Source organism: Plantactinospora sp. B24E8 (genome assembly GCF_039871735.1).
In the GTDB taxonomy this organism is placed as follows: domain Bacteria; phylum Actinomycetota; class Actinomycetes; order Mycobacteriales; family Micromonosporaceae; genus Plantactinospora.
Window position 1 is genome coordinate 282124 of the sequence record NZ_JBDPMH010000001.1, and the last position, 57054, is coordinate 339177.

A 57054-nucleotide genomic window follows, 5' to 3' on the forward strand; every position below is an offset into this window, starting at 1 on the left:
GGCGCCTGACCTCCAGCCTGGAGGTTTCACACCTTGTAATGGAAGGCAAGCAGGGTGCAATATAGATGCTTATTGCATCCCTCTCTGCACGTGGGAGTACTACGTGAATGACCTACGGGAAATTCTTCGCCGGCACCGGATCGCGCGGCGGCTGACCCAGGCAAAACTCGGCAAAGCGATCAAGGTGAGTGGATCACTGATTGCCGCGATCGAGCAGGGCCGGATCATTCCCCAGCCCGACACCGCCTTACGCCTCGACGAGTTCTTCGGCACCGAGGACGAGATACAGCAGGCCGCCGTCGAGGCCCGGAAGGACGCCCGACCGCCGTGGCTGCGGCCGTGGACCGAGCACGAGGAGCGTGCGACCCTGCTCCGCTGGTGGGAGCCGCTGCTGCTGCCGGGCCTGCTGCAGACCGAGGACTACACCCGGAACCTGCTGCGGGGCGGTTGGCTGTCGGACGAGGTCATCGACCGCACCGTCGACGTCCGGCGGGACCGGCGGGCCGTCACGGTCGACCGGCCCCAGCCGCCGAGGATCTCCGCCATCATCGGCGAGTTCGCGTTGACCTGTGGTGAGCCCGAGGTGCGTCGGGAGCAGTTGAAGCACCTGCTGGACCTGAGCCAGCGCCCGACCGTCCAGGTGCTTGTGGTCCCGACGTCCGCCGGACTACACGCCGGTCTTCAGGGTGCGTTTGTGCTGGCCACGCTGCCGGCGGGCCGCCGGGCCGGCTATGTCGACGACCAGTTGCAGGGCCGGGTGGTGACCGACAGCGGAGATCTGGACCAGTTGGAAGTATCGTGGGAGATTGTCAGCGGACTGGCCCTTCCCGTGCACGCGTCACGGGACCTCATCCAGAAGGCGATCAACGATCATGACTGACGTGGCGCCCCGGTGGCGTAAGAGCACCCGCAGCGGAACCAATCAGGGTGCCTGTGTGGAGGTGGCCGACAACCTGCCCGGCCGGGTGCTGGTCCGGGACACCAAGGACCGGGACGGCGGCACGCTGGTCTTCGGACCGGCGGGTTGGCAGGCGTTTGTCGACCTGGCAAAGCGGATCGGCCCGGTCGGCTGACCGTTCCACCTCAACACCGACGGTTCCACACCACGACGGACCTGGCCCCCGGCGTCCACTGCCGGGGGCTGTCTGCGTCTCGTACGCTGAACGGCCGCCCCTCCCCGACTGTGTTGGTGCGATCATCGGGGACATGACGGCATGGCGGGACGTCGAGCGGGCGGAGCCGGAGTTCGCGCGGCGCGTACGGGCGCTCTTCGACGCGCACCGGCACAAGACGATTGCCACCCTGCGGGCCGACGGGGCACCGCGGATCTCCGGGATCGAGACGCAGTTCGAGGACGGCGAACTGGTCTTCGGCTCGATGTCGAACGCGCGCAAGGGTGCCGACCTGCGACGAGATCCGCGTTTCGCGTTGCACAGCGCCACGGTCGACCCGGTCGAGGGCGCCGAGGCGCAGTGGCCGGGTGAGGCGAAGATTGCCGGTCGGGCGGTTGCCGTCGGACCGATCACCGAAGGCCCGGCCGGTGACCGCTTCCATGCCGACATCAGCGAGGTGGTGCACACCCACCTCAACCCGGAGGCGACGATGCTGGTCATCGAGTGGTGGACACCCACGCACGGGCTGCGTACCGTCGCCCGAGAGTGAGGTCCGGCGCGGTGGCTGTGGCGGGTGGGCCTTGCGACATCGGGATGATGAACAGGGACATCGTGGAGAGCTAACCGTAGCGGGCGCGCCACTCAAGATAGGCGGCCCGCTGCTGGGCGTCGAAAGCGTCGACGTTTCCCACGCGCAGGCGCGGATAGCCAAAGCTGATCGAGCTCCGCAGTGGCGTAGTCGTCCAGATCGCCTGCAACGCCGGATACCGCTCAACCTCCCACAACGCCTCACGCACGACGTCGTCCATCGCAGACCCCGGGCGTCGGTGGTAGACGCCGCTGCTCTGGGTGTTGAGCTGACCGACGTCAGCGAAGGCAGGCAAATCCGGGAACACCATGTGGAGGTCGAGCCTCCACTCCTCCGGGTGGCGCCAAGCCGGGGGTGCCGCGCAAACCGTCAGGTACCTCTTGAACGCCAGGGTCGGCAGCTCGTCGTTCCAGCTGTAGCGACCCCAGGACACCGCGAACCTGTCGGCGTTGCCATCCGGTTCCGGCTTCAACCCGTCGATCTCAACCGCGAGGAAGGCCCGGAACACCCGCCAGGCCGACTCGGGACTCTCCACCCGGTTCGGATCAAGGCCATGATCTCGGAGAAGATTTCGGAGGACGTCCGCCGAATCCGGCCACAGCACGAGCACGCCGCAAGCTACCAGGCAGCCTCGCAACAGGTTCAACTTGCACACGCCATCGCGTACGCACAACTGGTAGTACGCCGAAGCGCGGCTACTACGAGGCCAGTGGAAACTCGGCGTGTGTGCTCGTACCCGTGATCTTGATGTCTAGCTCGCCTTCCAGGGCACCCGCCAAGCGATGGAGCAGAGGAAGCGTTGGCGTGACGGCGCCCCCCTCCAGTCGCGAGATGACGGTCTGGGTCGTGCCGGCCCGCGCGGCAAGCTCGGCCTGGCTGATGCCCAGCGCCGTCCGCCGGTCGTAGACGGCCTGACCGAGGGCGATGCGGATACCGGCCTCGATGTACTCGGGACTTTCCCGGTGTTCATCCGGAATCTCCCACTTAGTGTGGTAGCCCTTCATCGCTTACTCCCTCGGTCGTAGAGGTGGGTCGCCGGCTGGTGCTCACTTTCGCAGACCTTTTGGGCTGCTACGGCGCGTTCGACCTCGCCTGTCTCCCGGTCGCGGGCCTTGCGAAAGACCGTCAGCAGCACGATCCGACGCTGGGGTGCGAGCCAGTAGGTAACTCGCCACGCGGACCGGCCCAGATGGAAGCGCAGCTCGCGGACCGGGCCTCGCAGGTGCTTGCTGTATGGCTCGCCGAGGGTGGTCGGCGAGTTGGCGAGCCTGTCTGCGTGATATTCGACTGTCCGATATGCGGGAATCGGCAACGTGTCCAGCCACTCGCGGATCTCGGGCTCCAGCTCGACGTCATACCGATCCCCCATATACGCGAGCATATAGGGGGGCGACAGTGGCTGCCAGTAAGTCATGAGATCAGCGCACCGGCTCCAGGGTGCCGTAACAGGGGGTAGATCGGGTTCCCGGATCTACCGTAGGCAACGGTCGGCCGTCGCCTCGCAAGCACGATGGTGACCACGCCGGGTAACAACGGCGGCTGACGCCTGGCCTTCGGTGGAGTCAGGAATGGCCGTCACGGCGGAACCGGCCCCTTCGTCACAAATCAAACCGTCCCACCACGACGGTCCTAGCCCTCCCCGGCGTCCACTGCCGGGGGCTGTCTGCGTCTCGTACGCTGAACGGCCGCCCCTCCCCGACTGTGTTGGTGCGATCATCGGGATCATGGCGGCATGGCGGGACGTCGAGCGGGCGGAGCCGGAGTTCGCGCGGCGCGTACGGGCGCTCTTCGACGCGCACCGGCACAAGACGATTGCCACCCTGCGGGCCGACGGGGCACCGCGGATCTCCGGGATCGAGACGCAGTTCGAGGACGGCGAACTGGTCTTCGGCTCGATGTCGAACGCGCGCAAGGGTGCCGACCTGCGACGAGATCCGCGTTTCGCGTTGCACAGCGCCACGGTCGACCCGGTCGAGGGCGCCGAGGCGCAGTGGCCGGGTGAGGCGAAGATTGCCGGTCGGGCGGTTGCCGTCGGACCGATCACCGAAGGCCCGGCCGGTGACCGCTTCCATGCCGACATCAGCGAGGTGGTGCACACCCACCTCAACCCGGAGGCGACGATGCTGGTCATCGAGTGGTGGACACCCACGCACGGGCTGCGTACCGTCGCCCGAGAGTGAGGTCCGGCGCGGTGGCCGTGACGGATGGACCCGGCACCACCGGGGACAGCTGCAACTGGTTCGACTACAGGGCTGATATCGCCGGGCGCAAAATAACGGTCCGTGACGGCCGGGGTCGCTGCGCTGCCGCGTGGAGCGGTGCGCTCATGTCGATGACCGGACGTTGCGGCTTTCCGTGGGCCACCATGCTTGTCACAACGAGGTACGGTCGCAGCGATCGGATTTCAGGGAGCGCACCAGTCGCTCAGTCCAGGCAACAAAGGACGAGCCCATGTCTACTCTGTACGAATTTGCCGGTGGCGACGAGGCGTTGCATCGTCTGGAGGAACTGTTCTATACCAAGGTGCTGGACGATCCCGTGTTGTGCAGCGTGTTCCCCGCTCGCCAGCCGAGCCATGTCGAACACCTCACGTGGTTCACCGCCGAGTCCTTCGGCGGCCCCGACAGGTTCACCGCCGGACTGGGATTTCAGTACATCATTGACGTCCACCGCCATCTGAAGATCACCGACGAGCAGCGGGAGCGGTTCGTCGCCCTTTACCTCGAAGCGATCGATGAAGCCGGCCTACCGGACGATGACGCTTTCCGTGCGGCCGTGCGTGAACACCTCGAGTTCGGCGCCCGCGTGGCCCAGCAGAACTCGCATGCTGAGAGCGATGACCAGCTGCATCCGATCCGTGAGGTTCCCGCTTGGACGTGGCCGCGACAGTCTGAAAACTGACGGTCATCCGCGAACCCTGACGTCCTCAAGGCTCCCTCCGGCCAGCCGCCACGGACGTCCGCACATGCCGTGATCAACGCACTACGGCAAAGCGACGTCAGGTCGGCTTACCCGGCTGCCTGACACCTTGAGCCGCGTGGCGTGGTGAGGTGGGCGACTCACCCGGCATCATGCCGGTGGTATGGCTGTCGGACCTCCCGCTCCGCGAGTGCCGATTCGTAGAAGCGCAGCATGCTGGTCACCTCCTCGACAGTGCGGTCGAGATCGTCCAACGCTTCGCTGTCGCCTACGTCACGATGCAGCCGGCTGGCCACCTCGGCAAGCAGTCGGTGCAGCTCGGCGAAGGTGTCACCCTGTACATGGATGCCCGGAGAGGCCCGGCCATCCAGCCAGGTCACCGCGACGTTTCCGCCGCGCGCAAGTACCCGCGCCTGCTCATCGGTCACCCGGCGATGCTCCCATCACAGCCTGCTGAACGATCGGTCGGCATCCGCCTTCCCCGAAGAGGCACGTCAGGTGTCGGCGCCCGTCACTCTCCGTACGTCATCCGTTGACCTTGTCGAACGCGGCTCATAGCCGATGTGAGAGAGCTCTCCTTGCTCCGGTCCCAGGGATCGCCGTCAGATTCGACAACATGAACCATGACCTCAAGACCGAGGAGCGGTTGGGACCCGGTAGCGGCAGCAGCCGCTGCGGTCACTGTTGTCATGATGGTTGTATATCTGGCGGTCATAGCCCAGCAGGATGGTTAACCTGCGGCCTGGTTCGTCGTCTGCCTAACCGCAGCAGGGCTGCTGTGCACATATGGAACTGTTCGCGCGGCACCTGGACGCCGATGGGCCCTGGGAGCCGCTGCCGCGATGCTGCTGGGGCTCGGTCTTCTCGGCATACTGACGATCGGCCTGCCTGTCCTCGTTGCCGGTGTGCTTGCGGCCGTCGCCGTCGCACGCGCGTAGGGGCCCCATATCCCGTCCGACGCTGGCGGAACGCCGCCGTGAACCGGCATCGCCGTATTGCGCAATGCGCACATCCATTGGGTTTCGGGGCTCTTCCCAGACGAGGGTGTAGGCCCTGTCGGTAGCGTGGTGTGGGGACGGTCAGCGGGAGCGTAGTGCTACCCGGGTCTGGGTCTGCGCTGCTCCGCATTCCTTGCGCGAGGGGCTGGTCAACGGGTTCCGGGTTGCGGCCGCGGCTGCGGCCGGGGTTGCGACAGTGGACCTGCTCTACTGTGCGGTCGCGACAGCCACTGGCACCCTTTTCGAACGGATGATCGAGAACTACCGGGGTGTCTTCCTGGTCGTCTCTGGGGTACTGAGGCGTCGATCACCGGCCGGCCGGGCGGTCGCCGAAGGGCCGGCGGGTGACCGGTTCCACCCCGACGCCACCGCCGCCACACACCGGTCGTCGCATTTCGATGATGACCTTTCCGAACGGGCTGGTCGATTTGTAGTACTGGAACGCCGCACCGGCCTCTTCGAACGGGAACGCAAGGATTACCTGCATAATGCCGAGATCGGTGCGCTGTTCAGGACGGGTACGTGTTGCCAGGCGTCGTGGCGATCAGTACGTCGGCCACCGGCTGCCAGCCCAGCGTCAGGTACAGACGTTGGCCGTCCTCGCTGGCGATGAGAATGCCGTGTTCGACGCCTTCTTCGATCGCGGAATTGGCCAGTGCACCCATGACCGCGCTGGCCAGACCCTTGCGGCGATGAGCCGGCGTGGTTTCGATCCGGTCTGCGACCGCATCCGTTCCGGCCAGTCCCATCGTCCCGCGCGCGCCAACCTCTCCCGACTCGTGCCGTACCGTGGCCGTGACCACGCGGCCGTCTCCGCGTGGATCGACCCGGGTCAGGAGCCGGTACGGGTCCACGGGCATGTTCTGCGGATGCCGGCGAAGATCGGCCGTCATCAGCAGTTCCGAGTGCTTGAGCACGATCAGGCCTGCGGCCACCAGTGCCGAGGCAGCCCTCGCCGGATCGGTGGTGGGCACGGTCAGCCATGTGACGCTGTCCTCGCCAGCGACCAGCTCAGCCAGCCTGGTGAGCGATGCGGAGTCCTCGCTGGCATCGAGCGCGACGTAATCGACGTCGCGGCCGGGCTGCATGCAACGGACCCGCAACGCGCCGCCCACGTCTTCGGCGACGGGCAGCGCCCGGGCCACCGCCCAGCCGCGCTGCCAGCGAACGATGAGATCACGCAGGCTGCTCACCCGTCGAGTAGATCAGTCGCACCTGATCGGCCCGCCACGCCTCGGACGCACTGAGCCCGAGGTCACGCGCGCGTGGCGGGCGCTTCGCCTACGGCAGTGGCGTTGTTCCGGGCAGTGCCTTCTCCACGGCCGCGACCAGTTCGGTGGATTCCGGGGTGACGGTGGGACCGAACCGGGCCACGACCGCGCCGTCCGGCCCGACGAGGAACTTCTCGAAGTTCCACCGGATGTCGCCGGTGTATCCCTCGTCGTCCGGAGCGTCGACCAGCTCCTGGTAGAGCGGGTGCCGTCCGGCGCCGTTCACCTCGACCTTCTCGGTGAGCGGGAAGGTCACCCCGTACGTCGTTGAGCAGAACTCGGCGATCTCTTCGGCGGTGCCCGGCTCCTGGCCGTGGAACTGGTTGCAGGGCACCCCGAGCACGGTCAACCCCTGCTCGCGGTAGCGCTCGGCGAGCAGCTCCAGGCCGGCGTACTGCGGGGTCAGCCCGCACCGGGACGCCACGTTCACGACGAGTAGTGCCCGGCCCCGGTACTGGCCGAGATCCGCCGAACCGCCGCCGAGGGCGCCGATCTCCACGTCGAAAACTGACATGGGCCCGACGCTACCCCGCCGGCCACGCCGCCGGGTCGGCCGGCACCGGGTCGGCAGACACCGGGCCGCGCCGATTCCTTTCCGGTACGCCCGCGGTCGATACTCACATGGACGCGATAAGAGAGATGTACGCCCGCTGGGCCGCCGGTGACCCGGGCGAGGACGACCAGTGGGGCGACGTGACAGCCGAGCCACGCGGCCTGGACTACACGGAGGTGTCGGCGGACGGCGTGCCGGCGATGTGGCTCAGCCCGCACGGCGCCGACCCCGACCGGGTGATCGTCGCGCTGCACGGTGGCGGCTTCGTGAGCGGGTCGCTCTACACGCACCGCAAGATGTACGGGCACCTCGCGAAGGCGGCCGGCGTACGGGTGCTGCTCGCCACCTACCGACACGCTCCCGAGTTCCGCTACCCCGCGCAGATCGAGGACGCGGTCACGGCGTACCGGTGGGCGGCGGCGCGTGCCCGGAAGGTGGCGCTGGCCGGGGACTCCTCCGGTGGCGGCCTGGCCGTGCAGGTCGCGCTCCGCGAGCCCGGCGTGGCCGCGCTGCTGCTGCTGTCGCCGTGGATCGACATGGACCCGGCGCAGACCGCCACCTCGTACGAGGAGAGCGCCGCCACCGACCTGTTCTTCACCCGGCCGATGGTGCAGCGTCTCATCGCGCAGTACCTGCCCGAGGGGGTGAGCGGCCTGGCGCCGGAGGTGAACGCCTTCCACGCCGACCTGTCCGCGCTGCCGCCGGCCTACGTTCAGTGCGGCAGCCACGAGAGCGGCCGGGGTGACAGCGAGCGCCTCGCGAAGCTGACCGGTGCCCGGCTGGACGTCTTCGACGGACAACTGCACACGTTCCAGATGGCCGCCGGGCGGGCACCGGCCGCCGACGAGGCGATCGGGAGGCTGGCCGCATGGGTGCGTTCGACGTTGGGATTCTGACCGAGGTGTTCGAGGGGGAACGCCGAGGTTTGCTGACCCACGCGTACCGGATGCTCGGCACCTATCACGAGGCCGAGGACGTAGTACAGGACACGTACGTGCGGGCACTGCGCGGCTGGGAGACGTTCGAGCGGCGTTCGTCGGTGCGAACCTGGCTCTTCCGGATCGCCACCAACGTCTGCCTGACCGTGATCGAGGGCCGGGGACGCCGCGCGCTGCCGTCGGGCCTCGGCCCGGACGACCTCGGTGGGCGGCTGGAGCCGTTCCCGACGGACCCGGCCGACCTGGTGACCACGCGGGAGAGCGTGCGGCTCGCCTTCGTGGCCGGGTTGCGGCACCTCACCCCCAGACAGCGTGCCGTCCTGCTGTTACGTGAGGTGCTGACCTTTTCGGCGGCCGAGACCGGCGAGGCGCTGGACATGTCGGTGCCGGCGGTCAAGAGCGCCCTGCAGCGGGCCAGGGCCCGGCTCGCCGAAGCGGCACCGACCCGCGACGACGTGCTCGACGCCGACTCGCCCCGGGCCCGGGAACTGCTCGCCGAGTACATGGCCGCGTGGGAGGCGTCCGACGCCGACGCCTTCCGGAGGGTGCTGCACGCGGACGCGACCATCGAACCGGTCGGCTCGCAGACCTCGTACGCCGGTCGTGAGGCGTGCCTGGCCTTCGCGGCGCCGGCGATGGGTGCTCCGGGGCAGTGGCGGATGACCGCGACCGAGGCGAACGGGCAGCCCGCCGCGGTCGCGTGGCTGCGTGACGAGCCCTACGGAGTGGCCGTGTTGACGGTCACCGAGAAAGGGATCGTGGAGATCAGCCTCTTCGGAGAACCGGACCTGGCAGAACTCTTCGCCCCGGTGACCTGAGATCCGAGCGGCTGAGTGAACCAACCCGACTGACGGTTAGCGCAGGGTGAGCTGCCGCCCGAGCAGACCCTGCCGGGCCCGGCGCCCGGCGGCGTCGAGGTCGGCCGGATCGGCGAGCGCCGCCGCGTACCGCTTCGCGAAGTCGGTCAGCGGGCCCTCCCACGACTCGGCCGGGGCGTCCCGGGGGATGTCCCAGACCGGTACGAGCCGGCCGTGCGCCCGGAACATGCCGGCGAACTTCGTCCCGTCACCGAGGGTCAGTTCACCGGCGGCGGAGAGCCGGGACAGCGCGGCGAGCGCCGGGTCCTCGTCGTCCGGCAGTACCCAGCGGACGTGGCTCTTGTCGCTGACCTGGCACCAGTACGCGGCCGGCGCGGCAGCGAGCTTGACGGTCGGATAGATCGAGGCGTCGGCCCGTTCGAGGGACGCCTTCACGTTCGGGTCCTCGTCGGCGCCCGGGTCGAGCCAGAACCCGAAACCGTCGTGCATGGTGATGCCGAGCGGCCCGTCGACGAGAACGTCCTGCAGCCGGGGGCCCTCGCCGGGCAGCGCCGGCACGGAGACCGTCCCGCCGGGCTCGGTACGCAGCGCGCAGAGCAGCGCCTCGGCGAGATCGCGGGAGACGTCACCGGACTGCACGTGCCGCTGCAGGCCGACGAGGATCCGCCCGTCCGGCTTGGCGATCGCCGGCATCGCCATCGGCAGCACGGTGGCCAGGGTGACCGGCCGCTCCCCGTACTGTTCGACGAGCTCGGGGGTGAGGGTCAGCGGTGCGGAGGCCGCCGGCACCAGTTCACGGAGGGCAATCCACTCCGCCTCGTCGGCCAGCCCCTCGAAGGGGCGGGGCACGAAGATGTCGCGTACCTTCTGGCGCTTCTCCGGCCGGCCGCCGGCTCCGCCCGTCGCGGAACCGGTCGTTTCGGTGGCCCGGGAACTCTTTCGACGCTTACCCACGACGAGACAGCCTAGGCCCCTCGGACCTCCGGCGTGCACCCGACCGGGTGCTGGAGCCGGGCCCAGACGCTCTGCCCGAGGCCGTCGCGGACCACCCCCCAGTCGGTGGCGAGCGCGGCGACCAGGAACAGGCCCCGGCCGTCGGCCGAGTCTGGGCCCACCTGGCGGATCCGGGGGGTGACCCCGGCGCCGCCGTCGGTCACCCGGATCTCGACCAGGTGGCCGGTCGGGTCGTCGCGCAGCCGCCAGGAGAGCCGGACGGTGCCGCCGGGCAGCGGCGCGGCGTGGCGTACCGCGTTGCCGAGGAGTTCGGCCGCCACCGTCATCGTGTCGGCGAGCAACGCGGCCGGTACGGCGTCGGCGAGCTCGACCCGGAGCCGGTGCCGGGCGGTACGGGCACCCTGGGCGTGGTGCGGCACCGTCATGTGCCACGAGCGTTCGGTCGGCGTGTGCCGCACGGCCGAGGCGGTCGTGGCGCCGGACGCGGGGACGGCCGAGGTGCGGGCCGGCGTGTCGGGCCTCGGGACGGCCGAGGTGCGGGTCGGGCTGTCGGGCCTCGGGACGGCCGACGTGTCGGACGTCGGGACGGTGGACATGGGGGACGCCTCCTCAGCGGACCGTGGGGCCCGGATGCCGTGGGTCAACCTCGGGGCAGCCGTACCTCTGCGACCGTACCGCCGCCCTCGCGGGGACGCAGCGAAACCCATCCGTTCTGCCGCTCGATGATCCGGCGGACGAGGTAGAGACCGAGGCCGGCACCGGGATAGCGGCGCCGGTCTCCCGACTCGGCCTGCCAGAACCGTTCGAACGCCCGCTCCACATGGTCTGGACGTACCCCGATTCCCCGGTCGCTCACCCGGAACGCCACGGTCCGACGGTCCGACTCGGCGGTCAGCTCCACCCGGCTGCCGTCCGGGGAGTACTTGCCGGCGTTCGTGACCAGCTCGGTCAGGACAGTGGCCAGGCTGGCCCGATTGCCGAGCGCCTTCGGCAGCTGCTCCGGCAGCCGGATGCTGAGCCGGTGACGCAGGTCCGCCGGCAGGTCGGCCACAGCCGCCCGCAGCGTCTCGGTCAGGTCGAAGGGTACCGGCGGCGACCCGCCGACCGCGCCCGCGTCGTTGGTGCTGGAGAGCAGCCGGTCGATCAGCCGGGCCAGCTCGCCGGCCCGCTGACCGATCAGCGCCGCGGCCTGCCGCCGGTCCGACTCGGAGAGCGAGTCCCAGTGCGCGGTCAGGGTGTCCGCGTACCCCTTCACCACGGTGACCGGGGTACGTAGTTCGTGGCTGGTCACCGCGACGAAGAGATCCCGGTCATGGTCGCGGAGGTCCTGTTCCCCGCTGTCTGAGAAGGTGACCACCCGGGCGCCGGCGCCGGGCAGCTCCCCCGAGGTGATCTTCAACCAGCGGCCGTCCGGCAGGCGGTGGTCGAGCACCTGACCCGGCGGCGGCACCGGGAACGGCAGCCGTCGGTCGACCAGCTCCGCGACACGCAGACCGGTCACCTGCTCCGCCGCCGGGTTCCAGAGCTGGACGGTGCCGTCCCGGCCGACGATCGCCAGACCGTCGGCGAGCGCGGCGACCACGCTGCCGTCACCGTGCACCGGCAACCCGGTTTGGTCCCGGTACAGGTGCGCCACGCACGCGGCCAGGTAGCCCAGCACCGCCTGGTGCTCGGCGCTGCCCGGCCGCTCCCGGTCCGGATAGAGGGCGTGCAGACTGCCGATGGTCAGCCCGCCGATCTCCACCCGGGCGGCGAGCAACTGCCCCAGGCCGGAGTCGTCCAGTTCCTGGGCCAGCTCGGGCGGAAGTACGTCGATGCCGAGTGCCCGTACCCGAGGGCCGGTCAGCAGCTGCTCCGCCATCCCGTCGGCGGCCGGAAGCGGACGCCCCACCGCCCACTCGACGCTGCCGGTGGCGGCCACCACCCGACCGCCGCTGGGTGCGTACTCCACGAACGCGACGCCGGGTGCGCCGAGGGCCCGCGCGGCGACCTGGAGCAGGCGGTCGAGAACCGGCAGACCCACCTCACCCGAGTCGATCGCCTCCAGCATGGTCAGCTGCCCGGCGAGGAGAGCGGGGTAGTCGGGGTGCTGCGCCATGCCCCGAGTCTGCCCGTCCGGTCGGACTTTGGGCAGTGGCCGGCAGCGTCAGCGGCCCAGCCGGTCGAGCACCATCGCCGGCCGGTCGGTGATGATCCCGTCAACCCCACGGGCCAGGGCGAGGTCGAGGGCCGGTTCGTCGTTGACGGTCCAGACGTAGACCCGGTTACCGGCCGCGTGCAACGCCGGGACCAGACCGGGACGGTTACCGAGCAGCTTGAGACTCGGGCCGGCGATCCGGGCACCGTACGGCAGCCGGCCCCGCCGGACGACCGGGGGCAGCAGGTCCATCAGCAGTACGGTGGCCAGGCGCGGGGCGAGCCGGTGGACCTGTCGAACCGCCAGGGGTGAGAAGGACATCACGGTCGCCCGTACCGGATCGTCGGGTCGGGGATCGGCGAGCCCGTACCGGTGCAGCAGGGTGACCAGCCGCCGCTCGACGGCGGAGCCGGACCGGCTCGGGTGTTTCGTCTCGATCAGCAGTTCGATGTCGCGGCCGGCGTCCCGCACCGCGCCGAGCAGCGTGTCCAGGGTCAGCAGTCGGGTCCGGGCCGGGTCCGGCGGTACGTCGTCGGCGGCCCCCGTCCCGGTGTGCCACGAGCCGTAGTCGAGCCGTTCCAGTTCGGCCAGGGTGTACGCGCTCACCCGGCCCCGCCCGTTGCTGGTCCGCTCCAGCCGCCGGTCGTGTACGCAGACCAGGTGGCCGTCGCGGCTGAGTCGGACGTCACACTCCAACCCGTCCGCGCCCTCCTCGATGGCCCGCAGGTACGCGGCGAGGGTGTGCTCCGGCAGGCTCGCCGAGGAGCCCCGGTGCGCGAAGACGAGCGGACGGCTGCCAGACCGGAGGCCCGCCGTCGGCCCGTCGGCCCGTGGACGTGGCAGACCCGCCACCGGTCCGTCGGCCCGTGGACGTGGCAGACCCGCCCGTACGCCCTGCTGACTGCTCAAGGAGCCACCATCTTCGGGCGCTCCTCAGATGACCCGCGCCGGCTGGTCGTCCTCGCTCTGCATCGGCTGGCCGCTGGCGGCCCAGTCGCGCATCCCGCCGTCGAGGTTGCGGACGTTGTCCCAGCCGTTGTTCATCAGGTAGCCGACCACCTGGCCGGAACGGCCGCCGGACCGGCAGACCACCACGACGTCGCCGTCGGTGGGGATTTCGGACATCCGGGCGGGGATCTCCATCATCGGTAGGTGGTGGGCGCCCGGGGCGTGCCCGGCCGCCCACTCGTCCGGCTCGCGGACGTCGAGGAGGTAGGCGTCGGCCGGCACCTGGGCGGCGGTCACGGAGGGAAGATTGGCTGCGAACACGGTTACCAAGCGTAGACCCGTCGACGGGCCGGCACCGCTCGGCACCGTGCCGGACGCGCCACCTAGAGCCGACGGACCCACTTCGGGTTGGCCCGGGCCCAGGTTTCCAGGTCCGCGCTCTGGATCGAGGCGAAGAGGCCGTTCGCGGGCTCGTCCATCAGCACGTACGACACCTCGTCGATCGTCTCGGCGTGTGCCGGCAGCTGGATCCCGTGCAGGGCGTCGGCGCGCATCCGGCGCATCCCGAAGATCAGGTCCTCCAGCGGTACGCCGTTGGTGTCGACGGTGAACGAGGAGCCGATGGCCCGGATCACCTGGTCGAGCCGGAGCGGGTTGCGCAGCATGTCGGTGGCGGTGGTTTTGTCCATCATCGCCCGGAGCAGTTGCTGCTGGTGGTGTTGCCGGTCGAAGTCGCCGTTCGGCAGGCCGTAGCGCTGGCGGGCGAAGTCGAGGGCCTGGGCTCCGGTCATCTCGTGGCAGCCCGGGGTGAAGACCGCCTGGGTGTGGATCGACCGGACCTCGGTGTCGACGCACATCCGTACGCCGCCGAGCAGGTCGATGGCGCGTTGGAAGCCGGCGAAGTTGACCAGGGCCGCGCCGTCGAACCGCAGACCGGTGAGCTGGGTCAGCGTCGCCGAGAGCAACTGGGTGCCGCCCTGGCCGCCGCCGCCGTACTGGAAGGCGGCATTGATCTTGTCGGCTCCGCCGGGCCAGCCGGTCGCCGGTGCCGGAGGGATCTCGACGAGCAGGTCCCGGGGTACGGAGATCAGGTACGCCTGGTCCAGCCCGGCCGGCAGGTGGGCGATCATGATCGTGTCGGACCGCTGGTCGGTGCCCGGGGCCGCGTTGACCCGCTCGTCGGAGCCGACCAGCAGGTAGTTGAGCGGGCCGGTGACGTCGCCCTGCTCCTGACGGGCGGCCGGGTCGAGGAGCAGTTCCTTGACCACGGCGTTGTCGTACCGGTTGGCCAGCATCCGCAGACCGATTCCACCGACGCCGGAGAGCACCACCAGGACCACTCCGATTCCGAGGGCCAGCTTGGCCCAGGCCGGCGCCCTGTGGCGCGTCCGGGCGGGTCCGGCGTCCTCCGTGTCAGGGCCGGAGTCGGGGGCGGACTCGTGTGGCGGCCCCTCGGGTTCGTCCGGAGCCGACCGTCTCGACGTGAACGTGACCCCTCCCCGGACCCGGCTGAGCGAAGCTTCTTCACCTCAGGCTAAGGGCCCGGTTTGGGCGTCCAGTGGCTTTTGCGTTTTTCGGTCGCCGTGGTCAGGGAACCGTCACCCGCCGTTGCCGGCCGGGCTCTTCGTCGGGGTGACGTTCGCCGTCACCCACGCCTCCATGGTGTCCTTCGCCATCGCCTGGTACATGGCGAGCGCCTTCTCCCGGTCCGAGACCACCACCGACTCGCCGTTGATCGTCTGGCTGCCCAGGTGCGGGCTGGTGATGAACTGGAGGTTCTCACCCCGCAGGTTGCGGAACTGGATCGCCATGTCGACCAGGGAGAAACCCTCGTCCACGGTCACCGCCTTGGTCACCGACTTGAGGAACGCGTTCAGCTTGGCCGGGTTGGTGAGCGTGCCGCTGCTGGCCGCCTTGTCCATCAGCGCCCGCAGGAACTCCTGCTGGTGCCGCATCCGGGCGAAGTCGCCGTCGGGGAACTGGTAGCGCTGGCGGACCCAGTCCAGCGCCTCCGCCCCGTTCATGTGGTTGACGCCCTTCTTGAACTTCCGGAACGGCTTGTGGATCGAGGTGATGTCCCGTTCGACCTTCAGGTCGACCCCGCCGAGGGCGTCGGTCACCTCCTTGAAACCGGCGAAGTCGATCGCCATCACGTGGTCGATCCGGACGTCGGTGAAGCACTCCACGGTCCGGACCGCCAGCGGCAGGCCGCCGATCGCGAACGCGGCATTGATCTTGTGGCGCTGGCCGCTGTCGCACGCCGCCCCGGCGTTCTCCGGAACCGGCACGTAGAGGTCGCGCGGGATCGAGACCAGGTACGCCTTGTCGTGGCTGGCCGGGATGTGCATCACGATGATCGTGTCGGCCCGCCACTTGCTGGCCTGGTCGACCGGGGCGTCCGGATCCCGCGAGTCGCTGCCGACCATCAGGATGTTCAGCGCGCCGCTGACCGACGTGGGCCGGCCACCGGCCAGTTCGGCGAACGGGTCGGTCCGCTTCAGGTCGTTGTCGAGCCCCTTGACGTACACCCAGAGGCCGCCGCCGGCGAGCAGCCCGAGCACCAGCACGGCGACGCTCGCCACCAGGGCGATCCGCCCCCACCGGGGCCGGGGACCGCGCCGGCCGGGAACGCCGGGGCCACCGGGCAGGCCCGGCCCACCGGGACCACCCGGCCCACCGGGACCACCCGGTCCACCGGGACCGGACGGACCTCCGTACCCGGAACGGGGCTGGCCCGGCACGCCGACCTGGGCACGTCCGGAGATCCGGCTCGGGCCGGCCGGGCCGGGCGCCGGCACCGCGCCGCCGGCACCGCCCGGGTTCATCCGGTGGCCGTGGACAGGTCCGTTCGGGGGATGGCTCTCGAACATGACCTCAGGGTACGTAGCGGAGCCAAGAAACCGCTGAGTGCCACGTGCGACCTGGCACGAACCTGGTACTCTGCCCCGCCCGCGACCGCCCCGACCAGCTGCCGTGTCGGCTAGCTCAGCCGCTGGCTGCTGTGTTGGCTAGCTCAGCCGCTGGCTGCTGTGTTGGCTAGCTCAGCCGCTGGCTGAAGTGTTCGATCGTGCGGCGTAGCCCCTCCTGGGGCGAGATCGTCGGCTGGTAGCCGAGCCGCTCCCGGGCGAGGGTCAGATCCGGCCGCCGCATCTCCGGGTCGTCGGCGGTCCGGGTGACGTAGGTGATGTTCGACTCACTCCCGGTCAGCGTCACGATCGTCTCGGCGAGCTCCCGCATGGTGACCTCGTGCTCGGTGCCGCAGTTGATCGGGCCGGTCTCGGTCGAGTCGAGCAGCAGCAGGATGCCTCGGACCAGGTCGTCGACGTAGCAGATCGACCGGGTCTGGGCGCCCGTGCCGTGCACGGTCAGCGGCTCGCCACGTAGCGCCTGGGTGATGAAGGTGGGGATCGCCCGGCCGTCGTCCGGCCGCATCCGTGGGCCGTACGTGTTGAAGATCCGGACGATGCCGACCTCGAGCCCGTGGTAGCGGTGGTACGCCATCGTGCTGGCCTCGGCGAAGCGCTTGGCCTCGTCGTACACGCTGCGGACGCCGATCGGGTTGACGTTGCCCCAGTACGTCTCGACCTGCGGGTGCACCTGCGGGTCGCCGTACGCCTCGGAGGTGGAGGCGAGGATGAACCGGGCCCGGTCGGCGACCGCCCGGTCGAGCAGGTGCAGGGTGGCGAGCGAGCCGACCCGGAGGATCTCGATCGGGATGGTGGCGAAGTCGGTGGGGCTGGCCGGCGAGGCGAGGTGCATGATCGCGTCGAACCGCTCGGCGATCGCCGGGTGGTGGCTCGGCAGTCCGTCCGAGACGTCGGCCTCGACCAGGGTGAACCGTGGGTGGTCCGCCAGGTGGGCGACGTTCTCCTTGGAGCCGGTGATGAAGTTGTCCACCGCGACCACCGTGCAGCCCCGCGCGATCAGCGCGTCAACCAGGTGAGAGGGGACAAATCCGGCACCACCGGTGACGAGGATGCGGTGTTCTGCTCCGAAGCGCTGGGCTACCACCATAGTGCCAGCCTACCCAGGATGCTGATCTCGGGCATGGTGAGGGAGTGTCGGATCCGCCCCGGCCGGTACGACGGGTCCGCCCTCGGGCCGTACAACGGCACGGGTGGTGCCGGGTAACCGACGTTACCCGGCACCACCCGTTACTTCGCGGTGACTCGCGGTGGAGTCGACGCGGGTCAGTGCGCTCCCGAGCCGGTGAGCGCCCGGACCTCGAGTTCGGCGTACTTGTCGGCGTCCGTCTCCTTGGAGACCAGGGTGCCGATCCAGCCGCAGAGGAAACCGACCGGGATCGAGATGAGGCCCGGGTTGGACAGCGGGAACCACTGCCAGTCCTGGTCCGGGAACATCGAGGTGGCCGCCCCGGAGACCACCGGGGAGAAGAAGACCAGCCCGACCGCGCTGATCAGACCACCGTAGATCGCCCAGACCGCGCCGGAGGTGTTGAACCGCTTCCAGAACAGGCTGTAGAGGATCGCCGGCAGATTTCCGGACGCCGCCACCGCGAAGGCCAGGGCCACCAGGAACGCGACGTTCAGGTTCTGCGCGAAGATCGACAGCACGATCGAGATCGCGCCGATCACCAGGGCCGAGATCCGGGCGACGTTGACCTCCTGCCGCTCCGACACCTGCCCGCCCTTGACCACGTTGGCGTAGAAGTCGTGGGCGAGGCTGGACGACGAGGCCAGGGTCAGCCCGGCGACCACGGCGAGAATGGTCGCGAAGGCGACCGCCGCGATGATCGCGAGCATCGCCGCGCCACCGACGTCACCACCGAGGAAGTCGACGCCGAGCGCCTCGGCGAGCTGAGGCGCCGCCGTGTTGCCGGCCGGATCCTGGGCGGTGATCGCCTCCCGGCCCACCAGTGCCGCCGCGCCGAAGCCCAGGGCCAGGGTGAACAGGTAGAAGGTGCCGATGATGCCGATCGCCCAGAGCACGCTCTTCCGGGCCGCCTTCGCGGTCGGCACGGTGTAGAAGCGGATCAGGATGTGCGGCAGACCGGCGGTGCCGAGGACCAGCGCGATGCCGAGCGAGAGCAGGTCCATCTTGTTGTAGAAGGTCTGTGCCGAGTTGCCGGCGACCTCCACGCCGTACCGCAGCCCCGGTTCGAGGAACGCGGTGCCCTTGCCCGAGGCGTTCGCGGCGTCGCCGAGCAGGGCGGAGAGGTTGAACTTGTAGTGGGCCAGCACCAGGATCGTCATCACCAGCGCACCGCTCATCAGCAGGAACGCCTTGACGATCTGGACGTAGGTGGTGCCCTTCATGCCGCCCACCGTGACGTAGACGATCATGAGGGCGCCGACCATGATGATCGTCGCGATCTTCGCGGCGTCCGCGTCCATGCCGAGGAACGTCGTACCCGGCCGGATGCCGAGCAGGAGCGCGACCAGGGCACCCGCACCCACCATCTGGGCCAGCAGGTAGAAGATCGAAACGGTGATCGTGGAGACCGCCGCCGCCGTCCGGACCGGCTTCTGCCGCATCCGGAACGCCAGCACGTCGGCCATCGTGTAGCGGCCCGAGTTGCGGAGCAGCTCGGCGACCAACAGCAGCGCCACCAGCCAGGCGACCAGGAAGCCGATCGAGTAGAGGAAGCCGTCGTAGCCGTACAGCGCGATGATGCCGGCGATGCCGAGGAACGACGCCGCCGACATGTAGTCGCCGCCGATCGCCATCCCGTTCTGGAAACCGGAGAACGAGCGACCACCGGCGTAGTAGTCGGTCGCCGTCTTCGTCTGCCGGCTGGCCCAGACGGTGATCCCCAGGGTCACCGCGACGAAGACCAGGAAGAGCGTGATGGTGAGGGTCCGGGCGGTGCTGTTGCCCGCCTCGGCCGCGAGCAGGATCTCCTTCACTTGGCCACCTCGCCGTCCGTGCTCTCGGCGCTGCTCTCCGCCGACGACTCGCCCGCCAGGCCCTCCCGGATCCGGTCGGCGACCGGGTCCAGCTTCCGGCCCGCGTACCGGGCGTAGAGCCAGGCGATGAGGAAGGTGGAGACGAACTGCAGCAGCCCGAAGACGAGCGCGACGTTGATGTTGCCGATCAGCTTGGTGCCCATGAAGCCGCGGGCGTACGCGGAGAGGATGACGTACAGGGCGTACCAGACGAAGAACGCCGCGGTCATCGGGAAGACGAAGCCGCGCAGCGCCTTGCGTAGCCCGGCGAACTCATCCGACTGTTGTATCGCGACGTACCGGTCTGGCGGGGCGCTGGCCGGCGCGGGCGTATCCGTGGACATGCAGGTCTCACCACCTTCAACGGGGGATCCGGAGTTTCGGGCACGGTATGGAGCGGCCCGGAGATCGGAAAGCGGTGATCCGGAGCCTGGTCGGCGGCTGCGCCGAACGGGCCGATCGCTGCGCCGAGTGACGCCGGTCACGCCGCTCGGCGACGAGGGCGGAAGGGGCGGCCCCGGTGGTGGGTCAGCCGCCCAGTTCCCGGTAGCGGCCCCGGTGGTGCAGCAGCGGCGGGGCGTCGCCGGTCAGCTCGACGGTCTCGATGGTCGCCTCGACGAGCAGCGACCAGCCGTACGCCCGGAAGCCGTCGAGCCGGCAGCCGGCCCAGCCACCCGAGTCGACCGGCACCGGCCCGTACGGCGTACCGGTCCACCCACCGATGGCGAAGAGGCCACCCGGCGCCGGGGACAGCCCGGCGAACCGGTCGGCGAGCTGCCGGTGTGCCGGCCCGAGCAGGGCGACCGCGAACCGGCCGCTCGCCGACGCCGCCTCCCACAACTCCGACTCCTCGTCGACGAGCCCGAGCAGCCGGCCCGGTTCCCCGTCGGCGACCAGGGTCGAGGAGACAGTCAGCCCGGCCGGTGAGGCCGGAGGTGACGCCGACGCCTCGGCGTACGCGGTCCAGAGGGTGACCGGCGCGGCGAGCCGGCCCCGCAGGCGGCGGACCGGCGACCGCTGCTCTTCCGGAGTGGCGAACGGGTCGGTGTGGTGGATCTGCCCGCCCGGCGGCTCTGCTCGGCGCACGCTGCCCATTGTGCCGCCCGGGCCGGTCCGGCACGCCACCGGTTCGGCACGCCACCGGTTCGGCGGGCCGCCGGTTCGGATGATGCGGGCCCGGCACGCCGTCGTGCCGGCTTGACGTCGGCTATTCGCTCAGTGAATAGTGGCCCCCATGTCCACCCCGCACGTCCTGCTCGGGCTGCTCGCGACCGGGCCGAAACACGGCTACGACCTCAAACGCGACTACGACCTGCGGCTGCCCAAGGCCAAACCCCTGCCGTACGGGCAGGTCTACGCCACCCTCGGCCGGCTGGAACGCGACGGCCTGGTGGCCCGGGCCGGCCAGGAGCGCGAGGCCGGGCCCGACCGGACGCCGTACGCGGTCACCCCGCCCGGCGAGGCCGCCCTGGACAGCTGGCTCGGCGCGGTCGAACCCCCACTGCCGCACCTGAACAGCGTGCTGCTGGCCAAGGTGATCATCACGCTGCTGGTCGCCGACCTCAGCCGCGCCCGCGACTACCTCAGCCGGCAGCGACAGGCGCACACCGACCGACTCCGGGAACTCACCGCCGTCAAGACCGACCCGACCGCGTCGGTCGCCGACGTGATCGCCGCCGACTACGGCATCAACCACCTCGACGCCGACCTGCGGTGGCTGCGCACCACCCTGGACCGGGTCGCCGACCTGCACGGGGAGGTGACGGCCCGATGAGCTTCCTGGGCACCCGGGCGGCGGTGAGGTCGTACGGCCCGACCCCCGCCCTGCGCGGCGTCACCGTCGACGTCGCCGAGGGCGAGATCCTCGCCGTGACCGGACCGTCCGGCTGCGGCAAGTCCACCCTGCTGCACTGCCTGGCCGGGATCATGCGGGTCGACGCCGGCGAGGTGTTCTACCGCGGCCGGCGGATCGACACCAGTTCCGAGGGGGAACGCGCCCGACTGCGGCGGACCGAGTTCGGGGTGCTGTTCCAGTTCGGTCAACTCGTCGCCGAGTTGACCGCCGCCGAGAACGTGGCGCTGCCGTTGCTGCTCGCCGGCGCCCGGCGCCGGGAGGCCCGGACCGCGGCACTCGCCTGGCTGGACCGGCTCGGCGTCGCCGACCTCGCCGACCAGCATCCCGGCGAGATGTCCGGCGGCCAGCAGCAGCGCTGTGCGCTGGCCCGGGCCCTGGTCACCGAACCCCGGGTGCTCTTCGCCGACGAACCGACCGGGGCGCTCGACACCCTTGCCGGAGAGCAGGTCCTCGGCCACCTGGTCCGGCTCGCCCGCGAGCAGCGGACCACCGTCGTACTGGTCACCCACGACGCGCGGGTCGCCGGGTACGCCGACCGCGAGGTGACGCTGCGCGACGGCGTCCTCGACCCGACCGGCCTGGGCATCGCGGCGGTACGACGGTGAGGCCGGGCGCGTTGCTGCTCACCGTTGCGGCGGTACGCCGGTGAGGCCGGGCGTGCTGCTCCGGCTCGCCCTGGCCGGCAGCCGTACCGACACCGTCCGGGTGGTGCTGACCGGGCTCAGCGCCGCACTCGCCACCCTGGCGATCCTCGCCGCGCTGACCGTGCTCGCGATCCCGACCGTCCTCGACGGCGGCAGCAACGTCTCGCCGCAGTACCGCAACCCGCTGATCGCCGAGGCCGGGTTGCGGGTCGGGGTGGCCGCCACGCTCGTCCTGCTGACCATTCCGGTGCTGGTCCTGGCCGGCCAGTGCGCCCGACTCGGGGCACCGGCCCGGGACCGCCGGCTCGCGGCGTACCGGATGGCCGGCGCCGGACCCCGGCAGGCGGTCGCGATCGCCGCCACCGAGGCGGCCCTGGCCAGCGGTCTCGGCGCCCTCGCCGGGCTGGGGCTGCACCTGGTCGGTCGCCAGCTGCTCGGCACGCCCGGAGCGGACGGCAAACTGGCGCTGCCGACCGACGTACTGCCCCCGGTCTGGCAACTCGCCGTCGTGGTGGCCGGAGTTCCGGTACTGGCCGGGCTGATCGCGATGCTGCTGCTGCGCCGGGTCGTGCTGACCCCGTACGGGGTGGTGCGTCGGGTCCGGACCCGGCCGCCACGCCCCTGGGCGGGCCTGCTGATCCTCGGCGGGCTCGGGACGGCCGCCCTGCTCCCACCGCTCGCCCAGTACCTGGACCGCAGTGGCCGCAGCATGCCGTACGAACTGTTCGGGCTCGTCGTGCTGGTGGCGGAGTTGGCGGTCACCCTCGGGGTGATCGTCGGCACCGGCTGGATCTCGCATGTCACCGGGCGGCTGCTGCACCGGTTCGCCCGCCGGCCCGCCGGGCTGCTCGCGGCGCGCCGGCTGACGGCCGACCCGTGGACCGGCAGCCGTACCCTTGCCGCGCTGCTGGCAGCCGTGCTGTTCGGCGCGTTCGCCGCCGGGCTGCGGATCAGGATGAGCACCGAGTTCGCGGCGGAGGCCGAGTACGCGCGACGGTCCGCCGAGGTGTCCGGCCTCCCGTACGAGCCCTGGGACACCACGTTCTACCAGGGGGCGTACGACCTGGTCTACCTCGCGCTCACGATCGCCCTGGTGATCGCCGCCGGTGGGTTGCTGGTCGCGTTGGCCGAGTCGATCGTGAGCCGGCGGCGGGCGATGGCCGCGCTGGTCGCCACCGGGGTCCCCCGTGCCGTCCTGGGCCGGGCGCTGGCCTGGCAGACCCTGACCCCGGCGGTGGCCGGCATCGTGCTGGCCGCCGGTACCGGCATCACCCTGCAGCGCGGCCTCTACGACCGGGAGGTCTCCAGCGGCTGGGGCACGGTGTGCCGCGAAGCCTCGCCGACCGACTGCGTCGAACTGCCGGCGGTGGTACGCACCGTGCCACTGCCCCTCGACGACCTGGCCGGGTTCGTCGGTGTCGCCCTGGCGGTCGTGCTCAGCCTGCTGCTGGTCAACCTGCTCCTGCTGCGGACCAGCACCGCCGTCGAGGAACTCCGCGCCACCTGAGGAACTCCCTGAGGGGTTCCGCCTCACAGCCGGAGGGCCTCCGGGGCGTGCAGGCGGAGCATGGTCGCGGCAACGTCCGACGGGGCCCGGCGGCGGGTCGCCCACGAGGCGGTGACCATCACGGTGAAGGCGAGCGGCACGGTCCAGGCGGCCGGCTGGGCGATCAGCACGGCCGGCCAGCCGGACAGCTCCGGCCCGACCACGGTGAAGAGCACCGCGCCGACCGCCGCCCCACCGCCGACCAGGATCCCCGCCGCCGCCCCGACGTCGGTCAGCCCGCGCCACCAGATGCCGAGCACCAGCAGCGGGCAGAAGCTGGACGCGGCGACCGCGAAGGCCAGCCCGACGACCTGCGAGACGTCCAGGCCGGAGACGTTCAACGCCAGTATCACCGGGACCAGTCCGGCGAAGAGGGTGGCCAGCCGGAAGTCGCGTACCGAACCGTGGCCGAGGACGTCGGTGGAGAGCACCCCGGCCACGCTGGTCAGCAGCCCGGACGAGGTGGAGAGGAAGGCGGCGAACGCCCCGGCGGCGACCAGGGCGGCGAGCAGTTGCCCGGTCAGTCCGCCGCCGAGCGCCGCCTCGGGCAGCAGGACCACCACCGCGTCGGACCGCCCGGTCAGCAGCAGTTGTGGGGTGTAGATCCGGCCGAGCACGCCGTACAGGGTGGGGAAGAGGTAGAAGGCGCCGACCATGGCCAGCACCACCAGGGTGGTCCGGCGGGCGGCGGCGCCGTCCGGGTTGGTGTAGAAGCGGACGAGGACGTGCGGCAGCCCCATCGTGCCGAGGAAGGTCGCCAGGATCAGCGAGTACGTGGCGAAGAGCCCCCGGTCGTCGTCGCCGGCCGTACTCGGCAACAACCAGTCGGGTCCGCTGACCGCGTCCACATTGGAGATTTCCGGCACCGGGTCGCCGGCCGCGAACGAGAGCTGCTCGCCGGGGCGTACCTCCCGGGTGGTGCCGTCGGCGAGGGTGAGGGTCGCCGCCTGCTCGACCGCGACGGTGGTCGCGGCCGGGAAGACCGCGCCGGCCTCCGGCGTCACCGCCGGCCGGCCGTCCGACTGCCACTGCAGGACCAGGAAGATCGCCGGTACGGCGAGCGCGGTGAGCTTCAGCCAGTACTGGAACGCCTGCACGAAGGTGACCGCCCGCATCCCGCCGAGCGCCACGTTCGCGGTCACCACCGCTCCGACCAGCAGGGCGCCCAGTTCGTACGGTCCACCGGCGACCGTGGTCAGGGTCAGGCCCGCCCCCTGCAGCTGCGGCACCAGATAGAGCCAACCGATGAAGACCACGAACGCGGTGGCGAGTTTGCGCAGCCGCCGTGAACCGAGCCGCAGTTCGCAGAAGTCGGGCAGGGTGAACGCGCCCGAGCGGCGCAGCGGCGCGGCGACGAAGAGCAGCAGCGCCAGGTAGCCGGCGGCGAACCCGACCGGGTACCAGAGCACGTCGACGCCGTACTTGAGGACCAGTCCGGCGATGCCGAGGAAGGAGGCGGCGGAGAGGTACTCGCCGCCGATCGCCGCCGCGTTCCAGGTCGGGCTGACCATCCGGGAGGCGACCAGGAAGTCGGAGGTGGTCCGGGCCAGGGTCAGGCCGTAGAAGCCGATCGCGACGGTGACCAGGGTGACCGCGATGATCGCCGGCACCGTGTACGGATTGTCCACGCCTCAGCGCTCCGGCCGCTGGACCACGTCGGTGAAGTCCTGCTCGTTGCGTTCGGCCAGGTGCACGTACGTCCAGCCGACCGCGACCAGGAACGGGAACGCGGCGGCCCCGAGCAGCAGCCAGGGCAGGTTGACCCCGAACAGTTTCGCGGCCCCGGTCGCCGGGGCGGTGGCGAAGAGCAGCGGCAGCCCGCCGAGACCGATCGCGACCACCAGGGACAGTCGCAGCGCGAGCCGGAGCTGCGCCCGGACCAGTCCCCGGACCAGCGCCTCGCCGACCTGGGTCTGCTGGGTCAGCTCGACCCGGGTCGCCTCGGCGCCGGTCCGTCGCCGGGTCACCTCGGCCAGCACCACCCGGGTCCGTCGGGGCGGTGCTGCCGGCGGACCCGGATCCGGGACGGGATCGATCGGGCTGGCCATTCCGGCAGTCTCACCGCCCCGGCCGGGATGTCAAGTGGTGCGGGGCGGATGCCGGACGATCGGCCGGGTCACCCGCACCGTGCGGACGGCAGGGACATCGACGCCCGTACCGAGGGGACCGGATGTTCGACGAGGATCCTTCGGGCCTCGGCGCGGCCGAGGTTGAACTCGTGCCAGTCGTCGGCGAGGTGGCGCCGGTCGTCACCGGACCCGTACCGGTCGGTCCGGTCCACCAGGTCGCCGGCGATCGGGATGAGGGCGCAGCCGCGCAGCGGTTCGGGGAGCTGGTCCAGGGCCGGTACCGCGTCGGCGGAGAGCTGGCCGAGATACCAGACGTCGATCCGTCCGGTTTTGCGCCACAGTTCGACGTTGCGCTCGGCGATCAGCCGGTCGGGGTTGGCGACGGCGAGGCCGAGCAGGGCGACCACCGCCGTACCGATGGCCAGGCGGGGCAGCCAGGCGCCGGCCAGCCGTATCCCGGCCACCGCGACCAGGACGAAGAGCAGTCCGATCCAGAGCTCGCAGGCGGCGACGAGCAGCCGGAGCCGGGTGGCGCCGTAGGCGTCGGCGTAGACGTCCATCCGGTACAGCGCGGAGGCGACGATCACCAGGCTGAGCAGGGTGAGGGCGCCGAGCAGCAGTCGGATCAGCACCCGGTCGGTACGCCCGTTCCGGGGTGCCCACCAGGCGGCGGCGCCGATCACCAGCAGGGTCAGCACCGAGACGGCGAGCAGTTGCCAGAAGCCGCCGCGGGCGTACTCGGCGTAGGTGAGCCCGGCGGTACGCAGGACGTGGTCGTCACCGCCGAACAGGGTGGTGAGCTGTACGGCGACGAAGCCGGCGAAGAGCAGGTCGAGCAGGGCCACCGGCAGCATCCAGTCGAAGCGGCGCAGCCGGGCCCGGTCGGATCCGATCGTGAGGCCGGTCAGATCGGGCGGGGCGGTGAGCACGTACGCCGCACCGAGCAGCCCGGCACCGACCGCCACGAACAGGAAGATCCACCGAAACACCGTGGGTACCGAGAGGTCCGGCAGTACCTGGTCGAGTTGCCGGGCGAAGGCGGCGTCGGCGGAGGAGAGCAGCAGTCCGAAGACGAGCAGCAGGACTGCCGAGACGACAACCGTGCCGACGGTACGGCCGATCCGGCCGCCTCCGTCGGGGCGACCCGATCCGTCCAGTCCCCGGGCGGCCCAGGGCAGTGCCCGGATCACCGCCGCCGGTGGGATCAGCCCGGAGAACAGCAGGCCGCGTACCGATCGTCCGTCGGCCACGGTCAGGGTCGCGGTCACGCCGGCGGTCAGGAGACAGAGGACGAAGAGCCAGCCGGCGGCCCGGATCGTACCGACCCCGAGCAGGGCCAGGGTGGCGAGCGCCCAGAGTGGTCGGGCTCCGCCGAGCCGCCGTAGCCGTCCGAGCCTCCGCGTCGCCCCGCCGGCCCGCTCGGGGGTGTCCGGCGCGCCGTCCGCGGCGGCGTCCGTGGGTCGTCCACCGCTCGAGGCGGCGGCGGTGAGCAGTGCTGCCGTGCCGGCGAATCCGGCGACCAGCCAGCCGAGTCCGGTCCGGGTCAACGGGATGCTCAGCGCGGCGACCCCCGCCGCACCGGCGAGGGTGCCGAGGACCCCGGGGGTCGCGGCGGCTGCCGGGCCGGGCCAGCGCCGACGGAGTACGGACGGCGGTCGTACCGCCGCAACGGCGGGTCCGGCCAGGGCGGGGACGGGTGCCCCGCCCGCCGGCGGCTGCCAAACCCCCGATGGCAGTCGCTGGCCGGGCGGGGCGTTCCCAGCCGGCATCGGCCCCCGTGGTGCCGATGCCGGAGTCGGTGTGGGTGTCGGTTCGTTCGTTGCTGCTGTTGTGTCCGCTGGTGTCGGGGTCGTCGTGGCCGTCGGTGTCGACGCCGGGGCAGCTGCCGGTGTTGAGGCCGCGCCGGTTGTCGGTGCTTCTGTCGGTGTTGACGCCGAGCCGGTTGTCGGTGCGTCTGCCGGCGCCGGTGTGGGTGCGGCGGTCGGGCTCGGATCCGTGGTGCTCATCGTCGCTCCGGGATCGAAAGGGAATGGGCCAGGTCGGTCGCGGCGCTCAGGGGCAGACTCACCTGGATCCGGCAGCCGGTCGGTCCGGCCGAAGCCGGTCGGTGGGAGGCGAGAGGCGGCGGGTCGGTCACCGCGATCGTGCCGCCGTGCAGTTCCACGACCCAGTGCGCGATGGCCAGCCCCAGCCCGGTGCCACCGTCGCTGGGCCGCTCACCCCGGGTGAAGCGTTCGAACACCTCCCGACGGAGCCGGGTCGGTATGCCCTCGCCCTGGTCGACGACCTCGAACCGCAGTTGGTTGCCGACCCGTCCGGCGGTGACCAGTACGGTGCCACCGGGCGGACTGTGCCGGGCGGCGTTGTCCAGCAGGTTGGCGAAGACCTGGTGCAGCCGTCGGGGGTCGGCCTCGACGCGCAGCTCCGCCGACTCGGGGCGTACCTCGAACCGGACGTCGCGCCCGGCGCCGACCGCGTTGACGCTGGCCTGCTGGACCACGTCGTCCAGGAACTCCGCGACGTCGAGATCCTCGCGGCGCAGCGGCAGCACCCCGGCGTCCAATCTGGACAGATCGAGCAGGTCGGCGACCAGGTGGCCGAGGCGCTCGGTCTGGGCCAGCGCGACCCGCAGGGTGGGCAGGTCCGGCTCCGCGACACCGTCGACGATGTTCTCCAGCACGCCCTGCAGCGCGGTGATCGGGGTACGCAGCTCGTGCGAGACGTTGGCGATGAGTTCCCGGCGCCGCCGGTCGGCCTCGGCCAGGTCGCCGGCCATCTGGTTGAACGCCACCGCCAGTTCGCCGACCTCGTCGCGGGAGGTGGCCCGGACCCGTCGGGTGTAGTCACCCCTGGCCATCGCCCGGGCCGCCGCGGTCATCTCGCGCAGTGGGGAGGTGAGACCGTGGGCGAGGACCTGCGAGGTGAGCAGGGCGAGCCCGATCGCCGTGAAGGTGGTCTTCAGTGGCAGCCAGCCGATGCCGATCCGGAACACCGTGATGCCGACGGCTCCCGAGCCGACCAGCAGGATGCCGAGTTTGAGTTTGATCGACCGGATCGGGTCCAGTGGCCGGGGCAGTACGTCCATCGCCCGGTCGAACGTGGCCAGCAGGCTTTTCACGCGGGGACCTCCAGTGCGTAGCCGACCCCGTGCACGGTCCGGATCAGGTCGGGGCCGAGCTTGCGGCGCAACGCCTTGACGTGGCTGTCGACGGTCCGGGTGCCGGAGCCGTCGGCCCAGCCCCAGACGTCGGCGAGCAGCCGCTCCCGGGGCAGTACGGCGCGGGGCCGGCCGGCGAGGTGGACGAGCAGGTCGAACTCGGTCGGGGTCAGGTGTGCCTCGACACCGTTGCGCCGGACCCGGCGTTCCGCCTGGTTGATCTCCAGGTCGCCGATCCGCAGGATCTCCGGGCGCTGGCTCGCGGCGCTCGCCGCCCGGTCGACCCGGCGCAGCAGCGCGTGCACCCGGGCGGCCAGCTCGCGCAACGAGAACGGCTTCGTCAGGTAGTCGTCGGCGCCGACCGCGAGCCCGACCAGCAGGTCGGTCTCGTCGTCGCGGGCGGTCAGCATCAGGACCGGCACCGGCCGGTCGGCCTGGATCCGACGGCAGACCTCCAGCCCGTCGAAGCCGGGCAGCATGACGTCGAGGACGACCAGTTCGGGTCGGTGGTGGCGGAAGGCCTCGACCGCGCCCGGTCCGTCCCGGGCGATCTCCACCACGAAACCCTCGGCCCGGAGTCGGGCCGCGACCGATTCGGCGATGGTCTTCTCGTCCTCGACGACCAGGATACGGCGTTCGTGCATGACGCCGACTGTAGGGACGGGGCGTGGTCGATCGGGGCTGGCGTCGTGAAGATCCTGTGGAGAACCCCGGCTCCGCGGGCCGGGGTCAGCCGGCGGCCGGATTCAGTGGCCGGCCGGGCCGAGGTCTGGCGGTTCGAGGTCTGGCGATTCGAGGTCTGGCGATTCGAGGTCGGTCGGGCCGAGCAGGCTGACCAGCCGCAGTCGGGTGGTCACCTCCGGTGGGCAGTCGGCGACGATCGCGCTGGTGCCGACCACGGTGCCGCCCCGGGCGGCGACCAGGTCGTGCAGGGCGCGCAGTTGGGCGCCGCTGGCCACCCAGTCGTCGACCACCAGGGCCCGGTCGCCGGGGCCGAGGTGCCGTTCGCGTACGCCGAGGGCGAGCCGGCGCCCCCGGTAGTCGCTGCCGGTCCAGGCCCAGGTGGTCGGTTCGGCGATCCGCCGCTGGCCGGTGTGCTTGTACGCGGGCAGGAAACCGACCCCGAGGGCTGTCGCCACCAGTGGCCCGAGCAGCAGTCCGGTGACCTCGGGGGCGATCACGACGGTGGGCGCGTCGGCGCGGAACGGTTCGGCGAGGGCCGGGCCGAGGGCGCCGAGGATGACCGGGTCCCGCCACCAGCCGGAGATGTCGCTGACCAGGTGGGTGCTGGCCGGTCCGGGGTCGGTCCAGCGGAACGTACCGATGAGGCGTTCGCGCAGCTCGCTCCGCATCCTGGCCATTCTTCCCGGCCAGCTACGGGGGCGCCGGTGGTGGGCCCGTACGACCCAGCGGGGGTCGGATGATCGGCCAAAGGTTTCACCACAAATCAGAACAGATACCCCTGATCACGTTGACTTCCGAAGTGCCGCTCTCGTTACGGTCCGACCCGATCTCAGTCGTCGTACGAGAGGACGGGCCGGTGGCGGGAAAGCATGCCCGAGGACGGTTCTTCAGGTCGCGGACCGGCCTGGTCGCGGCCGGTGCGGTCGCCGTGGCACTGGTCGGTGGCGGTGCTGCCGGGGCGGTGCAGTTGGGGGCCGGACCGGACACCGCAGCCGTGTCGTCCGTGGCGGACCCGGTGACGCCGACCGCCCTGGACACCCCCACCGCGACGCCGGGCACCCCCACCCCGAGCCCGAGCACGGCCGCGCCGACCCGGTCACCGGAGCACGCCTCCAGGTCGACCACCCGGCCGACGCCGTCCCGCTCGACTCCGACGAAGCGGCCGACCGCGACCAAGAAGCCGTCGTCCACCAAGACCAACAGCGAACAGGTGGTCGGCACCGGGTCCTGTGGGGCGTCGTACTACGACCAGGGGCAGGTCACCGCGAACGGGGAAGCGTTCAACCCGGACGCGCTGACCGCCGCGCACAAGACCCTGCCGTTCAACACCCGGGTACGGGTCACCAACCCGGCGAACGGCAAGTCGGTGGTGGTCCGGATCAACGACCGTGGCCCGTACGTCGACGGCCGGTGCATCGACCTGTCCCGGGCCGCGTTCGCGGCGATCGCCCCACTCGGCCAGGGCGAGGTCGACGTGACCTACCAGATCCTCGGCTGACCCGGATCCGGGGCCCGTGGGCGGGTGGCCGGGTCGGGCCGCCGGACCGGGCGGACGCGGAATGTTCATTCGACCTGCAACCGTTGGCTGACCGCCTGAGGAAGTCCGGCGGAACCGCGAGGGTTGGATGCGCCAGTGGCCAGAACCCGGTCGGACGAGGAGCCAACTTCGTTCAATCGCCCGCGTCGATCAGGCATGCTGTTCCGCGTACCCATGCAACTGATGCCATCGGGCGGTCGCCCGCTGAGCCCTGGTTCCCGCGCCGGTCTCGGCGCGGCCCTCGTGCTGCTCGCGCTCGTCGCGGCGGTGGAGTTGGCCGACAGGCACCAGGAATCGAAGATCAATTTCGTGGCCCTGGCGGTGCTGGCACCCTCGCTGGTCGCCGCGTTCGGGTCCTGGCCGATGGTGCTCGTCATCGGCACGCTGGCCACCGGACTCGCGGCGTCGCTGGCCAGCGGCGGGTACCTCCCCTCGGAGGCGGCGGCGGTGGACGTCGTCGGCATCGTCCTGGCGACCGCGATCGCCGTGCTGTTCGCGGTGCTCCGGCAGCGGCAGGCGGAGCAGATCGTCGAGCTGTCCAAGCTCGCCTCGGTGGCCCAGCAGGCCGTGCTGCGGCCGGTCGGCCCACGGGTCGGCAGTCTGGCGGTGGCCGGCCACTACATCTCGGCCACCGCGAAGGCGGACATCGGCGGTGACCTGTACGAGGCGATCGACACCCCGTACGGGGTACGGGTCCTCATCGGCGACGTACGGGGCAAGGGGCTGGACGCGGTCCGGCTGGCCAGCATCGTGCTCGGGTCGTACCGGCACGTCGCCTACGAGCGGGCGGACCTGCGGGCGATCGTCACCGACCTCGACCGGGCAGTGGCCCGCAACGTCGGTGACGAGGATTTCGTCACGGCGGCGCTGGTCGAGGAGCGGGGCGGCACGTTGACGATCGTGAACTGTGGCCATCCGCCGCCGCTGCTGCTCCGTCGGGGTCAGGTGATCCCGTTGGAGCCGCCGGCGCCGGCGCCGCCCCTGGGTTTCATGCCTGTGGTCCGGCCCCGGGTCGAGCGGCTGGAGCCGGGTGACCGGCTGCTGCTCTTCACCGACGGGCTCGGCGAGGCGCGCCGGGACGGCGAGTTCTTCCCGACCGCGGACCGGGCCTGGCGACTGCTCGGGCACGGCACGGTCGGCGACGGGTTGGCCTCGCTGGAGACCGCGCTTGTGGAATGGGTGCGCGGTCGACTCGACGACGACATCGCCCTGGTCCTGCTGGAGTACCCCGGGCCGCGCCCGGCAACCACCGTGGCCGTACCGAGCTGGGAGGTCGGGGGTTCGGAGGGCTGAGCGGGCCGCCGCCGGGGTGTGGCGGTCATCACTCGGGCGGGTGGGACCGGAGTTTTCTACCCGCGAGTAATATGACTCGAGTTACTGTCGGGTAACACGTGTTCGGAGGCGGGGGCAAATGCCATGACCCACTACAGGAGCAACCTGCGCGACCTCGAGTTCAACCTCTTCGAGGTCTTCGACGCGGACCAGGCGTTCGGCCGGGACCCGTACTCCGAACTGGACGCCGACACCGCCCGCAGCGTGCTCGCCGAGGTCGACCGGCTGGCCCGGACCGAACTCGCGGCCAGCTACGCCGAAAGCGACCGCACCCCGCCGGTCTTCGACCCGGCCACCCACACCGCGCCGCTGCCGGAGGTCTTCAAGCGGTCGTACCGGGCACTGATGGAGTCCGAGTTCTGGCGGATGGACCTCCCCGCCGAGCTGGACGGCACCCAGGCCCCCCGCGCCCTGTGGTGGTCGGCGGCCGAACTGATCCTCGGCGCGAACGCACCACTGTGGATGTACGCCGGTGGCCCCTCGTTCGCACACACCCTCTACCGCGAGGGCACCGAGCGGCAGAAGAAGTGGGCCAAGCTCTTCGTCGAGAAGCAGTGGGCCTCGACCATGGTGCTCACCGAGCCGGACGCCGGCTCGGACGTCGGCGCCGGACGGACCCGGGCCGTCCCCCAGCCGGACGGCTCCTGGCACATCGAGGGTGTCAAGCGCTTCATCACCAGCGGTGAGCACGACCTGACCGACAACATCATCCACTACGTGCTGGCCCGGCCGGTCGGCGTCGAGGGTGTCGGCGGTCCGGGCACCAAGGGCCTGTCGCTGTTCGTCGTGCCGAAGTTCCACTTCGATGAGGAGACCGGCGAGCTGGGTGAGCGCAACGGGGTCTACGCCACCAACCTCGAGCACAAGATGGGGTTGAAGGTCTCGAACACCTGCGAGATGACCTTCGGCGAGCACGGCGTACCGGCCAAGGGCTGGCTGCTCGGCGACGTGCACGACGGCATCCGGCAGATGTTCCTGATCATCGAGTACGCCCGGATGATGGTCGGCACCAAGGCGATCGCCACCCTCTCCACCGGCTACCTGAACGCCCTGGAGTACGCGAAGAACCGGGTGCAGGGTGCCGACCTGCTCCGGTCGACGGACAAGAACGCGCCCCGGGTGACCATCACCCACCACCCCGACGTCCGCCGGTCGCTGATGCTGCAGAAGGCGTACGCCGAGGGGCTGCGTGCCCTGGTCTGTTACACCGCGACCTGGCAGGACCGGATCAACCTGGCCGAGGCGTCCGGTGACGAGTCGGCCGCGAAGCGGGCCAAGGGCGTCAACGACCTGTTGCTGCCGCTGGTCAAGGGTGTCGGCTCGGAACGGGCGTACGAACTGCTCGGTCACGAGTCGCTGCAGACGTTCGGCGGCTCCGGTTTCCTCCAGGACTACCCGCTGGAGCAGTACGTCCGCGATGCGAAAATCGACACCCTGTACGAGGGTACGACCGCGATCCAGAGCCTCGACCTCTTCTTCCGGAAGATCGTCCGGGACGGCGGCAAGAGCCTGCTGACCGTGGCCGGGGAGATCCAGGCCTTTGTGGAGTCGGGGGTGGCCGCCGGGGCGGAGTCCGCCGACAAGGGCGACGGACAGCTCAAGGAGGAGCGGATCGCGCTCGGTCGGGCGCTCGGCGACGTCCAGGCCATGCTCGGCACGATGACCGGTTGGCTCGGCGAGGCGCAGGAGGACCCGCGCACGATCTACAAGGTTGGACTGAGCAGCCGCCGGTTCCTGCTCGCCGTCGGCGACCTGATCGTCGGCTGGCTGCTGCAGCGGCAGGCGGACGTGGCGCTGCGGGCGCTCAGCGGTGAGGTCTCCGAGTCGGACAAGGCGTTCTACACCGGCAAACTGGCCGCCGCCCGGTTCTTCGCCCGTGAGGTGCTGCCCCGGATCGGTGCCGACCGGCGGATCGTGCAGGGCGCCGACCCGGACCTGATGGACCTTCCGGAGGACGTCTTCTGAGCTGCGCCGGGGGCTCTTCACCCGGTGCGACAGCGGCCTGAGGCGGCGGCCGGCGAGCGGACTGCTCGCCGGCCGCCGCGCTATTCTGGAGACGGAGCCAGGAGCACTTTGCCTGGACTTATGAGATTAGCCGGACTCGTGAACTGAGCCGGATTTGTCATGAAAGCCCACGAACCACCGCACGGGGGAGTGCAGCGGACATGGGCATCGGTACAGGGATTTTCCTCATCGCACTGGGTGCCATCATGACGTTCGCCGTACGGGCGAACATCTGGTGGCTGGACCTCCGCGCGGTCGGCTGGGTCCTCATCGTGGCGGGTTCCGCCGTCCTGCTCACCACCCTCTGGTACTGGCAGGACCGGAAGAAGAAGGCTCGGACGCTGATCGTCGAGGAGAACCGGCTGTCGCATCCGACCGCGATGATGCCGCCACCACCGGATCCACCACCGCCGAGCGCGCCGCCGACCTGACCGGCGACGCCGGGAATCAGCCGGACGCCGGAAATCAGCCGTCGGTCCGAATCAGCCGTGCCGGTCAGCCGCGTGCGGTGTGCCACTTGACGATCGGGCCGGCCTGCTCCCGCAGGTCGGCCCAGTCGCCGTCGACCCGATGCACCACGATCCCGCCGGTCCGGAGCCCGTCCGGGGCGGCGTGCACCGGATCGAGCAGAGTGGACAGATCGGAGATGGTCGGGTTGTGTCCGACCAGCAGCACCGTGGTCACGGCCGGATCGGTGGCCTGGACCAGGTCGAGCAGGTCGGCGACGTACCCGTGGTAGATCTTCGGCTCGTACCGGACGGTCGGCGCGGCCATCGTGGTCTCGGCGCCGGGCTGGGTGGTGAGCGGGCGGGTCGGCGGGGCCGCCATGCCGAGCGCGGCGTCGTGCCAGGTCTGCCGGGTGCGCTTCGCCGGTGAGCAGACGACCGCCGCTGGCAGGTAGTCCGCGTAACGCAGCCAGGCGCCGGCCGCAGCGGCGTCCGCGTGGCCGCGCGCGCTGAGCGGCCGGTCGGCGTCCTGCATGCCGCCGGTCGGCTGTTCGGCCTTCGCGTGTCGCAGCAGCACGAGGTGCCGTACCGGTCCCGGTACGTCCGGGCCGCCCGTCGCGGCCGTACCGGCCGCCTGGTCGTCTGTCACGCTGCTCCCACTCCTCCACCCGGTACCGGTTCCGCCCGCGGCGCCGCCGCTGCGCGAGGTTGTCACCAGCTTGCCTGATTCGGTTCTCCACCGCCTGGGTATGTCGATGTGTGCCGCGTTCCGTTCGGGCGCGGTGACCGGTTCCGGCCGGTCGACAGCACGGCGACTGCCTGGAGAGGTGGAACGATGGGCATCGGTGGAAGCATCTTCCTGATCGCCTTGGGCGCGATCCTCGCGTTCGCGGTGAACGTCGGTACGGGCTGGCTCGACCTGAACGTCGTCGGCTGGGTGCTGATGCTCGCCGGTGTGGTGGGACTGGTCATGACCGCGTACTTCTGGCGCAGCCGTCGCCGGACCGTCGTCGCCACGCCGCCGACCCCGGAGACCCGGGTGGTGCCGAGCCAGCAGGACCGGGTTGTCGAGGAGTACCGCGAGGTACGCCGTCCCGCCCGTCCACTCTGACCGCCCGCCCGTCCCTGGCCTTCGTGCCACCGTGCGCTCCGACCGTGGTGGTTCAGGTGAACGTGGTGGTTCAGGTGAACAGGGCGAAGTAGATCGCCACGTGGTGGCAGATCGCGGCGACCAGGGTGCAGGCGTGGAAGAACTCGTGGTGGCCGAAGACGGTGGGCCAGGGGTTGGGGCGGCGTAGGGCGTAGCAGATCGCGCCGACGCTGTACGCGGCCCCGCCCGCGACCAGCAGCACCAGGATGGTGACCCCGCCCCGGTGCAGGATGTCCGGCAGCACCGCGACCGCGACCCAGCCGAGCGCGAGATAGAGCGGCGCGGAGACCCAGCGCGGCGCCCCCGGCCAGACGAGCTTGGTCGCCACCCCGAGCACCGCACCCACCCAGACCGTCGACAGCAGTACGGTCGCCTTCGGCGCGGAGAGCACCAGCAGACAGAACGGCGTGTACGTCCCGGCGATGAACACGAAGATCATCGAGTGGTCCATCCGCCGCATCAACTGGTAGCCCCGCTCCGACCAGACCCGACGGTGGTAGAGGGCGCTGGTGCCGAAGAGGCCGCAGACCGTGACGCTGTAGATCAGGCAGCTGACCAGCGGTGTCCAGCCGGGCCTGGTCGCCGCGACGGCGCAGAGGACCCCCCCGGCGACCAGGGCGACAAAAAACGCGTACGCGTGCAGCCAACCGCGCATCCGGGGCTTGCCCAGGTCGACGGGGCGCAGTCGAATCGGTGCGGAAGTGCTCACCCACTCAGGCTACGGCACCGTAGGTTACTCGGCAGTAGTGCCGCGCGTCACGTTCCCGCCAGCTGTCCGGACCGCTTCCCGGCAGCCGACGTCAGTTGTCCAGACCGCGCAGGATCAGCGGCAACCGGTGTACGCCGTCCGCGGTGATCCGGATCGGCACACCCCAGTCCTGCCGGGTCAGGTGGCAGGCGGCGAACTCCGCCTCGGCGTCGCAGGTGGCGGCCTGGGCGACAACCTGCAGCACGCCCTCGGGCACCTCGCGATTGAGCACCAGACGCCGGGACAGTTCGGTACCCGACCCGGCGCCGTCGAGCAGCAGCTCCGGCGGGGACGCCGAGACCTCCAGCCGGGTCGACGGCCCGAACGAGTCGTCCAGCTTCTGTCCCGGCGGTGGCTCGAAGATCACGTCCAGGGTCAGGTCACCGGCGGCCAGGTCGGTCGGCGGCCGTTCGGTCCGGTGCCGGGCGCCGGCGACCGTACTGGCACCGGCCGCCGAGAGCGCCCCCGGCGCCAGCCGGGTCAGCCGGTGCGCCGCCGACTCGACCACGATCACCCCACCGTCGGCGGTGAGTACCAGGTCGCTCGGCTCGCCCAGCCCGTCCGCCACCGTCGAGACCCGGTCGCTCTCCGGGTCGTACCGGCGGACCGCCCCGTTGTACGTGTCGGCCACCAGCACCGAGCCGTCCGGCAGCGCGCAGACTCCCAGCGGATGCTGGAACAGCGCGTCGGCGGCCGGACCGTCCACGTGGCCGAAGTCGAAGAGCCCCTGCCCGACGGCGGTGTGCAGCGCCCCGTCCTCGACGTACCGGAGGGCACTGGTCTCGCTGTCGGCGAGCCAGAGCCGCCGACCGTCCGCCGAGACGGAGAGCCCCGAGGGCTGGGCCAGCCACACGTCCGGCAGCGGCCCGTCCCGCAACGCCTCCACCGTGGTGCCGGCGTACACCCCGGCGGTCCGCTTGATCGGGTCGAACCACCAGAGCTGGTGGATGCCGGCCATCGCCACGATCACCCGGTCGTCGTACCAGGCGAGGTCCCACGGGGAGGAGAGGTCGATCGCGAGCGCGTCGTGCGGGTGGTCGTCGACCGTCGAGCGCCACGGCCGGCCCGACCCGGCCACCGTGGTGACCTCACCGGTCGCCAGCCGTACGCCCCGAAGCAGGTGGTTGACGGTGTCAGCGACCACGATGTCGTAGCCGGCGACCTCCGCCACGTGCGCGGGCAGCCGGCACAGCCCCTGCGGCTCGGAGAACTCGGCGCTCTCCGCCGACCCGTCGGCGCGGCCACGCCCGCCGGTGCCGATCCGGCGCAGCACCGTCTCGCCGTCGGCGGCCAGTTCGACAAGTGAGTGCCGGGCCGAGTCGGAGACCAGCAGCGTGTCCCCGTCCAGCGGCAGGGCCTTGCCGGGAAAGCGCAGCACGGTGGCCGGCTCGGCGGGCGGCACGTACGGGCCGTCGCCCCGGTGCAGGGTGCCCTTGGCCTCGTGGGTCTCGATCAGCTCGTCGATCAGCCGGGACAACCCCTCGGCGTGTCCCTCCCCGGCCATCGAGGCGACGACGTAACCCTCGGGGTCGATCACGCTCAGGGTCGGCCAGGCCTTCGCGGCGTACTGCTGCCAGCTGATCAGCTCCGGGTCGTCGAGGACCGGGTGGTGTACGCCGTACCGCTCGACGGCGGCGGCGAGGGCGTCGGCGTCCCGTTCGTGCTCGAACTTCGGCGAGTGGACCCCGATCACCACCAGGACGTCGCCGTACTTCTCCTCGAGCGGGCGCAGTTCGTCCAGCACGTGCAGGCAGTTGATGCAGCAGAACGTCCAGAAGTCCAGCAGGACGATCTTGCCGCGTACGTCGGAGAGGGTCAGCGCCCGACCGCCCGTGTTGAGCCAACCGCGTCCCCGGAACTCCGGAGCGCGGACCCGGGCGGTACGAATCTCAGCCATGGCCCCATCCTGCCGCAACGCCTCGGATCGCCTGCCCGTCGGCCCCCGAACCACTCGGGAGCGCGGCCCGTGACCGGAGCGGGGTGGAGCACGATCCTCCTGCCGGGTGGTCGACGTCAACGACGCTGCCCCGACACGCCCCGGCACCGACACGCCCCCGGCACCGACACGCCCCCGGCACCGACACGCCCCCGGCACCGGGGCGAACCCGGTGCCGGGGGCGTGGTGTCACGGAAGCTCTGCTCAGCCGGCGGTAGCAGCCCGCTGGAGGCAGAGCACTTCCTTCTTGTCACCGGGCAGCACGATCGTCGGCTGGCTCCGGTCCTCGCACTTCTCCGCGTTGTCGACCTTGGAAATGACCTTGAACGCGCCGTCCTCGGCGCAGTCGGCGGCCACCGGCTCCTTGCCCGACTCCTTCACGCAGGTGCCCACCGCCGGGTTGAAGCCCGCCGGCGAGCCGGCGTCGCCGCCGCCCATCTTGCCGAGCGCCCAGAGGGTGCCCAGCGGGATGGCCAGCAGCAGTACGGCGGCGGTCAGCACGAGCAGCAGCACCCGGCCGTTCCGAACCTGCGGAACCGGCGGTTCGGGGGTCGACTCCGGTTTCGGCTCGGGCTTGAAGGAGTCGAACCTGCCGTGCTCGGCGTCGTCCGTCCCACCCCAGCCGGGACCGGCCGGAGGACCACCGAAGGCGCCGCCGGGCGCCGGTGGCGGGTACGCGGCAGGTGCCGGTGCTCCGGGAGGCGCCCCGAATCCGGCCGGGCCAAACCGGTCGGTGTCGACCCCGCCGGGCGCGCCGGCCATCGCCCCGTTCTGCCCGGCCGGCCCGCCGGGCCCGATCAGGTCACCGAAGGGGGCGTTGCCCGGACCGCCGGAGCGGACGTCACCGCCGGGGCCGAAGGGCCCGTCGCCCGGTCGACCGCCTGGTGCGGCACCAAATCCGCCGTCAGGGCCGAACGGGCCACCCGCCCCGGGGCGGTTGCCGGGGCCGGGGCCGAAGCCGCCGTCCGGGCCGAACGGCGGTTCACCCGGGCGTGCTCCGAAGGGTCCGTCCTGGCCTGGGTGGTCGCCGGGACGTGGTCCGAAGGGTCCGTCCTGGCCGGGGCGGTTGCCCGGGCCGGGGCCGAAGCCGCCGTCCGGGCCGAACGGCGGTTCACCCGGGCGTGCTCCGAAGGGTCCGTCCTGGCCTGGGTGGTCGCCAGGACGTGGTCCGAAGGGTCCGTCCTGCCCGGGTTGGTTGCCCGGGCCGTACGGATCGCCCGGACCGGCGAAGTTGTCCGGCTCGAACGGACCATCAGGGCCGGAGCGGTCACGGGGACGGTCCCCGAAAGCACCGTTCTGGCCGGCGTGGTCGCCGGGTCGGGCACCGAACGGGCCGCCGGGTCCGGCGAAGTTGTCCGGTCCGAAGTCGCCCGGTGCGGGGCGCTGGTGCGGCAGTCCGGCCGGTGCGGCGTCGGCGCCGGGGGCACCGACCCGGGTGGTGGGTGCGGCGAAGTCGGCGGCCGCGCCCGGCCCGGGGTGTGCGGGCGGCATGCCGTAGACGCCCGCGCCAGGCTGGTCGCCAGCATCCGGACCAGGCCGGTCCGCCTCCCAGCCACGCTGCTCGGGCACGTTCGGCCGGTCGGCCGCCCAGCCCGGTTCGGCGGTGCTCGGCTGCTCGGCCTCGTCCGCGCCGGCCGGGCGGCCGTACACCCGGGGTTGCGGAGCGGGCATCTGCGCCGCGCCGCCGAGGTCACCGGGGGCGACCCGGCTCGCCGGCGGTACGGCGGCACTGCCCGCCACGGCCCGGCCGGTAGCCGCCCGGGCAGGCTCGGCCTCCGGCTGCCCCACCCCGGGTACGGAGACCCGGCCGGCGACCGCCGACTCGTTCGGCGTACGGGGTTGCGGGACCTGCGGGGCGGGAGACTGCGGAGCCGCCTCGGCCGCGGCATCCGGGTAACCGCCCGGCGTCCAACCGCCCGGCTCCCGGCCCGCCGCGACGTCGGACGAAGCGCCGAAGCCGGGCTGCGGGCCGAAGTCGGCGGGTGGCGGGTAGTCGGCCGGCGGTTCGGCCGCCAGGCTCGCCCCGGGGATCCGGGTCTCCTGCGGCGGCAGCGGCACCGGGTTGCCGGCGGCGAACGCAGGGGCCGGAGGCGGCTGGTAGCCGCCGCCCGACCCGGCCGGTTCGCCCCGGTCAGCCGCGGGCCGGGACGCCTCGAAGGTGCCGGGTGGGGTCCCGTCGGCGCCGGCCGGTGGCCCCCAGGTCGGCACCGACGGGGCCCAGGACGCCGGGGACGGGAAGCCGTCGCCCGGGTTCGCGTCGGCGGGTCGGGAGAAGTCCGGTGGCGACTGCGGGGAGTCGGTCGGGCCGGATTCCGGCCGAGGGTTGGCCGAGCCCCAGGCCTCGCTCGCCGGCCAGGGCTCCGGCATGGCCGCGGCGCCCCGGTTGGGCAGCGGCTGGTTCGGCGGCCCGCCCGCGTCGCCGGCGGATCCGGGGTACGGCGTCGGGCCGCCCGGTGACGCGACCGGCGGGCCGCTCTGTGGCGCGGGCGGTACGGCGGACGGCGCCTGACCGGCCCACGGCGGTGGACCGTCGGTGGTGGGGGCGGGGCCCCATTCCGGTGGGTAGTTGCCGGCGTCACCGGCCGGGCGGGGTGCAGCGGCGGGGGGAGTTCCCCAGGCGTCCTGCTGCGGCGGGGCGCCGGCCCCGGGGGCTCCCCAGCCGGGGGTGCCCGGCTGGCCTCCGGCGGGCTCGTCCCACGGTCCGGGGGCGCTGGCGCGGCCGGCCGGTGGCGGCGGAGGTGCCCACCCGAAATCGGGCGGCGGGGTACCGGCTCCCTGCGGCGGGAACCGGTCGTCGTGTGGTGCGTTGCTGCCGTACGGGGCTGGGCCTGCGGCGCCCGGCGCAGCCTCGTCCGGCCAGCGGCCGGGGTGCTGCGATTCCTCGGACGTCATGCGCGCGCCTCCTCAATCACGTGTCGGCCGCGCCGATCTCGCGCGCCGTTTCTCCGGCCCGGTTGCCGGGGGACGGCGGCGCGGAACCGGCTGGGCAAGCTTCTCGCACCGTAGCCGGTCTCGACCGGGGCCGCCTGGGCAGCACCGGTCGCCCCGTGCCGCCCAGGTGCCGAGCGCATCAAGCTGTCGCGGTCCGCCCGGAAGCCGGGCGGCCGGTCGGGCGACGACCGTGCCAACCGTACCGGTCGGTGTGTGGGCGACGGAATCCCGGTGGCTCGCGGTTCCGGAACGCCGACGGCCCACCCGGGGAGGACCGGGTGGGCCGTCGATCTGGTGCGGAGATGAGGAGAGTCTGTGGAGTTCAGCCGTAGAAACGCTGCGCGGCGATGAGGATCTCGTCACGTACCGCGGGCGAGTTGGTGGCCCGCAGTGCGCGCTCGATCGCCCGCGCGCGACGCGCGCTGTTCCGACGGTTGCGGAATCGGTCGATCATGCTCATTGGTGGTGCGCCCCCTGCTATTCGGTTGTCTTCGCGCCTGATGAGTCCATTGAACCGCACAGCGGACCACAGTGCCAACGATTATTAGGTGAGGTGCGCCACCGACCGAAGAATCTTAGGCGTGTGGCCATCCCTGATCGATGGTTCTTCGTAACCTAATGGAAACAGCCGGTGTGCCCGGGGGTTACCCGAGACACACCGGCTGCCCGGTGTCCACCGCCGCGTCACGGCGGGGAAACGCTCCGTCAGGTCCAGGCCAGCAGGGCCGCCTCCGGATCGGTGAGGAAGTCGCCCACGTCACGCAGGAACTTCGACCCCAGTTCACCGTCGATGATCCGGTGGTCGAAGGAGAGACCCAGGGTGGTCACCTGGCGGACCTTCACCTTGCCCTTGTGCACCCAGGGCATCTCCCGTACCGCGCCGAACGCCAGGATCGCCGACTCGCCCGGGGGCAGGATCGGCGTACCGGTGTCGACGCCGAAGACGCCGACGTTGGTGATGGTGAACGTCCCGCCCGACATCTCCGCCGGGGCGGTTCGGCCGGCCTTCGCCGTCTGCACCAGTCCGGTCATCGCGTCCGCCAGTTCACGCAGGGTGAGCCGGCCGGCGTCCTTGATGTTCGGCACGATCAGGCCACGCTCGGTCGCCGCCGCGATACCGAGGTTGACGTACTCCTTGACCACGATCTCGTCGCCGGTCCAGGTCGAGTTGACCATCGGGTGTCGACGGATGGCCAGCAGCACCGCCTTCGCCACCAGCAGCAGCGGCGACACCCGGACGTCCCGCCACTCCCGCCGCTCACGCAGCCGGTCCAGCGCCTTCATCGACCGGGTCATGTCGACGGTCAGGAACTCGGTCACGTGCGGCGCGCTGAACGCCGAGTTGACCATGTTCTGTGCGGTCAGCTTCCGGACCCCCTTGACCGGGATCCGCTGCTCACGGTCGGGCCCGAAGGCCGCCGTCGCCGTCGCGGTCGCGGTCGCCGTACCGGCTGTCGGCTCGGCCACCGTCGCCGTCCCGGCCACCGCCTGGTGTACGTCGTCCCGGGTGATCGAACCGAGCGGTCCGGTCCCGGTGACGGTACGCAGGTCCACCCCGAGATCCTTGGCGAGCTTGCGTACCGGCGGCTTCGCCAGCACCAGGGCGTCGGCGCCCTGCCTCGGCGCCGGTGCGACGGCCGCTGCCGGCTGGGCCGGCACCACCGGCGGGACGGGCTGGGTCGGCACCGGCGCGGGAGCCGGGGTGGCGGCCGGCCGGCTGACCACCGGAGTGCCGTTCGTCACCGGGGCGCCCTTGCGCGGCCGACGCTTGGCGGCACCGGTCTTCGGCCCGTAGCCGACCAGCACGGCCGTCCGACCGCCCGGCGCCGGGCCACCGATCAGACCGGGCTCGACCGCGCCCTCCTCGGGCGCGATCTCGACGGCGGCCAGCGAGGCCGCCGACGGCACCGGCAGGTCGCCGGCGTCCGGCTCGGTGTCCACCGCGAAGATCGGGGTACCGACGTCGACCACGGTGCCCTCCTCGTGGAAGAGGGCGGTGATCCGGCCGGCCCACTTCGCCGGGATCTCCACGGCCGCCTTGGCGGTCTCCACCTCCACCACCGGCTGGTTCAACTCGACGATGTCGCCGACCTGGACCAGCCACTTGATGATCTCGCCCTCGGTCAGCCCTTCGGCCAGGTCGGGCAGGGGGAACTCGCGTACTCGGGACATCGGCGTCACCACCCGAAGCTGCGGTCGACGGCCTCGAGCACCCGGTCGAGGTTGGGCAGGTACTCCTCCTCCAGCCGGGCGGCCGGGTACGGGGTGTCGAAGCCGGTGACCCGCAGGACCGGTGACTCCAGGGAGTAGAAGCACTCCTCGGTGATCCGGGCCGCGATCTCGGAGCCGAGACCCAGGTTGCCGGGCGCCTCGTGGATCACCACGCACCGCCCGGTACGCCGCACCGACTCGTACGCCGGGGCGAGGTCCAGCGGGGAGAGCGTGCGTAGGTCGATCACCTCGAGGTCGCGCCCGTCCTCCTCGGCGGCGGTCGCCGCCTCCAGGGCGACCCGCACCATCGGCCCGTACGCCAGCAGCGTGGCGTCCCGGCCGGGCCGGACCACCCGGGCGGAGTGCAGCGGGTACGCCTCGGCGAGCGGGGCGTCGAGGTCGACCTGGCCCTTCTCGTGGTAGCGCCGCTTCGGCTCCAGGAAGACGATCGGGTCGTCGGAGGCGACCGCCTGCTGGATCATCGTGTACGCGTCCTGTGGCGTCGAGCAGGCGACCACCTTCAGACCGGCGGTGTGCGCGAAGTACGCCTCCGGCGACTCCGAGTGGTGCTCGACCGCGCCGATGCCGCCCCCGAACGGGATCCGGATGACCATCGGCACCTTGACCCTGCCCTGCGAGCGGAAGTGCATCTTCGCCACCTGGGACACGATCTGGTCGTACGCCGGGTAGACGAAGCCGTCGAACTGGATCTCGCAGATCGGCCGGTAGCCGCGGATGGAGAGGCCGACGGCGGTGCCGATGATGCCGGACTCGGCGAGCGGGGTGTCGATCACCCGGTTCTCGCCGAAGTCCTTCTGCAGACCGTCCGTGATCCGGAAGACGCCGCCGAGCTTGCCGACGTCCTCGCCCATGATGATCACCTTGGGGTCGTGCTCCAGGGCGCGGCGCAGGCCACGGTTGATCGCCTTGCCGATGGTGAGGGTCTCGGTGGCCATCAGTGCACGCTCCCCTCGAACGAGTCCAGGTAACGGCTCATGAACTCCCGCTGGGCGTCCACCTCGGGGGAGCCGTGCGGATAGACGTTGTCGAAGAGGGTCAGCGGCTGCGGGTCGGGCATCTCCAGCACCCGCTCACGCAGTCGCAGCGCCTCCTGCTTCGCCTGCTCGTCGACCTCGGCGAGGAAGCTGTCGTCGGCGATACCCTGTTTTGTGAGGAACGCCTTGACCCGGGCGATCGGGTCCTTGGCCTGCCACGCCTCCACCTCGCTGGCGATCCGGTACCGGGTCGGGTCGTCGGTGGTGGTGTGCGCGCCCATCCGGTACGTGTACGCCTCGATCAGGGTGGGGCCCTGACCGTGCCGGGCGTTGTCCAGCGCCGCCCGGGTCACCGCGTACGTGGCGAGCACGTCGTTGCCGTCGACCCGTACGCCGGGGAAGCCGAAGCCGGCGGCCCGCTGGTAGAGCGGGATCCGGGTCTGCCGCTCCAGGGGTTCGGAGATGGCGTACTGGTTGTTCTGGCAGAAGAAGACGATCGGGGAGTTGAAGACGGCGGACCAGATGAACGCCTCGTTCACGTCACCCTGGGCGGAGGCGCCGTCACCGAAGTACGCGATCACCGCCTCGCCGTCGTCGGTGCCGGTCTTGCCGTCCATGGTCACGCCCATCGCGTAGCCCGTGGCGTGCAGCGTCTGGGCCCCGATGACGATCGTGTACATGTTGAACTTGAACTCGTTCGGGTCCCAGCCACCGAGGTCGACACCGCGGAACAGGCCCAGGGGCATGATCGGGTCGATGCCCCGGCAGTAGAGCACGCCGTGTTCGCGGTACGTCGGAAAGGCCATGTCCTGCGGTCGCAGGGCCCGCCCGGAGCCGACCTGGGCCGCCTCCTGGCCGAGCAGACTGGCCCAGATGCCGAGTTCGCCCTGCCGCTGGAGTGCGGTCGCCTCGGCGTCGAGCCGCCGTACCAGGACCAGATCCCGGTAGAGGTCGCGGTACTCGGCGTCGGTGAAGTCGACGCTGTACTCCGTACCGTCGATCCAGGTGACCTTGTCGATCCGGTCGCCGTCCGGGGTGAGCAGCTGCACGAGATCCCCGGTAGCTGGGGTCTTCCCGGCAGGCTTCGCAGCCCGGGTCGTGGTCCGCCTGCCGCGGCCCGTGCCCGGAGGATCGCCCTTCGCCATCCCTATCTCCCTGTCGTTCGTGCGTCGGCACCGGGGGTGTCCCGACCGCGCAGCTCGTGCGCCGGTCCGGCTGCTGCCGGCCCGGGGGTGGCTGCCGCGCCTGACCCCGGTAGGGGCTGCCACGCGGCGTGAACCAGGTTCAGGCCGAGCCTGGTCCACCGAGCGTCGGCGCCGCGTCCTGCCGATCACAGGGTGCGCGAAGGTCGAGGCCGCGTTGCCGTCGGGTCCATATTCGCAGAGCAGGTCAGGATAGTTACAGGTCGGCCTCTGGCGGATCTTGGAAGGCCGCCGGGTTCGCCACACATGCGGTGATTTGTTGAGGTACGTCGACCGGTTCTGTCGAAACTCGAGCCCTGACACACTGTGTGTCGCTGGCCAACACTCCGTTACTGCGTTTAGCTGACATCGGCGGACGGCGCCCGGAGCGGGGAACGTTTCCCCTGCTCAATGGCGAGGTGCCCGGCTGGTCTCGGACCGGCCGGATGGTGACAACGAGGAGTGTTCCGGTGCCCACACACGGCCACGACGATCCAGCTCCGATGCTGCTGGCCCGGCATCGCCGGTCCGGTGGCGCGCACGTGGGGTACCGCCGGGTGACCGGGGTGCACCGGGCCGAAGGGCTGGCCGGACCCACCCGGCGCTACCTGTTCACCGTCGCGTTGCTGGCCGGAACCTCGTCGCTGCCGATCCTCGCCGCGATCGGCAGCGGTTCGGCGACGGTCAACGACGGCATGCCGCCGTCCTCCGGCAGCGTCCCGTTCATTCCACCGCCCGGCGGCGGGCAGGTGGTGCCGCTGCCGACCCCGCCCGCCGACGATTCAGGACCAGCCGGTACGGGCGACGGGGCCGGCCGGCTGGGCTGGCGAGGGCTGCCCGACCTGGCCGGATCGACGCCCGGCGGTCCGGGCCCGTTCACCGGACGCCCGCCCGGTCCCATCCCCGGTCTCCCGCCGCCTCCGGCCCCACCTCCCGCCCCGCAGACCGGTCCACCGTCACCCGGGAACCCCGCCCCGACCACCCCGACCGAGCCGTCGGTGCCGACACCCGGGCCGACCGACCCCGCACCGTCGCCGCACCCGTCGCCGGGGCCGACCGACCCGTCCCCCGGCCCGACCGACCCGTCGCCGTCACCGGAACCCTCGCCGTCGTCCGGACCACCGCCGACCACCTCGCCCCGGCCGAGCGGCCCGGCTGACCCGTCACCGTCACCGTCACCCTCGCTGGAGCCGGAGCCGGAGCCGGAGCCGGAGCCGGAGCCGGAGCCGGAGTCGACGTCCTCGCCGGAGTCGTCACCCTCGCCCTCGCCGGAGCCGGAGTCGACGTCCTCGCCGGAGTCGTCGCGGGAGCCGGAGTTGTCGCCGACGCCGTCGTAACCCGGACGGGCGTCAGGAAGGGCCCTTCCGGTACCGAAAGCGACAGGAAGGGCAGCTTCCCTACGGGCGGAGCATCGGCGGGTGCAGCAGTTCGGCCGTACCGCGGCGGTAGAGCTGGGCCGGTCGCCCCCGGTCGCCCTCGGTGGCCCGACCGACCGATTCGACAAAGCCGGGGGTGCTGGTGACCTTGCGGTGGAAGTTGCGGGGGTCCAGGCGGGTCCCCCAGACCGTCTCGTAGACGGTGCGCAGCCGGGCGATGGTGAACTCCGGCGGGCAGAAGGCGGTGGCCAGCGGGGTGTACTCGAGCTTGGCCCGGGCCCGCTCCAGTCCGTCGCCCAGGATCAGGTCGTGGTCGAAGGCGAGCTCGGCGTCGGCGATCCGGGACATCGGCAGCCAGTCCGCGGCCGCCGCGTCGGTGCCGGCGACCGGTGTCGGCAGGTCCGGGAGCAGGGCCAGGTACGCCACCGTCACCACCCGGCCACGCGGGTCGCGCTTCGGTCCGCCGTACGTGCCGAGTTGTTCGAGGTGGCCGACCGGCTCGGGAACACCGGTCTCCTCGGTCAGTTCCCGGGCTGCGGCGTCCGGCAGGTCCTCGTCGAAGCCGACGAATCCGCCCGGTAACGCCCAGCGGTCCTGGTACGGCGGCACGCCCCGGCGTACCAGCAGTACGCAGAACTCGTCGTCCCGCACGGTGAGCACCACCAGGTCGACGGTGACCGCGAAGGGCGGGTACTCGGTCATCGGATTTATCACCACCTTGACGAGAAGCTACCACAGTGATTACTGTCAGTAGGACGAGAAACGGGCCGTACCGGATTCGTTACTCGGCTCGGGTCGTCGACCGGCAACGACGGCCTTCGGCGGCGCCGACGGATACCGTCGGCGCCGCCGACATGACCTGCGTACCAGGGCCGGGGCGTACGGAAACCCGCCCTACCGTCCAGTCAGCACGCTCCCGGCGGCCTATTCACCGTTCAGTGACCCCTGACTATGCTGATCTCCCTCGATGGGTGAAAGCCCTGCACTCGGCGGGTGGGAACCCCGAAGCCGACGGGCCGGAAAAACCCGGGATCTGACAGGAGGCGGCGTGGGTCGTACCAGCGGTAGGTGGAGTCGGGGCCTGTTGGCCACCGGACTCGTGACAGCACTCGTGGTGGTGGCGGCACCCGCCCCCGCGCACGCCGGCGGCCTGGGAGACCTCGGCTCCTGGGTCCTGCGCAAGACGGTCACCGCCAAGGGCGTGCTGAAGCACGCCAAGGAACTACAGAAGATCGCGGACCGTAACGGGGGCAACCGGGCCTCGGGCGCCGCCGGCTACGACCGGTCGGTCGACTACGCGGAGAAGGTCTTCCGCAAGGCCGGCTACCGGGTGACCCGGCAGAAGTTCGACTTCCAGACCTTCCTGATCAACACCCCGTCCGAGCTGCAGCGGGTCTCGGCTCCGGCCGGCGACCTGCCACATCGGATCATGAGCTACACCGGCAGCGCCGACGTCACCGCGCCGGCCAGTGTGCCGGCCAGCGACGCCCAGGGCTGCGCTGCCGGCGACTTCGGCCCGGCGAACGTCGGCACGATCGTGCTGATCAGCCGGGGTACCTGCCCCTTCGGACAGAAGGCGGCCAACGCGGCGCAGGCCGGGGCGGCGGCCGCGGTCATCTACAACAACACCAGCGGCGACCTCTCCGGGACCCTCGGCAACGCGTACACCCTGGACTTCGCGGCGGTCGGCATCACCCAGGCGCTCGGCCAGGAACTCGTCGGCCAGGTCGCCGGCGGCCTCACCCTGCGGGTCTTCACCGACACCTACCGGGGCATGGCCAGCACCGAGAACATCTTCGCCGAGTCCCGCTGGGGCGACCCGGACAACGTGGTGATGGCCGGCGCCCACCTCGACTCGGTCCCCGAGGGACCGGGGATCAACGACAACGGCAGCGGCAGCGCCGCCCTGTTGGAGATCGCCGAACAGATGCGCTGGATCCCGACGAAGAACCGGATCCGGTTCGCGCTCTGGGGCGCCGAGGAGGCCAACCTGGTCGGCTCGACGTACTACGTGGCCAACCTCTCCCAGGCCGAGCAGGACCGGATCGCCCTCTACCTGAACTTCGACATGGTCGGCTCGCCGAACTACGTACGGTTCGTCTACGACGGTGACAACTCGGCCTTCCCGCCCGGCACCGGCTCCGCCGCCGGACCGCCCGGCTCCGGCGCGATCGAGGAGCTGTTCCACGACTACTTCGCGTCGCAGCGGCTCGACTCGGCCGAGACCCCGTTCTCCGGCCGCAGCGACTACGGACCGTTCATCGCGGCCGGGGTCGACATCCCGTCCGGCGGGCTCTTCACCGGAGCCGAGCTGATCAAGACGGCCGAGGAGGCCGCCGCCTACGGCGGCACGGCGGGCCAGCCGTACGACCCCTGCTACCACCAGCGCTGCGACGACATCAACAACGTCAGCGCCAAGGCGATCGACGAGATGTCGGACGCGATCGCGCACGCGATCATCACGTACGCCTTCGACACCCGTGGCCTGAACGCCCCGACCAACGGGCCGGCCCGGGGCACCACCGCGCCGGCCGGCGGCGGTGGCGGTCTGCACGAAGAGCACGACGTGGCGATCTGACCGGGTGCGGACCAGACGGGGGCGGTGCGGCCGACGCGCCGCCCCCGTTCTCCGGTTATGCCGGGTTGTCGTCGTCGAGCCGCTGGCGGTTCGCCTCGATCCAGGCGTCCAGCGCCGCCGGGTCGCTCGGATCCACCCCGTCGGCGATGAGCTGCGCCACCGCCGCCGTCGCCGGACTGCGCCGCTCACCGGTGGTGTAGAGCCGGACGAACTCCGGCACCATCTCCTCGACAGCCTCGTCGGTCTGGCTGACCGCCTCGGCCGGCAGGCCGCGCAGCCGGGCGGCGTACCCGGCCCAGCCGCGGACCACCCGGGGCAGCAGCGCGGCGTCGTCCATGTCCAGTACGGCCCGCCGGTGCACCCAGTCGAGCAGGAAGAGACCGGCCACCGCCGGACTCCACCGCATCGGGTCCGGGTCCGGGAAGGACTCCGCGTGGTCCAGCACCAGGCTGAGGCAGAAGTGCAGGGAGGCGAGATCCGCCTCGGGCAGCCGGTCCAGCCCGAGCCGGGCCGCCTCCGGGGCGGAGAGGAAGGCACGGACCAGCCGGTCCCGGTCGGCGGCGGAGAGCGGTTCGGGCGTGCCGGTGTTGTTGCTGTCGTCGGGCAGGGTCGACGTCGGCAGCAGCGCCAGCCGGGCACCGACCAGGGCCCGGTCGGTGGCGAGCGAACCCTCCTGGGGCAGCGCCTCCAACTCGTCGGTGATGTCCAGATGCCGGGCCACCTCGCGGCGCAGCCGGGACGGGTCCTCCTCGCGGAACCAGGTCAGCGCGTCGTCGGCACACATCTGCCGGACCTGTTCCAGGATCCGCTCGGCCGGTCCACCGACAAAAACGTCCTTGGTGATGCCGATGTTGTGGTCGACCAGGGCCACCACGGCGTGCTCCGGCCCGCCCGAGGCGCTGTCGTCGTAGGCGAAGGTGGCGAGGTAGGAGGTCTGGTCACCGTACACGTCGCCGTAGGCGTAACTGCCGGTCAGCCGCACCTTGCCGAGCTGGTCGGACCAGGACGGCGCCTGCGTGCCGGGCTTGACCCCGGCGGCGCCGTCGGCATCCGGCACCAGGGCGGCGAAGACGGTCCGGATGGTGGTCGCGGCGGCGGTCCGACGGCGGGCGGTCGCGGAGAGGAAGTCGCTGACGAAGGTGCGCACCACACCATTGCGGTCCTCGTCCGCGATGGCGTAGACGCTGCCCAGCAGCGCCGCCCCGAGCATTTCCGCGTCCAGGGCGCAGTCGAGCTTCGCCACGTCACGTGCGGCGTGCAGTACGGCGTCAAAGGGGTTCTGCGGCGGGGCCATGCTCCGACCCTACGCCCGCCGGCCGCCGTCCAACACCAGCAGCGCGCCGGGCACGTTCAGCGGGGGCCGGCGGCGACGGCCAGCGTGGCCCGGGCCTCGGCGTACGCCCGCAGCACCACCCGGACCGGCACGATGACGTACCGCTGGGCGGTCTCGGCCACCGCGTCGTGCATCCGCCCCTCGGCCCGCCACCGCGCCCGACGCGCGGCCCAGCGGATCACTGGTCTGGTCAGCAGGGCCAGCGCCACCCCGGACAGCAGCCCGCCGAGCAGCAGCAGACTGGGCAGCGGGGCGACGCCGACCATCGGGTATTCCAGTGGGGGAAAGCCGAGGGCGCGGACCGCGTAGCCGAGCAGCAGCCAACCGAGTCCGACCGCCGCGGTGACGGTGACCAGCCACTGCAGTCCGTTGACCGCCCGCCACCAGGCGGGGGTGCGGGGCAGCCCGAGGTCGGTGCCGGCGACCGCCCGGTCGAGTGCGTCCGGCAGGTCGGTGAGCCGGGACCGGGCAGCCGCGGTCACCGCCGTCGACCACGGGGTCGGCAGCGCCGCGCCGGCCCGTTCGGCGACCGCCCGGACGGCCAGTCCGACCGCGGCGAGCTGTGCCGCGGTCGGCTCCGGTACCGAGGTCGCCGGCACCGGGGGCAGGATTCCGTTCGAGGCCAGACTGTCCCGCTCTCCGTCCGACGACGGGGTGTCGCCGGCGGCGCCGGCCAGGTGCAGTCGACGCAGCGGATCCGGCCGCAGCCGGCGCCAACCCCGGGCCAGCGGCCAGCCGGTCGCCGCGACCGCCCGGTGCCGGTACGCCTGCTCGGTCGCCTCGGCCACCGCCGGCACCCCGGCCGCGCCGGCGAGCGCGTCGATCAGCCGGCGCATCGTCGGCCGGTCGAGGTCCTCCTCGGCGGGGGCGGTGCCGACCAGTTCGCCGAGTCCCTCGACCACCGCGTCGACGTCGCCGGAGAGCCGGCGCAGCGCCGCCCGTCGTTCGGCGACCGTCTGCTCCAGGGCGCCGCGCAGCGGCGCGGTGCCGGCGTCGGTGAGCGCCGAGGTGGCGAGCACCGGAACGCCGGCGAGGTCGTCGGCGTCGAGCAGCCGGTGCAGGTCGGCCACGACCCGGGGTACCTCGGCCGGCGGCAGCCGGTCCGCCTGGTTGAGTGCCACCACTGTGACGTCCCGGTGCCGGCGGAACTCCCGCAGGTAGCCGCGGTGCAGCACCCGGTCGGCGTACTTCTGCGGGTCGACCACCCAGACGACGAGGTCGACCAGGCCGAGCAGCCGGTCGACCTCCGCCCGGTGGGTGTGGTCGACCGAGTCGAAGTCGGGCAGGTCGAGCAGGATCAGCCCGTGCAGGGCGGCCTCGTCGGCCCCGTCCAGCGCGCTCTCCCGGACGAACCGGTGCCGGGGCAGTACGCCGACCCAGTCGAGCAGTTGGGTGGCGCCCTCCAACGGCCCCCACACGCAGGCGTGGGTCACCCCGGTCGTCGGGCGTCGGACGCCGACCGGTGACATCTCGAACCGGGCCAGGGAGTTGAACAGGCTGGACTTGCCGCTGCCGGTGGTACCGGCGAGCGCGACCACGGTGTGGTTCGGGGAGAGCGCGAGTCGGGCGCCGGCGCGTTCGATCAGGGTGTGTGCCGCTACCAGCCGGTCGTCCGGGAGGTGGCCGTCGACGGCGCGGACGAACCGGTGCACCGCGTCCAGTCGTTCGAACAGCCGGTCGGGGTCGGACCGCTGGTCGGGCCGGCGGGTGTCGCGGACCCGGCCGAGGATGTCGGTCACCGGCCCGCCTCCGTGCCGTGCTGGCCGGCCAGGACGGCGGTGTCGGTGGTCAGCGCGGTCCGGGTACGGGCGGCGTCGACCGAGGCGGCCGTCGTCCGGAGCCGTTCACCAGGACCGGCGTCGACCCCGACCGCGGCGGTCCGGGCCAGGTACCGGGCCGCCTCCTCGTGCAGGAGCTGGTCGACCAGGTCCAGCAGTCGGCCGCGGGCCCGGGTGGCGAGGCTGCGGATGGCCTGGTCGCCGAAGATCGCTTCGAGGACCTTCTGCGCGGCCACGGTGGTGCCCCCGGCCGCCGCCACCTCCAGCCCGGTCGGGATGAACGCGGTGGAGGCGAACACCGCGATCATGACGGCGAGCCCGGTGGCGTTGACCGCGTACGCCGCACCGCGCGCCACGAACCGTTTGTCGCCGCCCTGGGTACGGACCAGCTCCAGTACGCCGCGCTGCCAGTCGCGGACCAGGCGTTCCGCCCGTTCGGGCAGGTCCGCGCCCGGCCGGGCCAGATCGGAGGTGAGCAGGGCGTCGCCGGCCGGATGGGCCTGCCAGGCGGTGTGGCTCTGCTCGGCCCCGGCGGCCGCCGCCTCCCGCAGCAGCGTGACCAGCTGGGACTCGATCGCGGTCTGGAGTTGGGTGTTCGGGGCGGGGCGCCCGGTCGCGGCCGCGACGAGCCGGTCCCGGAGTCGGCCGATCCACGCCTCCAGGCTGCGGAACAGTTCGCCGGTGCCGACGAACTCCTGCCAGCGGGTCAGCACCTCGCCTCGGAGCAGCCGGCCGTCGCGCAGGCTCTGCTCGACCGAGCGCCGGGCGGTCCGGTACGCCGCCCGGACCCGTTCGTCCAACGCCTCGGCGGCTTGGACCTGCTGGTCGGCGGCGGTGGCCAGCCCGTCGACCGCCGGGATGAGCGCGGCGATGGCACCGTCGAGGGTCTGCCGGATCACCGCCGAGCGGGCGTCCGCGTCGGCGGCGAGCCGGTTGAACCAGGCGCGCAGCGGCTCGGTGAGCCGGCCGGGGAGCAGCCCCTGCCCGTCGACCACGGTCTCCGGCAGGACGAACAGGGGCGCGCCGGCCAGGTCGTTGGCGGCCAGCATCCCGGTCAGGTGTTCGGTCACCTCGGTGCTGGCCGCCGGGGGTACCCGGTCGAGGACCAGGGCGATCACCGTGCCACGCAGTCGTGCCGTACGCAGCAGTTCCCAGGGGACGGCGTCGGCGTACCGGGCCGCGGTCGTGACGAAGAGCCAGAGGTCGGCGGCGGCGAGCAGTTGGGCGGCGAGGGCCCGGTTGGCGTCGACCACCGAGTCGATGTCGGGCGCGTCAAGGAAGGCGAGCCCGGCCGGGAGGGCGGGCGCGGCGACCAGTTGTACGGCGTCCGGCCGGTCGGTCGGTTCGCTGGTCCGGGTCAGTCCGGGCAGCAGCTCGCCCCGCCGGAACCAGGTCGTGTCGAGCGGGCTGCAGACCAGCACCGGTGACCGGGTGGTCGGCCGGAGGACGCCGACCGCGCTGACCCGGGCCTGGACCAGGCTGTTGACAAGCGTCGACTTGCCGGCGCCGGTGGAGCCGCCGACCACGACCAGCAGCGGCGCGTCGAGTCGGGAGAGCCGGGGCAGGAGGTAGTCGTCGAGTTGGCCGACGAGTGCGGTGGCGACCCGGCGGGCCTCGTCGACCCCGGGCAGGGTCAACGGGTACGAGGTCGTGTTGATCGCGGCCCGCAGGTCGACGAGGGCCCGGCGCAGATCGGGTGCGGTCACCGGCCCGGCGGCGCCGGTGCCCGTGCTGCCGCTGGTATTGCTGGTGCCGTTGGTATTGCTGGTGCCGGTGGGGCCGGTGGTGCTTGTGTCGCCCCTGGGGCCGGCGGTGCTTGTGTTGCCGGCGGCGGTGGTACCGCCCTGGTCGGGGCGCTCGTCACCGTCGGGCGGTGGCGTTCCGACCGTGGGCATGCCGAGGCCGGTGGCCGGATCGCCATGGGTCGTCACGGGTAAAGACTGCCCGATCCCTGCAACACAGACAACAGGCACCGTTGTTATGGATCAGCGCCTCGCCGGCCCGGTCGGCCCGGCACCCGTCGTGACCCCGGTCGATGTCGATCTGGGGCCGGACGTCCCCGCTCGTACGATCCGACGGGTGGTTGCGTCGATGTGACTCAAGTCTGACTTTGATGTTGTCGGCGATCGTGGCACTATTGAGTCCGGTCCACTCAACTTGTGGTGGGTGTCTCGCGGGCGGTGCCCGTCACCTGCCGAGTAACGAAGCGAGGAAGCGAAGATGGCACGTGCGGTCGGAATCGACCTCGGCACGACGAACTCCTGCGTCAGCGTTCTCGAGGGCGGTGAGCCCACTGTCATCGCGAACGCCGAGGGCTCGCGGACGACTCCTTCGATCGTCGCGTTCGCCCGCAACGGTGAGGTGCTCGTCGGCGAGGTCGCCAAGCGTCAGGCGGTGACCAACCCGGACCGGACCATCCGGTCGGTCAAGCGGGAGGTCGGCACCAACTGGTCCGTCGACATCGACGGCAAGAAGTACACCCCCCAGGAGATCTCCGCCCGGACCCTGATGAAGCTCAAGCGGGACGCCGAGGCGTACCTGGGCGAGCGGATCACCGACGCGGTGATCACCGTGCCGGCGTACTTCAACGACGCCCAGCGGCAGGCCACCAAGGAGGCCGGGGAGATCGCCGGCTTCAACGTGCTGCGGATCGTGAACGAGCCGACCGCGGCGGCGCTGGCGTACGGCCTGGACAAGGGTTCCAAGGAACAGACCGTCCTGGTCTTCGACCTCGGTGGCGGCACCTTCGACGTGTCGCTGCTGGAACTGGCCGAGGGTGTCATCGAGGTGAAGTCGACAAGCGGTGACAACCACCTCGGCGGTGACGACTGGGACCAGCGGATCATGGACCACCTGGTCAAGACCTTCCGCGGCCAGCACGGCGTCGACCTGGCGCAGGACAAGATGGCGATGCAGCGGCTCCGCGAGGCCGCCGAGAAGGCCAAGATCGAGCTGTCCGCCGCCACCACCACCAGCATCAACCTGCCGTACATCACGGCCGGGCCGGCCGGTGCCGACGGCACCCCGTCCGCGCCGCTGCACCTCGACGTGACCCTGACCCGGGCCGAGTTCCAGCGGATGACCCAGGACCTGCTGGACCGCTGCAAGGGCCCGTTCGAGCAGGCGATCAAGGACGCCGGGATCAAGGTCTCCGACGTCGACCACGTCATCCTGGTCGGCGGCTCGACCCGGATGCCGGCCGTCTCCGACCTGGTCAAGCAGCTCACCGGCCGGGAGCCGAACAAGGGCGTGAACCCGGACGAGGTCGTCGCGGTCGGCGCCGCGCTGCAGGCCGGCGTGCTCAAGGGCGAGGTCAAGGACGTCCTGCTGCTCGACGTGACCCCGCTGTCGCTGGGCATCGAGACCAAGGGCGGCATCTTCACCAAGCTGATCGAGCGCAACACCACCATCCCGACCAAGCGCTCCGAGGTCTTCACCACGGCCGACGACAATCAGCCGTCCGTGCTGATCCAGGTCTTCCAGGGTGAGCGCGACATCGCCGCGTACAACAAGAAGCTCGGCACGTTCGAGCTGACCGGGCTGCCGCCCGCGCCGCGCGGGGTGCCGCAGATCGAGGTCACCTTCGACATCGACGCGAACGGCATCGTGCACGTCAACGCGAAGGACCTCGGCACCGGCAAGGAGCAGTCGATGACGATCACCGGCGGCTCGGCGCTGCCGAAGGACGACATCGAGCGGATGATGCGGGACGCCCAGGACCACGCCGACGAGGACAAGCGGCGGCGCGAGGAGGCGGAGACCCGCAACCAGGCCGAGCAGCTGCAGTGGCAGACCGAGAAGTTCCTCGCGGAGAGCGGCGACAAGCTGCCGGGCGAGTCCCGGGACCAGCTCAACGAGGCCCTGGGCGAGCTGCGGGCCGCGCTCGGCGGGACCGACCTGGAGAAGGTCAAGACGGCGCACGAGAACCTGGCGAAGGTCTCCCAGCAGGCCGGCTCGCTGCTCTACGCGCAGCAGGGCGAGCAGGGACAGCAGGCTCCGGGTGGGGCCGGCGACGCCGGGCCGACCGGTGGCCCGAAGGGCGGCGCCGACGACGTGGTGGACGCGGAGATCGTCGACGAGGATGACAAGAAGTGACCCGTCAGCTCCACGTCCGGGTAGGCCGTACGCACAACGGATCGAGGTAGTCGCATGACGGAAAAGCCACGAGCCGCCGATCCGGAGACCACCGGATCGACGCCGGGTGGCTCCGCGCCCGACGGCGGCACCGACGAGCGCATCGTCATCCGGGACAAGCGGAAGATCAACGTCGCCGGGTCGACCGGGACGACGGGCCAGACCAACGGCGCCAAGCCGGCGGTGAAGGACCCGAATCCCGACCCGGAGCCGTCGGCCGTCGACGCGGAGCCGGTCGTCGCCGCCGGTGAGGTCGACGACACCGGGTCCACGGACGCCGCCGTCG

Annotated in this window: 53 protein-coding genes and 1 pseudogene (1 of these 54 only partly in view); 19 read left to right on the plus strand and 35 right to left on the minus strand. The window is 71.6% G+C overall.

Going from position 1 to position 57054, the window contains the following annotated elements; genetic code table 11:
* Positions 1 to 103: 103 nt before the first annotated feature.
* The 3 genes from ABGB21_RS01335 to ABGB21_RS01345 all read left to right on the plus strand — a co-directional run bounded on the left by ABGB21_RS01335 (position 104) and on the right by ABGB21_RS01345 (position 1662).
* Complete coding sequence (locus ABGB21_RS01335; RefSeq protein ID WP_347655232.1) at positions 104 to 880, plus strand: helix-turn-helix transcriptional regulator; 777 nt, start codon at positions 104 to 106, stop codon at positions 878 to 880.
* A complete protein-coding gene (locus ABGB21_RS01340) occupies positions 873 to 1073 on the plus strand; it encodes a DUF397 domain-containing protein (protein ID WP_347655233.1) in 201 nt (66 codons plus the stop codon). The genes ABGB21_RS01335 and ABGB21_RS01340 overlap by 8 nt, the downstream gene beginning before the upstream one ends.
* Positions 1074 to 1206: 133 nt before the next feature.
* Entirely contained in the window at positions 1207 to 1662 is a 456-nt protein-coding gene (locus ABGB21_RS01345; protein ID WP_347655234.1) for a pyridoxamine 5'-phosphate oxidase family protein, read from the plus strand.
* Positions 1663 to 1732: 70 nt separating this feature from the next.
* On the opposite strand, the gene ABGB21_RS01350 is transcribed toward ABGB21_RS01345, so the two are convergent.
* Genes ABGB21_RS01350 through ABGB21_RS01360 form a run of 3 tightly spaced genes read right to left on the minus strand, consistent with a single transcriptional unit; the run spans position 1733 to position 3115 of the window.
* Complete coding sequence (locus tag ABGB21_RS01350; RefSeq protein ID WP_347676044.1) at positions 1733 to 2347, minus strand: hypothetical protein; 615 nt, start codon at positions 2345 to 2347, stop codon at positions 1733 to 1735.
* Positions 2348 to 2399: 52 nt separating this feature from the next.
* On the minus strand, positions 2400 to 2705 hold the full coding sequence (locus ABGB21_RS01355; protein WP_347676046.1) for a helix-turn-helix domain-containing protein: 306 nt from the start codon (positions 2703 to 2705) through the stop codon (positions 2400 to 2402).
* Entirely contained in the window at positions 2702 to 3115 is a 414-nt protein-coding gene (locus tag ABGB21_RS01360; protein WP_347676048.1) for a type II toxin-antitoxin system RelE/ParE family toxin, read from the minus strand. Before ABGB21_RS01360 ends, ABGB21_RS01355 begins: the two co-directional genes overlap by 4 nt.
* A gap of 310 nt (positions 3116 to 3425) precedes the next feature.
* Here ABGB21_RS01360 and ABGB21_RS01365 point away from each other — a divergent pair, with 310 nt between their 5' ends.
* Both ABGB21_RS01365 and ABGB21_RS01370 read left to right on the plus strand, forming a co-directional pair.
* The gene (locus tag ABGB21_RS01365) at positions 3426 to 3881 is read left to right on the plus strand and encodes a pyridoxamine 5'-phosphate oxidase family protein (protein ID WP_347676050.1); all 456 of its coding nucleotides are present in this window, start codon (positions 3426 to 3428) and stop codon (positions 3879 to 3881) included.
* A 271-nt stretch (positions 3882 to 4152) separates the two neighbouring features.
* Positions 4153 to 4602, plus strand: coding sequence for a group II truncated hemoglobin (locus ABGB21_RS01370; RefSeq protein ID WP_347655235.1), 450 nt, complete (start codon positions 4153 to 4155; stop codon positions 4600 to 4602).
* Between the two features lie 158 nt (positions 4603 to 4760).
* Here ABGB21_RS01370 and ABGB21_RS01375 read toward each other — a convergent pair whose 3' ends face one another.
* The 3 genes from ABGB21_RS01375 to ABGB21_RS01385 all read right to left on the minus strand — a co-directional run bounded on the left by ABGB21_RS01375 (position 4761) and on the right by ABGB21_RS01385 (position 7403).
* A complete protein-coding gene (locus ABGB21_RS01375) occupies positions 4761 to 5048 on the minus strand; it encodes a hypothetical protein (protein WP_347655236.1) in 288 nt (95 codons plus the stop codon).
* 1079 nt (positions 5049 to 6127) lie between these two features.
* On the minus strand, positions 6128 to 6811 hold the full coding sequence (locus tag ABGB21_RS01380) for an N-acetyltransferase (protein ID WP_347676052.1): 684 nt from the start codon (positions 6809 to 6811) through the stop codon (positions 6128 to 6130).
* An 88-nt stretch (positions 6812 to 6899) separates the two neighbouring features.
* The gene (locus ABGB21_RS01385) at positions 6900 to 7403 is read right to left on the minus strand and encodes a glutathione peroxidase (protein WP_347655238.1); all 504 of its coding nucleotides are present in this window, start codon (positions 7401 to 7403) and stop codon (positions 6900 to 6902) included.
* A 107-nt stretch (positions 7404 to 7510) separates the two neighbouring features.
* Between ABGB21_RS01385 and ABGB21_RS01390 the strand changes: the two genes are divergently transcribed.
* Positions 7511 to 8338, plus strand: a complete 828-nt coding sequence (locus ABGB21_RS01390) for an alpha/beta hydrolase (RefSeq protein WP_347655239.1) — start codon at positions 7511 to 7513, stop codon at positions 8336 to 8338.
* Positions 8311 to 9198: an RNA polymerase subunit sigma-70 gene (locus ABGB21_RS01395; RefSeq protein WP_347655240.1), complete on the plus strand. Its 888-nt coding sequence runs from the start codon at positions 8311 to 8313 to the stop codon at positions 9196 to 9198. The genes ABGB21_RS01390 and ABGB21_RS01395 overlap by 28 nt, the downstream gene beginning before the upstream one ends.
* Positions 9199 to 9234: 36 nt before the next feature.
* Here the strand turns inward: ABGB21_RS01395 and ABGB21_RS01400 are convergent, their stop codons facing one another.
* The 11 genes and pseudogenes from ABGB21_RS01400 to ABGB21_RS01450 all read right to left on the minus strand — a co-directional run.
* Positions 9235 to 10152 (minus strand): DUF5926 family protein, encoded by a 918-nt coding sequence (locus ABGB21_RS01400; RefSeq protein WP_347655241.1) that lies wholly within the window; start codon positions 10150 to 10152, stop codon positions 9235 to 9237.
* An 11-nt stretch (positions 10153 to 10163) separates the two neighbouring features.
* Positions 10164 to 10577, minus strand: coding sequence for an ATP-binding protein (locus ABGB21_RS01405; protein ID WP_347655242.1), 414 nt, complete (start codon positions 10575 to 10577; stop codon positions 10164 to 10166).
* Positions 10578 to 10792: 215 nt separating this feature from the next.
* Positions 10793 to 12250: a PAS domain-containing sensor histidine kinase gene (locus tag ABGB21_RS01410; RefSeq protein WP_347655243.1), complete on the minus strand. Its 1458-nt coding sequence runs from the start codon at positions 12248 to 12250 to the stop codon at positions 10793 to 10795.
* 48 nt (positions 12251 to 12298) lie between these two features.
* Complete coding sequence (locus tag ABGB21_RS01415; RefSeq protein ID WP_347655250.1) at positions 12299 to 13132, minus strand: glycerophosphodiester phosphodiesterase family protein; 834 nt, start codon at positions 13130 to 13132, stop codon at positions 12299 to 12301.
* Positions 13133 to 13222: 90 nt separating this feature from the next.
* On the minus strand, positions 13223 to 13558 hold the full coding sequence (locus ABGB21_RS01420; RefSeq protein WP_347655244.1) for a rhodanese-like domain-containing protein: 336 nt from the start codon (positions 13556 to 13558) through the stop codon (positions 13223 to 13225).
* A gap of 62 nt (positions 13559 to 13620) precedes the next feature.
* Positions 13621 to 14568: an LCP family protein gene (locus ABGB21_RS01425; RefSeq protein ID WP_347658498.1), complete on the minus strand. Its 948-nt coding sequence runs from the start codon at positions 14566 to 14568 to the stop codon at positions 13621 to 13623.
* Positions 14569 to 14835: 267 nt separating this feature from the next.
* Positions 14836 to 16107: an LCP family protein gene (locus ABGB21_RS01430; protein ID WP_347676054.1), complete on the minus strand. Its 1272-nt coding sequence runs from the start codon at positions 16105 to 16107 to the stop codon at positions 14836 to 14838.
* Positions 16108 to 16273: 166 nt separating this feature from the next.
* Complete coding sequence (locus ABGB21_RS01435; protein WP_347676056.1) at positions 16274 to 17251, minus strand: UDP-glucuronic acid decarboxylase family protein; 978 nt, start codon at positions 17249 to 17251, stop codon at positions 16274 to 16276.
* A 176-nt stretch (positions 17252 to 17427) separates the two neighbouring features.
* Positions 17428 to 19104, minus strand: coding sequence for a cation acetate symporter (locus ABGB21_RS01440; RefSeq protein WP_347658485.1), 1677 nt, complete (start codon positions 19102 to 19104; stop codon positions 17428 to 17430).
* On the minus strand, positions 19101 to 19487 hold the full coding sequence (locus tag ABGB21_RS01445; protein WP_347658486.1) for a DUF485 domain-containing protein: 387 nt from the start codon (positions 19485 to 19487) through the stop codon (positions 19101 to 19103). The genes ABGB21_RS01440 and ABGB21_RS01445 overlap by 4 nt, the downstream gene beginning before the upstream one ends.
* 184 nt (positions 19488 to 19671) lie before the next feature.
* Positions 19672 to 20211 (minus strand): annotated as a pseudogene (locus ABGB21_RS01450) (flavin reductase family protein); the annotation flags it as partial.
* A gap of 166 nt (positions 20212 to 20377) precedes the next feature.
* Between ABGB21_RS01450 and ABGB21_RS01455 the strand changes: the two are divergent.
* The 3 genes from ABGB21_RS01455 to ABGB21_RS01465 are packed head-to-tail and all read left to right on the plus strand — an operon-like array spanning position 20378 to position 23149.
* On the plus strand, positions 20378 to 20917 hold the full coding sequence (locus ABGB21_RS01455; protein ID WP_347676058.1) for a PadR family transcriptional regulator: 540 nt from the start codon (positions 20378 to 20380) through the stop codon (positions 20915 to 20917).
* Positions 20914 to 21603 carry an ABC transporter ATP-binding protein gene (locus ABGB21_RS01460; RefSeq protein ID WP_347658488.1) on the plus strand — a complete coding sequence of 230 codons (690 nt, stop codon included), beginning with the start codon at positions 20914 to 20916 and terminating at the stop codon, positions 21601 to 21603. Before ABGB21_RS01455 ends, ABGB21_RS01460 begins: the two co-directional genes overlap by 4 nt.
* A gap of 40 nt (positions 21604 to 21643) precedes the next feature.
* Complete coding sequence (locus tag ABGB21_RS01465; protein WP_347658489.1) at positions 21644 to 23149, plus strand: FtsX-like permease family protein; 1506 nt, start codon at positions 21644 to 21646, stop codon at positions 23147 to 23149.
* 23 nt (positions 23150 to 23172) lie between these two features.
* Here the strand turns inward: ABGB21_RS01465 and ABGB21_RS01470 are convergent, their stop codons facing one another.
* The 6 genes from ABGB21_RS01470 to ABGB21_RS01495 form a co-directional block, all read right to left on the minus strand.
* Entirely contained in the window at positions 23173 to 24816 is a 1644-nt protein-coding gene (locus tag ABGB21_RS01470) for a cation acetate symporter (RefSeq protein WP_347658490.1), read from the minus strand.
* Positions 24817 to 24819: 3 nt separating this feature from the next.
* A complete protein-coding gene (locus ABGB21_RS01475) occupies positions 24820 to 25236 on the minus strand; it encodes a hypothetical protein (protein ID WP_347658491.1) in 417 nt (138 codons plus the stop codon).
* A 68-nt stretch (positions 25237 to 25304) separates the two neighbouring features.
* Positions 25305 to 27026: a DUF4173 domain-containing protein gene (locus ABGB21_RS01480; protein ID WP_347658492.1), complete on the minus strand. Its 1722-nt coding sequence runs from the start codon at positions 27024 to 27026 to the stop codon at positions 25305 to 25307.
* Between the two features lie 233 nt (positions 27027 to 27259).
* Positions 27260 to 28342, minus strand: coding sequence for a HAMP domain-containing sensor histidine kinase (locus ABGB21_RS01485; protein WP_347658499.1), 1083 nt, complete (start codon positions 28340 to 28342; stop codon positions 27260 to 27262).
* Between the two features lie 29 nt (positions 28343 to 28371).
* Complete coding sequence (locus ABGB21_RS01490) at positions 28372 to 29058, minus strand: response regulator transcription factor (protein ID WP_347658493.1); 687 nt, start codon at positions 29056 to 29058, stop codon at positions 28372 to 28374.
* Positions 29059 to 29160: 102 nt separating this feature from the next.
* Positions 29161 to 29766 (minus strand): phosphoribosyltransferase, encoded by a 606-nt coding sequence (locus ABGB21_RS01495; protein ID WP_347658494.1) that lies wholly within the window; start codon positions 29764 to 29766, stop codon positions 29161 to 29163.
* Between the two features lie 188 nt (positions 29767 to 29954).
* Between ABGB21_RS01495 and ABGB21_RS01500 the strand changes: the two genes are divergently transcribed.
* The 4 genes from ABGB21_RS01500 (at position 29955) to ABGB21_RS01515 (ending at position 34402) form a co-directional block, all read left to right on the plus strand.
* Positions 29955 to 30596, plus strand: coding sequence for a septal ring lytic transglycosylase RlpA family protein (locus ABGB21_RS01500; RefSeq protein WP_347676060.1), 642 nt, complete (start codon positions 29955 to 29957; stop codon positions 30594 to 30596).
* Between the two features lie 195 nt (positions 30597 to 30791).
* Positions 30792 to 31928, plus strand: coding sequence for a PP2C family protein-serine/threonine phosphatase (locus ABGB21_RS01505; RefSeq protein ID WP_347676062.1), 1137 nt, complete (start codon positions 30792 to 30794; stop codon positions 31926 to 31928).
* Positions 31929 to 32051: 123 nt separating this feature from the next.
* Positions 32052 to 33932, plus strand: coding sequence for an acyl-CoA dehydrogenase (locus tag ABGB21_RS01510; RefSeq protein WP_347676064.1), 1881 nt, complete (start codon positions 32052 to 32054; stop codon positions 33930 to 33932).
* A 200-nt stretch (positions 33933 to 34132) separates the two neighbouring features.
* Positions 34133 to 34402, plus strand: a complete 270-nt coding sequence (locus ABGB21_RS01515) for a DUF6458 family protein (protein WP_347658177.1) — start codon at positions 34133 to 34135, stop codon at positions 34400 to 34402.
* 64 nt (positions 34403 to 34466) lie between these two features.
* Here ABGB21_RS01515 and ABGB21_RS01520 read toward each other — a convergent pair whose 3' ends face one another.
* Positions 34467 to 35066 carry a histidine phosphatase family protein gene (locus tag ABGB21_RS01520; RefSeq protein WP_347676066.1) on the minus strand — a complete coding sequence of 200 codons (600 nt, stop codon included), beginning with the start codon at positions 35064 to 35066 and terminating at the stop codon, positions 34467 to 34469.
* 186 nt (positions 35067 to 35252) lie between these two features.
* On the opposite strand from ABGB21_RS01520, the gene ABGB21_RS01525 reads away from it, so the two are divergent.
* Positions 35253 to 35528: a DUF6458 family protein gene (locus ABGB21_RS01525; RefSeq protein WP_347658179.1), complete on the plus strand. Its 276-nt coding sequence runs from the start codon at positions 35253 to 35255 to the stop codon at positions 35526 to 35528.
* Between the two features lie 70 nt (positions 35529 to 35598).
* Here the strand turns inward: ABGB21_RS01525 and ABGB21_RS01530 are convergent, their stop codons facing one another.
* From ABGB21_RS01530 to pdhA, 7 genes are all read right to left on the minus strand, one after another.
* Positions 35599 to 36276, minus strand: coding sequence for a hemolysin III family protein (locus ABGB21_RS01530; protein WP_347658180.1), 678 nt, complete (start codon positions 36274 to 36276; stop codon positions 35599 to 35601).
* A 91-nt stretch (positions 36277 to 36367) separates the two neighbouring features.
* Positions 36368 to 38203, minus strand: coding sequence for an NHL domain-containing thioredoxin family protein (locus tag ABGB21_RS01535; protein WP_347658207.1), 1836 nt, complete (start codon positions 38201 to 38203; stop codon positions 36368 to 36370).
* 252 nt (positions 38204 to 38455) lie between these two features.
* Entirely contained in the window at positions 38456 to 41143 is a 2688-nt protein-coding gene (locus ABGB21_RS01540; protein ID WP_347676068.1) for a hypothetical protein, read from the minus strand.
* 361 nt (positions 41144 to 41504) lie between these two features.
* Positions 41505 to 41636, minus strand: a complete 132-nt coding sequence (locus ABGB21_RS01545; RefSeq protein WP_331213831.1) for a hypothetical protein — start codon at positions 41634 to 41636, stop codon at positions 41505 to 41507.
* A 251-nt stretch (positions 41637 to 41887) separates the two neighbouring features.
* A complete protein-coding gene (locus tag ABGB21_RS01550) occupies positions 41888 to 43354 on the minus strand; it encodes a dihydrolipoamide acetyltransferase family protein (protein WP_347658183.1) in 1467 nt (488 codons plus the stop codon).
* Between the two features lie 5 nt (positions 43355 to 43359).
* Positions 43360 to 44349 carry an alpha-ketoacid dehydrogenase subunit beta gene (locus ABGB21_RS01555; RefSeq protein ID WP_347658184.1) on the minus strand — a complete coding sequence of 330 codons (990 nt, stop codon included), beginning with the start codon at positions 44347 to 44349 and terminating at the stop codon, positions 43360 to 43362.
* Positions 44349 to 45533 (minus strand): pyruvate dehydrogenase (acetyl-transferring) E1 component subunit alpha, encoded by a 1185-nt coding sequence (pdhA, locus tag ABGB21_RS01560; RefSeq protein WP_347658185.1) that lies wholly within the window; start codon positions 45531 to 45533, stop codon positions 44349 to 44351. Before pdhA ends, ABGB21_RS01555 begins: the two co-directional genes overlap by 1 nt.
* Positions 45534 to 46039: 506 nt before the next feature.
* Between pdhA and ABGB21_RS01565 the strand changes: the two genes are divergently transcribed.
* Positions 46040 to 46906: a hypothetical protein gene (locus ABGB21_RS01565; protein ID WP_347676070.1), complete on the plus strand. Its 867-nt coding sequence runs from the start codon at positions 46040 to 46042 to the stop codon at positions 46904 to 46906.
* 60 nt (positions 46907 to 46966) lie between these two features.
* On the opposite strand, the gene ABGB21_RS01570 is transcribed toward ABGB21_RS01565, so the two are convergent.
* Positions 46967 to 47647: an NUDIX domain-containing protein gene (locus ABGB21_RS01570; RefSeq protein WP_347676072.1), complete on the minus strand. Its 681-nt coding sequence runs from the start codon at positions 47645 to 47647 to the stop codon at positions 46967 to 46969.
* 346 nt (positions 47648 to 47993) lie between these two features.
* Here ABGB21_RS01570 and ABGB21_RS01575 point away from each other — a divergent pair, with 346 nt between their 5' ends.
* A complete protein-coding gene (locus tag ABGB21_RS01575; RefSeq protein WP_347676074.1) occupies positions 47994 to 49523 on the plus strand; it encodes a M28 family metallopeptidase in 1530 nt (509 codons plus the stop codon).
* Between the two features lie 55 nt (positions 49524 to 49578).
* Here ABGB21_RS01575 and ABGB21_RS01580 read toward each other — a convergent pair whose 3' ends face one another.
* Genes ABGB21_RS01580 through ABGB21_RS01590 form a run of 3 tightly spaced genes read right to left on the minus strand, consistent with a single transcriptional unit; the run spans position 49579 to position 54565 of the window.
* Positions 49579 to 50817: a hypothetical protein gene (locus ABGB21_RS01580; protein ID WP_347676076.1), complete on the minus strand. Its 1239-nt coding sequence runs from the start codon at positions 50815 to 50817 to the stop codon at positions 49579 to 49581.
* A gap of 56 nt (positions 50818 to 50873) precedes the next feature.
* Positions 50874 to 52595: a GTPase gene (locus tag ABGB21_RS01585; protein ID WP_347676078.1), complete on the minus strand. Its 1722-nt coding sequence runs from the start codon at positions 52593 to 52595 to the stop codon at positions 50874 to 50876.
* Entirely contained in the window at positions 52592 to 54565 is a 1974-nt protein-coding gene (locus ABGB21_RS01590; RefSeq protein ID WP_347658191.1) for an ABC transporter, read from the minus strand. The genes ABGB21_RS01585 and ABGB21_RS01590 overlap by 4 nt, the downstream gene beginning before the upstream one ends.
* A gap of 289 nt (positions 54566 to 54854) precedes the next feature.
* Between ABGB21_RS01590 and dnaK the strand changes: the two genes are divergently transcribed.
* A complete protein-coding gene (gene dnaK, locus ABGB21_RS01595) occupies positions 54855 to 56729 on the plus strand; it encodes a molecular chaperone DnaK (protein ID WP_347658192.1) in 1875 nt (624 codons plus the stop codon).
* Positions 56730 to 56783: 54 nt separating this feature from the next.
* On the plus strand, positions 56784 to 57054 hold the beginning of the coding sequence (gene grpE, locus ABGB21_RS01600) for a nucleotide exchange factor GrpE (protein ID WP_347658193.1). 677 nt of this gene lie beyond the right edge of the window; 271 of the gene's 948 nt are visible here — the first part of the coding sequence; it begins with the start codon at positions 56784 to 56786; its stop codon lies beyond the right edge, outside the window.

Coding starts and splice junctions, on each gene's coding strand:
- ABGB21_RS01370 (WP_347655235.1), top strand. CDS start 4,153: ATGTCTACTCTGTACGAATTTGCCGGTGGCGACGAGGCGTTGCATCGT.
- ABGB21_RS01495 (WP_347658494.1), bottom strand. CDS start 29,766: ATGCGGAGCGAGCTGCGCGAACGCCTCATCGGTACGTTCCGCTGGACC.
- ABGB21_RS01545 (WP_331213831.1), bottom strand. CDS start 41,636: ATGATCGACCGATTCCGCAACCGTCGGAACAGCGCGCGTCGCGCGCGG.
- ABGB21_RS01555 (WP_347658184.1), bottom strand. CDS start 44,349: ATGGCCACCGAGACCCTCACCATCGGCAAGGCGATCAACCGTGGCCTG.
- ABGB21_RS01390 (WP_347655239.1), top strand. CDS start 7,511: ATGGACGCGATAAGAGAGATGTACGCCCGCTGGGCCGCCGGTGACCCG.
- ABGB21_RS01340 (WP_347655233.1), top strand. CDS start 873: ATGACTGACGTGGCGCCCCGGTGGCGTAAGAGCACCCGCAGCGGAACC.
- dnaK (WP_347658192.1), top strand. CDS start 54,855: ATGGCACGTGCGGTCGGAATCGACCTCGGCACGACGAACTCCTGCGTC.
- ABGB21_RS01410 (WP_347655243.1), bottom strand. CDS start 12,250: ATGGCGCAGCACCCCGACTACCCCGCTCTCCTCGCCGGGCAGCTGACC.
- ABGB21_RS01345 (WP_347655234.1), top strand. CDS start 1,207: ATGACGGCATGGCGGGACGTCGAGCGGGCGGAGCCGGAGTTCGCGCGG.
- ABGB21_RS01570 (WP_347676072.1), bottom strand. CDS start 47,647: ATGACCGAGTACCCGCCCTTCGCGGTCACCGTCGACCTGGTGGTGCTC.
- ABGB21_RS01460 (WP_347658488.1), top strand. CDS start 20,914: ATGAGCTTCCTGGGCACCCGGGCGGCGGTGAGGTCGTACGGCCCGACC.
- ABGB21_RS01435 (WP_347676056.1), bottom strand. CDS start 17,251: ATGGTGGTAGCCCAGCGCTTCGGAGCAGAACACCGCATCCTCGTCACC.
- ABGB21_RS01430 (WP_347676054.1), bottom strand. CDS start 16,107: ATGTTCGAGAGCCATCCCCCGAACGGACCTGTCCACGGCCACCGGATG.
- ABGB21_RS01490 (WP_347658493.1), bottom strand. CDS start 29,058: ATGCACGAACGCCGTATCCTGGTCGTCGAGGACGAGAAGACCATCGCC.
- ABGB21_RS01365 (WP_347676050.1), top strand. CDS start 3,426: ATGGCGGCATGGCGGGACGTCGAGCGGGCGGAGCCGGAGTTCGCGCGG.
- ABGB21_RS01515 (WP_347658177.1), top strand. CDS start 34,133: ATGGGCATCGGTACAGGGATTTTCCTCATCGCACTGGGTGCCATCATG.
- ABGB21_RS01405 (WP_347655242.1), bottom strand. CDS start 10,577: ATGACGGTGCCGCACCACGCCCAGGGTGCCCGTACCGCCCGGCACCGG.
- pdhA (WP_347658185.1), bottom strand. CDS start 45,533: ATGGCGAAGGGCGATCCTCCGGGCACGGGCCGCGGCAGGCGGACCACG.
- ABGB21_RS01550 (WP_347658183.1), bottom strand. CDS start 43,354: ATGTCCCGAGTACGCGAGTTCCCCCTGCCCGACCTGGCCGAAGGGCTG.
- ABGB21_RS01580 (WP_347676076.1), bottom strand. CDS start 50,817: ATGGCCCCGCCGCAGAACCCCTTTGACGCCGTACTGCACGCCGCACGT.
- ABGB21_RS01475 (WP_347658491.1), bottom strand. CDS start 25,236: ATGGCCAGCCCGATCGATCCCGTCCCGGATCCGGGTCCGCCGGCAGCA.
- ABGB21_RS01395 (WP_347655240.1), top strand. CDS start 8,311: ATGGGTGCGTTCGACGTTGGGATTCTGACCGAGGTGTTCGAGGGGGAA.
- ABGB21_RS01540 (WP_347676068.1), bottom strand. CDS start 41,143: ATGACGTCCGAGGAATCGCAGCACCCCGGCCGCTGGCCGGACGAGGCT.
- ABGB21_RS01360 (WP_347676048.1), bottom strand. CDS start 3,115: ATGACTTACTGGCAGCCACTGTCGCCCCCCTATATGCTCGCGTATATG.
- ABGB21_RS01455 (WP_347676058.1), top strand. CDS start 20,378: ATGTCCACCCCGCACGTCCTGCTCGGGCTGCTCGCGACCGGGCCGAAA.
- ABGB21_RS01505 (WP_347676062.1), top strand. CDS start 30,792: ATGCTGTTCCGCGTACCCATGCAACTGATGCCATCGGGCGGTCGCCCG.
- ABGB21_RS01485 (WP_347658499.1), bottom strand. CDS start 28,342: ATGGACGTACTGCCCCGGCCACTGGACCCGATCCGGTCGATCAAACTC.
- ABGB21_RS01510 (WP_347676064.1), top strand. CDS start 32,052: ATGACCCACTACAGGAGCAACCTGCGCGACCTCGAGTTCAACCTCTTC.
- ABGB21_RS01355 (WP_347676046.1), bottom strand. CDS start 2,705: ATGAAGGGCTACCACACTAAGTGGGAGATTCCGGATGAACACCGGGAA.
- ABGB21_RS01385 (WP_347655238.1), bottom strand. CDS start 7,403: ATGTCAGTTTTCGACGTGGAGATCGGCGCCCTCGGCGGCGGTTCGGCG.
- ABGB21_RS01525 (WP_347658179.1), top strand. CDS start 35,253: ATGGGCATCGGTGGAAGCATCTTCCTGATCGCCTTGGGCGCGATCCTC.
- ABGB21_RS01445 (WP_347658486.1), bottom strand. CDS start 19,487: ATGTCCACGGATACGCCCGCGCCGGCCAGCGCCCCGCCAGACCGGTAC.
- ABGB21_RS01480 (WP_347658492.1), bottom strand. CDS start 27,026: ATGCCGGCTGGGAACGCCCCGCCCGGCCAGCGACTGCCATCGGGGGTT.